Origin of the sequence: Caballeronia grimmiae (assembly GCF_000698555.1) — a bacterium.
GTDB classification, from domain to species: Bacteria; Pseudomonadota; Gammaproteobacteria; order Burkholderiales; family Burkholderiaceae; genus Caballeronia; species Caballeronia grimmiae.
The window spans coordinates 57,672-115,342 of the sequence record NZ_JFHE01000012.1; the positions used below are offsets into that span (position 1 = coordinate 57,672).

Genomic DNA, 57,671 nt, shown 5'->3' on the forward strand with positions numbered 1-57,671 from the left:
GCGCTGAGCGCGCAGTCGCTTGCGGCAGGCGCGAAAGTCGCGAACGTATCGCTCGACGTCCACGCGGGCGAAGCCGTCGGTCTCGCGGGGCTGCTCGGCTCGGGACGCACGGAAACGATGCGCCTGCTGTTCGGCGCGGACCGCCCGTCGCAAGGCACGCTCGCGGTCGGCGGCGATGACGTGTCGTTCCGTTCTCCGAAAGACGCCATCGCGCGCGGCATCGCGTATCTCACCGAGGACCGCAAGGCCGAAGGCATCGTCCCGGACCTTTCGGTGCGCGACAACCTCACGCTCGTCTGCCTGCCCGCGCTGACGAAACGCGGCATCGTCGATGTGGCGAAGCAGCGCGAAATCGTCGATGGCTTCATCGCGTCGCTCGGCATCAAGCTGCGTTCGCCGGACCAGCCGGTGCGCGAACTGTCGGGCGGCAATCAGCAGAAAGTGCTGCTCGCACGCTGGCTTGCGACTCACCCGCGCCTGCTGCTGCTCGACGAACCGACGCGCGGCATCGACGTCGGCGCGAAAGCGGATGTCGCGAAGATCGTGCGCGAGTTGCGCGACGCGGGGATGGCCGTGCTGTTATCGGCATCCGAACTGGAAGAGCTGACCGCCGTGGCCGACCGCGCGGTCGTGATCCGCGATGGCGAAACGGTCGCGCAACTCGATGGCGCGCAGATGACCGAGGCGTCGATCATGGATGCGATCGCCTACGGCTCGGGCGAGAAATCGACGCTGGCGCAAGCGAGCGCCGCGCAAGGAAACGAAGCATGATCGACAAGACGCAACCCGCCGCACCGCTCGCCGCCGACGCACAGGCCGCGCCGCCGAGAAAGAAGCGCGGCATCGCGATACAGCGCGAAATCGTCGTGCTCGTCGCGATGATCGTGTTCAACCTGATCTTCACGGACCATTTCTGGTCGCTGCAGACCTTCAACGTGAATCTCACGCAGGTGGTGACGATCGTGATCGTCGGCATCGGCATGACGCTCGTCGTCGCGACGGGCGGCATCGATCTGTCCGTGGGCGCTTCGATGGCGATTGCCGGCGCGCTCGCGCCGATGCTCTTCATGAACATCGACGGGCCGCTCGGCATTCTGCTCGCGTTCACGCTGCCGGTACTGGCCGCCGCGCTGTGCGGCGTGTTTAACGGACTGCTCGTGACGAGGCTTCATGTGCAGCCGATTGTCGCGACGCTCGTGCTGTTCATCGCGGGACGCGGCATCGCGCAGGTCGTCACCGACGGCAGCCTTCAGGCGTTCAACAATCCCGCGTTCCAGTGGATTGCGCTCGGCAAGGTCGCGGGCGTGCCGTTCCAGATTCTCCTGATGCTCGCGCTCGTCGCGATCTTCACGTGGATCGTGCGCAAGACGCTCTTCGGCAAATACCTGCTCGTCACCGGCGGCAACGAAGATGCGGCCTATCTGTGCGGCATTCCGACCGCCCGCGTGAAACTCGTCGCCTATACGCTCTGCGCGGCGCTCGCGGGCCTCGCGGGACTGATCTCGATCTCGGTGAATTCGTCTTCGGATGCGAACGTGGTCGGACTCGGCGTCGAACTCGATGCGATCGCGGCCGTGGCTGTCGGCGGCACCGCGCTGACGGGCGGCAAGGCGTTTATCACGGGCACGCTGATTGGCGCGCTCATCATTCAGCTATTGCGTTACACGCTGCTCGCGCACGGCATTCCGGATGCCGCCGCGCTCGTGCTCAAGGCCGCGATCATCATCGCCGCCGTCTACGTGCAGCGTCGCCGGGGCTCATGACATGAAGAAGAACCTTCCGATCCTGATTGCACTCGTGGCCTTGCTCGTGCTCGGCCTCGTGCGCTATGAGCATTTCGCGTCGGCGTACAACGTGACGTCCTTCTGGCGATACAACTCGATGTTCGCGCTGATCTCCATCGGCATGGCGTTCGTCATCATCACGGGCGGCATCGACTTGTCCGTGGGCGCGGTGGCCGCGCTGGCGAGCGTTGTTTCCGCGCTGGCGAGCCCGCACGGCGCGGTGGCGGGCGTGCTCGCCGGATCGTTCGCGGGGCTGGCCGTGGGCGTGCTGAACGGCATGGTCATCACGCATATGCGGATTCTGCCGTTCATCGTCACGCTCGCGACGAGTCTCGGCGCGCATGGCCTCGCGCTGTTGCTCGGTCATAACGATGCGGTGGCGATCTCATCCGACACGAACTTCGCCGCGTTCGGCCAGGGCGATTTCCTCGGCCTACCCGTACCGGGCATCGTGTCGCTGATCGCGGCAGTCGCCGGATGGATCGCGCTGCGCAGTTCGCGCTTCGGGCGGCATGCGCTCGCCATCGGCGGCAGCGAAGAGGCATCGCGGCTGATGGGGCTGAACGTGGATCGCACGCTCGTCGCGGTCTATGCGGTGAGCGGCCTGCTCGCGGGCATCGCCGGCGCGATTCTGGCCGCGCAATTCGGCGCGGGACAGCCGAACGAAGGCGTCGGCTGGGAGCTGTTCGCGATCTCGGCCGTCGTGCTCGGCGGCACGCGGCTGACGGGCGGCGAAGGCTCCATCGCGATGACGATTGCAGGCGTCGCGCTGCTCGGACTCGTGTTCAACCTGCTGAACTTCGAGAACGGCTTGGGCTATATCAGCTTGTCCGCGTACTGGCAGTCGGTGATTCGCGGCCTGTTCCTGTTGCTCGTGATCGTGTTGCAGGCGCGCGTGCTGAAACGCAGGGCGACGCCCGCCAAAATCGCGCATTGAACTGACATCGCGATTCCACGCATTCGGCATGTGCCTTGCTGGCTGCCTCTCGTTGCTGCATTCATCCCGCACGCATTACGGAGGCAATCACCATGTCAACCACCGTCGGCGATTTTCTGGTCGACCGCCTGTACGCCTGGGGCGTGCGCCGCATCTTCGGCTATCCCGGCGATGGCATCAACGGCGTGTTCGGCGCGCTCAATCGCGCGAACGGCAAGATCGAATTCATTCAGGCGCGGCATGAGGAGATGGCCGCATTCATGGCGTCCGCCCATGCGAAGTTCACGGGCGAACTCGGCGTGTGCATTGCCACTTCGGGACCGGGCGCTTCGCATCTGCTGACCGGTCTTTACGACGCCAGGCTCGATCACGTCCCGGTGCTCGCCATCGCGGGCCAGCAGGCGCGCGCCGCGCTCGGCGGACACTATCAGCAGGAACTCGATCTGTCGGCCATGTTCAAGGACGTCGCCGGCGCCTTCGTGCAGCAGGCGAGCGTGCCGTCGCAGATTCGGCATCTCGTCGATCGCGCGGTCCGCACGGCGCTCGGCGAACGCAGGGTCACGGCGCTGATCCTGCCGAACGATCTTCAGGATATGGACTACGAGCCGCCCGGCCGCAAGCATGGGACGGTGCATTCGGGCGTCGGTTATAACGCGCCGAAAATCGTCCCTTATGCCGACGATCTGCAACGCGCCGCCGATGTGCTCAACGCGGGCAAGAAGGTCGCGATCCTCGTCGGCGCGGGCGCGCTTCAGGCCACCGACGAAGTGATCGCCGTCGCCGAGAAGCTGGGCGCGGGCGTCGCGAAGGCGCTGCTCGGCAAGGCCGCGTTGCCCGACGATCTGCCTTTCGTCACCGGCTCAATCGGCCTGCTCGGCACCGAGCCCAGCTACAAGCTGATGACCGGCTGCGACACGCTGCTGATGATCGGCTCGGGCTTTCCGTATTCCGAGTTTCTGCCGAAGGAAGGCGCGGCGCGCGGCGTGCAGATCGACATCAAGGCGGACATGCTGTCGATCCGCTATCCGATGGAAGTCAACCTCGTCGGCGATAGCGCCGAAACCTTGCGCGCGCTGCTGCCGCTGCTCGAAGAGAAGACGGGCCGTGGGTGGCGCAAGGACATCGAAGGCTGGATGGAAGACTGGTGGAAAAAGCTCGAAAAGCGCGCGCTCGAACCGGCGCAAAGCGGCGTAAATCCGCAACGCACGGTATGGGAACTGTCGCCGCGTGTGCCGTCGAATGCGATCGTCACCAGCGATTCCGGTTCGTGCGCGAACTGGTATGCACGCGATCTCAAAGTGAAGCGCGGCATGATGTGCTCGCTGTCCGGCGGCCTGGCATCGATGGGCGCAGCGGTCCCTTATGCGATCGCCGCGAAGTTCGCGCATCCCGGGCGCCCGGTGATCGCGCTCGTCGGCGATGGCGCCATGCAGATGAGCAACATGGCCGAGCTCATCACGGTGTCGAAATACTGGAAGCAGTGGTCCGATCCGCGCTGGATCTGCATGGTGCTCAATAACGAAGACCTGAATCAGGTCACGTGGGAGCAGCGCGTGATGAACGGCGATCCGAAGTTCGAAGCGTCGCAGCAGATTCCGTCGGTGCCGTATCACCGTTTCGCGGAACTGATCGGCTTGCGCGGCTTCTATGTCGACGATGCCGAGCGCATGGCCGCGGTATGGGATGAAGCGCTCGCGTCGGATCGTCCTGTCGTGATCGAAGTGAAGACCGATCCGAACGTGCCGCCGCTGCCGCCGCACTTTACGCTGCAACAGGCGAGGGCGTTCGCGACGACGCTATTCGAAGGCGATCCCGATCAAGGCAACGTAATCGTCGATACCGCAAAGCAGGTGCTCGGCGCAGTGCTGCCGGGGCACAAGGACAAGTAACGCGACGGCGCGGCCTTCAGCGCGCGCCGTTGCCTCGCGACCGCCCGCCTGTGCCTTCCGCTTCGGTTTCGGTTTCGGCATCGGCATCGGCGGCAGCGACGTCACACGCCGGCGACGGTCCTTTTCCCGCGTTTGCACCGCCCTCGGCGGCCAGACGCAGATAAGCGGCGGCGAGCCTGCGCAGTTCTTCCTCGCTTGCATCCTCGATGCCGATCAGCTGATTGCTCGCCCTTCGGTGCGACGCGAGCAGTTCGTTCAGTTTCAGATGCAGCGCGACGCTGTCCTTGTTCTGGCTCTGCTGGATCAGGAACACCATCAGGAACGTGACGATCGTCGTGCCGGTATTGATGACGAGCTGCCAGCCGTCCGAGTAGTGAAAGATCGGCCCGGTGACGACCCATACGACGATGCTCGTCACCGCGAAGCCGAACGCATAAGGCGACCCGGCCCAGCGCGTGACGAGACTCGCGAAGCTGTCGAATGCCCGCATCACCGGGTTGGCCTTCGCATAGGCGGGGCTGGTGGTGTCGGGGATGGTGTCGAGTTGGTCGGTCGATGCCTGCTGTCTGGTTTGCATAAAGTTCTCCGTGCTCATAACTTTTGTCCAAGCAAGAAGCAATCCTTACACGTAACTTCCAGCAAGATTTCCCGCTTTTCGGAAAGAGTTGAGGTGCGCGGGTCACGATACTTGCTGTTGGCCGGAGTCCACCCGGATTCGCCGTGGCTGCCCCGCTTGCCGATGTCGGGAAACCGCGTGTTCCATGCGAAAATCGCGTGGCTCATTCACCTAGCCACATCCCCAGAACGTCGCTTTTGCGAGCCGTGCCGCCGCATCGACAAGACCAGCGAGGAGATTCAGCGTCGATGAAGTCCAATAACCTGATCCCGGATACGACAGCAGACGGCGTCGAACCGAGCTTCCTGCTCGGCGGCGGCGAGATGGGCGTGCTCATCCGTGGCTTCGATTGGACCCAGACCTCGCTCGGCGAACCGGCGCACTGGCCGCAAAGCCTCAAGACGGCCATCCGCATCATGCTGACCTCGCGCCAGCCCATCTGGATCGGCTGGGGCCGCGAGCTTCTGTTCTTTTATAACGACGCCTACAAGCCGATCATCGGCGGCAAGCATCCGCAGGCGCTCGGCCAGCCAACCTCCGTCGTGTGGCGCGAGATCTGGAACGACATCGGACCGCTGCTGGACACCGCGCTCGCGGGCGTCGAAGGCACGTTCGTCGAACAGAAACTGCTCATCATGGAGCGCAACGGCTTCCCGGAGGAAACGTACTACACGTTCTCCTACAGCCCGATTCCCGACGATCGCGGCGGCGCCGGCGGCATCATCTGCGCGAACAGCGACGATACGCAGCGCGTGCTCGGCGAACGCCAACTCCTCGTGCTGCGCGAACTCGCGACGTCCGCCGCCGATGCGCGCACCTGGCGCGAGGCCTGCGAACGTTCGATGAAGGCGCTCCGTGACGCCCCGCGCGACATGCCCTTCGCGCTGCTCTACGCAGCCGAGCCCGCGAACCAGACGGCGACGCTGGTCGGCGCGTGCGGCATCGCGCCGGGGCATCCCGCCGCGCCCGAAACGCTGCACGCGGGGCAGCCCGGCGCATGGCCCGTTCACGATGTCCTGCGCGACAACGAGGCGCGGCTCGTGACGAACCTGCAGGAGCACTTCGACGTTGCGTTGCCGAGCGGCGCATGGAACGCGGCGCCCACGCGCGCCTTGCTGCTGCCGATCGCGCCGACCGGCGATACCGGTCACGCGGGCGTGCTCGTGGTCGCGCTGAATCCGTATCGCCTGTTCGACGAGGGGTATCGCGCGTTCATGAATCTCGTCGCGGGACAGATCAGCGCGGCGATCGGCTACGCCCATGCCTACGACGAAGAACGCCGCCGCGCCGAAGCACTCGCGGAAATCGATCGCGCGAAGACGACGTTCTTCTCCAACATCAGCCACGAATTCCGCACGCCGCTCACGCTGATGCTCGGCCCGCTCGAAGAGATGCTTGCGAACCGCGAGCGCGTCGCGCCCGGCGAGGTGCGGCTCGTCGAGATGATGCATCGCAATGGCTTGCGGCTGCTGAAGCTCGTCAACGCGCTGCTGGACTTTTCGCGCATCGAGGCGGGCCGTATCGAGATGCATCGGCAGACGACGGACATCGCCGCGTTCACCGTCGAACTCGCGTCGCTGTTCCGCTCGGCCATTGAATCGGCCGGCGTCGAGTTGCGCATCGATGTTCCGCGTACGCCCATCCTCGCGGACATCGACCGCGACATGTGGGAAAAAGTCGTCATGAACCTGCTGTCGAACGCGTTCAAGTTCACGTTCGATGGCGCAATCGAAGTGTCGTTGCGCACGACCGCCGATCGCGAAATCGAGATGTGCGTGCGCGACACGGGCATCGGCATTCCGCAAGCCGAACTGGAACGCGTCTTCGAGCGCTTTCATCGTGTCGCGGGCGCGCCGGGGCGCTCGGTCGAAGGCAGCGGCATTGGCCTTGCGATGGTGCAGGAGCTGGTCAAGCTGCATGGCGGGCGCATCGGCGTCGAAAGCCGGCCCGGCGAAGGCGCGTGCTTCCGCGTCGCGTTGCCCGCCGCGCAGCAGGCGTCCGTTCCGCGCGAGTCCGCTGCGCGCGCCGAAGCGAGCAGCGGCGCACGTTCGTATGTGGATGCGGCGCTGCGCTGGAACCCCGATGCGTCCGACGACATCGTGGGTGCCATCAGCGATATCGGCGGTCTCGTTCCCGCGTTCGACGCGCCGCTCGCGCCTGCCGACGCGGCAACTGCATCGCCCGCGGCGACCGGCCGCGTGCTCGTCGTCGACGATAACGCCGACTTGCGCGACTACATGCGCCGCATGCTGGCCGCAGCGGGCCACGACGTCGCCGTCGCCGCCGATGGCGCCGCCGCGCTCGATGCCGCCCGCGCGCTGCGCCCCGACGTGATCGTGTCCGATGTGATGATGCCGCGCCTCGACGGCTTCGGCATGCTGCGCGCGCTGCGTGAGGACGAGACGCTGCGCGACACGCCGGTCGTGCTGCTGTCGGCGCGGGCGGGCGAGGAAGCGCGCGTCGGCGGCCTCGACGCCGGCGCCGACGATTACCTCACCAAACCGTTCTCCGCCCGCGAACTGCTTGCGCGCGTGGCGAGCAATCTGCGGCTCGCGCGGCTGCGGCGCGAGACCGAGCAGCGTCTGCGCGAGGAATCGCGCGTGCTGGAAGTGCTGAACCGCGTCGGCACGACGGTCGCGGGCGAACTCGATCTTGCGCGCGTCGTGCAAGTGGTGACCGACGCGGCCACCGAACTGACCGGCGCGGCGTTCGGTTCGTTCTTCTACAACGTGCTCGACAACGAAGGCGGCAGCTACACGCTCTACGCGCTCTCGGGCGTGCCGAAGGACACCTTCGCCAAGTTTCCGATGCCGCGCAACACGAGCGTGTTCGGGCCGACGTTTCGCGGCGAGGGCATCGTCCGTTCAGCCGATATCACCAAAGACCCGCGCTACGGCCACAACGCGCCGCATCACGGCATGCCGAAAGGCCATCTCGCGGTATGCAGCTATCTCGCCGCGCCGGTCATTTCGCGTACCGGCGAAGTGCTCGGCGGTCTGTTCTTCGGGCATCCCGAGCCGGACATCTTCGACGAGCGCGCCGAGCACATTCTCGGCGGCATCGCGGCGCAGGCGTCGATTGCCATCGACAATGCGCGGCTCTTTCAGGCGGCGCAGGATGAAATCGCCGAGCGCACCCGGGCGCAGGCCGCGCTGCGGGATCTGAACGAGACGCTCGAGCGGCGCGTGACCGAAGTCGTCGCGGACCGCGACCGGCTGTGGGAACTGAGCGAAGACTTGTTCGTGATCGCGAGCTTCGATGGCGCGCTGTTGCGCGTGAGTCCGTCGTGGTCGTCGGTGCTCGGGATGGACGGGCAGCGCCTGCACGCGCGCACGATGCTCGAACTGGTTCATCCCGACGACGCGTCCTCCGTCACGCTCGAAATCGACCGGCTGCGCGCAACTGGCGCGCCGGTGCGCTATGAATGCCGGCTCGCACGCATCGATGGCGGATGGCGCTGGATCGCGTGGACGCTGTCGCTCGATCCGCGCACGCGGCGCATTCACGGCGTGGGCCGCGACGTCACCGCCGACCGCGAAACCGCCGACGCGCTGCGTCAGGCCGAAGAAGCGCTGCGCATGGCGCAGAAGATGGAGGCCATCGGCAAGCTGACGGGCGGCGTCGCGCACGACTTCAACAACCTGCTGCAAGTGGTCGGCGGCAACCTGCAACTGCTCGCGAAAGACGTCGCGGGCCACGACAAGGCCGAGCAGCGCGTGCGCAGCGCGCTCGCGGGCGTGGCGCGCGGCGCGAATCTCGCCTCGCAACTGCTCGCGTTCGGACGACGCCAGCCGCTTGCGCCGAAGGTCGTCAATCTGGGACGCTTCGTGCGCGGCCTCGACGACATGTTCCGCCGCGCGCTCGGCGATGGCATCGAGATCGAGACGATCGTGTCGGGCGGCTTGTGGAACACGCTCGTCGATCCATTCCAAGTGGAGAACGCGCTGCTGAATCTCGCGATCAACGCCCGCGACGCGATGAACGGGCACGGCAAGCTGACCATCGAGGCGGGCAATGCATCGCTCGATGAAACCTACGCGATGCGCAACGCCGACGTGTTGCCCGGCCAGTACGTGATGGTCGCCGTCACCGATACCGGATCGGGCATGTCGCCCGAAGTGCAGGAACGCGCGTTCGAGCCGTTCTTCACGACCAAGCGCGAAGGACAAGGCACGGGTCTGGGACTGTCGATGGTGTACGGCTTCGTCAAGCAGTCGGGCGGGCACGTGAAGGTGTACAGCGAGGAAGGCCACGGCACGACGGTTCGCATCTACCTGCCGCGTGCGCGCGAGGAAGAAGACCTGGAAACGAACACGGAAGCGGGGCCGGCCAAGGGCGGCAGCGAAACCATTCTCGTCGTCGAGGACGATGAGGAAGTGCGCGCGACCGTCGTCGACCTGCTCGCCGATCTCGGCTATCGCGTGCTGCGTGCGAAGGACGCGCATAGCGCGCTCGCGATCGTCGAAAGCGGCGTGCCCATCGACCTGATCTTCACCGATGTCGTGATGCCGGGGCCGCTTCGCAGCACCGAGCTTGCGCGCAAGGCGCGCGAGCGCGTGCCGGGCATCGCGGTGCTGTTCACGTCGGGCTATACCGATAACGCGATCGTCCACGCCGGGCGGCTGGACGAAGGCATCGACCTGTTGAGCAAGCCTTATACGCATGAAGCGCTCGCGCGCAAGGTCCGGCTCGTGCTCGGGCGCAACGGGCGTGAGACCGCGGATGTTCCCGCCCAGCCGGCCGAAAGCGCACCCAGACGCGTGCTCTTCGTCGAAGACAACGAAATGGTGCGCACGAGCAGTGCGGAACTGCTGCGCACGATGGGGCTGGACCTGACGGAAGCGGCGAGCGTCGATGAAGCGATGACGCTGTTGCGCGAGCATCGCTTCGAAGTCTTGCTGACGGACGTGAATCTTGCGGGGGAATCGGGCGTCGAACTGGCAATGGCCGCGCGCCGCGAAGCACCGGCGCTCGGCGTGGTGTTCGTGACCGGCTACGAGCTTGCGTTGAGCGGCGATGAACGCGACGCGCTCCCGGGAGCGATCCACTTGCGCAAGCCGTACGATCCGGACGCGCTGCTCAACGCGGTGAACGCGGCGGCTGCCGCCTGAGTGCGGCAGCTATCGTTGCGCGTGCTTACCCGGCCCTGCGCCGGCGCACCGCCTCGGCCAGCAACTCCAGCGCCGGTTCCGTCTGCGTCCACCCGAGACATGCATCGGTGATCGAAACCCCGTGCTTCAGCGGCACGCCGGGCTTCAGGTCCTGCCGCCCTTCTTCGAGATGACTCTCGATCATCACGCCCGTGATGCGCTTTTCACCCGCCGACAATTGCCGCGCGATGTCCTCGGCGACTTCGATCTGACGCAGATGCGACTTGTTCGAGTTCGCGTGCGAGCAATCGATCATCACCTGCTCGCGCTGACCGAGCGCCGCCAGCGCCGCGCAGCTTGCGTTCACGCTCTCGGCATCGTAATTCGGGCCCTTCTTGCCGCCGCGCAGAATGACGTGACAGTCCGCATTGCCGCGCGTTTCGAAGATCGCCGCCATGCCCATCTTCGTCATGCCCATGAACGCATGGCTCGCGCTTGCCGCGACGATCGCGTCGGCGGCCACCTGCACGCCGCCATCGGTGCCGTTCTTGAAGCCGATCGGGCATGACAGCCCCGATGCAAGCTGCCGATGACTCTGGCTTTCCGTCGTGCGCGCGCCGATAGCGCCCCACGCGATCAGGTCTGCGATGTACTGCGGACTCAGCAGGTCGAGAAACTCGGTGGCGGTCGGCAAGCCGAGGCCGCTGATCTCGAGCAGAAGCTCGCGCGCGCGGCGCAGGCCTTCATTAATGCGGAAGCTGCCGTCCAGACGCGGATCGTTGATATAGCCCTTCCAGCCGACCGTCGTGCGCGGCTTTTCGAAGTACACCCGCATCACGATGAGCAGATCGTCGCTGAGCCGCTCGGCGACGGTCTTCAGCGTCCGCGCGTATTGCATCGCCTGATCGTGGTCGTGAATGGAACACGGTCCCACGACGACCACGAGCCGGTCATCGCGGCCATGCAGGATGTTCGCGATCCCTGCGCGGCTTCGCTCCACGAGCGATTGCACCTCGGACGTGACCGGCAGTTCGTCGAGCAGCAGCGCCGGCGAAATCAGCGGACGCACCGCGCTGATGCGCGTGTCGTCGATGCGGGTCGTATCTTGCGTGGAGTCGGCCACGCCGGCCTCCTGATCGCGAGCGGGATTGTCGATGCGGCTCAAAATGGGCTCCGTCGTGCGCTATCAATGCGAGAAAGTGGAATCGGATGCGGATTTACCGCGACATTGCGGCCAGTCGGCGCGAACATCGATTATCGCATCGTTGCGGTGCGTTGGCCCTCGCCGGAAGGATCGTGCGTATCATGGAGTGACTCTTAGGGAGCAGAACATGCGGATCGAAACATCGTTTCTCTTCGACCTGGACGGCACGCTCGTCGATAGCGTCTATCAGCACGTGCTGGCCTGGAAGGAAGCGCTGGATGCGGAAGGCATCGAGTTGTCGGTGTGGCGCATCCATCGCAAGATCGGGATGAGCGGCGGGCTCTTCACGAATCAGTTGCTACGCGAGACGCACGGCGAGATCAGCGCGGAACGCGTCGATCGGCTGCGCCAGTTGCATGCCGAAGCGTACAAGCGGCTGCGCGCGCAGGTCTGTCCGCTGCCGGGTGCGCGCGAATTGCTCGCCGCGCTGACGGACGCGGGCACGCGCTGGGCCATCGCGACGAGCGGACGCATGGAGACGGCGGCGGTCAATCTCGAAGCACTGGGCGTCGATGCGTCGAAGCAGGTCGTCATCACGCGCGACGACGTCAAGTATGCGAAGCCCGACCCCGATCTGTTCCTCGCCGCCGCCGCGCGCCTGAACGTGCCGATCGAGCATACGGTCGTCGTCGGCGACAGCATCTGGGACATGCTCGCGGCGCGCCGTTGCCGCTCGCTCGGCGTGGGCCTGCTATCGGGCGGCTATGGCAGCGACGAACTGGAACGTGCGGGCGCGTTACGGGTGTACGAAGATCCGGCCGACTTGCTCGCGCATCTGGATGAAGTCGCGGCGCGGCCCTGAACGCTTCGGACATTCAGGGCCGCGTCGAATCATTCCGCGATGTCCGGCTCGACCAGTCTCGCCAGTTGCAGCAGCGATTCCTGCCAGCCGAGATAGCACATCTCCACCGGAATGACGTCGGGGATGCCCTCTTGCACGACGGTCAGCTCCGTTCCGCACGACACCTGCCGCAGCGACACGGTGACGTGCATCTCGCCGGGAAGGTTCGGATCGTCGAAACGATCGGTGTAGCGCAGCGTTTGGAACGGCACGAGTTCGAGGTACTCGCCGCCGAACGAATGGCCGTGGCCGGTGCTGAAATTGCGGAACGACATCTTGTGCGTGCCGCCCGTGCGGGCATCCATATGATGGACCTGACACGTGAAGCCGTAAGGCGGAAGCCACTTCGCGATGGCGTCGGGTTCGACGAACGCGCGGTAGATGCGTTCGGGCGTCGCGCGCAAGACGCGTTGCAGACGGACGGTGCCGGTAGTCATGGTGTGCTCACCTTTCACTTGAAAAACTCGACACAGTCTACGACGATGGACCGGCGCCAAAATCGACATCGCGCGAAATCGGACACAATGCAACAGCCGCGTATGGCTAATCCTCCGAGACCTGAAATGAACATCGCCTTTATGCGTTCGCCGACGCGATGCGCGCTGGCGTCGACGCTGGCGGCAACGCTGACATTCGCGCTGGCCGGCTGCGCCGCGAGCGGACCGCCGGCCGACGCAAGACATCTGTCCGCAACGGAATGCCGTGACCTCCTTGCGCTGCAAAATCATGCGCCGCCCACCCGCGAGCGCAACAACAGCGAACTGACCGCGCTCCGGAAGGCCGGCTACGACCCGTCGAAGTGGTACGACCCGTACTACCCCGACGATCTCCAGGTGGCGCAGCGCCGGATCGCTCGGTGGCTGCAGACGGACTGCCAGCAGCCCGGTTGAACGATGCCCTCTTCCATCCGCAATTCGCTGCTCTGGATCTTCGACGCCCTCGAACGCGACGCGACTTACCTGCGCAAGCGCATGTTCGGTTGCGATGCCGCGTATATCGACGGCTTGCTGTGCCTCGTCGCCGCCGATCGCGAGAAGCCGTGGAATGGCCTGCTCGTGTGCACATCGCAGGAACGTCACGCCGCGCTGATCGAAGCAATGCCCGCGTTGCAGCCGCATCCGGTGCTCGGGAAATGGCTGTATGTCGCACAGGAAAGCCCCGACTTCGAAGCGGTCACCGAGCAATTGACCGCGCTCGTGCTCGCCCGCGATCCGCGTGTGGGCGTCGAGCCGAAGCCGCGCAAGCGCCGCGGCACTACGCTGTCCGCTAACTGATTGCCCGACATGCCATCCATCACCGCCACGCGCGCCGGGCAGTTGCCGCTTGCAAGCATCGGCTGCATTCTCGCGTCGATGCTGTGCTTCGCCATCGTCGATGCGCTCGCGAAAGTCGTCGCGATGCAGTATCCGCCCAACGAAGTGACGTTCTTTCGCATGCTGTTCGGCCTCGTCCCCGCGTGGGCGATGTGCTGCATCGGCAAGCGGTCACTGACCGGGCGCATCAGGACGCTCGACGTCAGAGGGCAAACGATGCGCGCGCTGACGCTGCTCGGCGCATCCGGCTTCTTCTTCGCGGGGCTTCCGTTCATCCCGCTCGGGGAAGCGGTCGCGATTGCCTATTCGGAGACGCTGATCGTCGTCGTGCTCGCGCCGTTCATCCTCAAGGAGAAGCTGACGACGCGCGGCGCATGGTCCGCGTGCATCGGCTTCGCGGGCGTGCTGCTGGTCGTGCGGCCCGGGGGCGGTGAAGCCAACTGGTTCGGCCCGTTGCTGCTGCTCGCGAGCGCGCTCTTCGGCGCGTTGTCGATCATGCAGATCAAGCGTATCCGCGCCACCGACGATTCCCGCACGACAGTGTTCTTTTTCAGCGCGGTCGGCACGGTCGTCACCGCATGCACGCTGCCCTTCAGCTGGAAGACCCCGACGCTGCAGGCGCTCGCCATCATGGCGCTGCTGGGCGCGTTCGCAACAGCGGGACAATTGCTGATGACCGTCGCCTATCGCCGCGCCGACGCGGGCGCGCTCGCACCGTTCAACTACACGAGCATCGTATGGGCCGCGTTGTTCGGCTATCTCGCGTGGGGCGAGACGATCGGGACGCTGTCGCTTGCGGGGATCGCGCTGATCGTCGGCAGTGCGATTGCGGTCGCGTGGCAGCGCAAGTTGCCGGAGGGACCGAACGCGTGACGCGCGAAGATCGAAAATGACGCGCTGTCATTTTGCAGGGTTACACTGAACGCGCAGTGCCGACATCGCTGGCGCGAACGAACCATCGTTCGCACCGCTTCATTCACGACTCATTTTTCTATCATCCGATGAAAACTGCCTTCAAGAAGACCCTCGCGTTGTTCGTGCTGGCGGCGTTTGCCGCACCGACGCTGTCGTTTGCAACGGCCGAATATCCGTCGAATCAAAAGCGCCCCGCGTACAGCAAAACGCACAAGCACCATAAGCATCAGAAGAAGGCGCCGGCGCAGTAACGCGGCACCGAATGCGCGCGGCCGCCTGCGTGCAACTTACACCACGTACGCGGCCGCGTTCATCGCGCTTCAGCCGGCATCGCCGGAACTGATCACCGCCTGCATGCTCTTCAGGAGCTTGCGCAAATAGCCGAGCAGGCCGACGACATCGCCGAATGCGATGAAGCCTGTTTCCGCGCCATCGCCGAATAACGCCGCACCGTCCAGCGTCTTGTCGATGATGAGACCGCCATACGCCGCATGAGGCACGTACTCATCCGCGCCGATGCGAAAGCGCTCGCCATTCACGGCAGCATCGCGCAGGCGCATCAGGAACTGCACTTCGGGCGTGCGCGAACTCGACAGCCGATGCACGTCGAAGAAGTCCGCCACCGCGAGAATCGCATTCAGGCACGGCACACGCAGGGCGAACGTCATGCGCTGCGATGCGTCGGGCAGCGTCGGCCACGGCTGCAGCGCATCTTGCGGCTCCTCTTTCATCGGCATGCCGTCTTCGCTATGCGCGTGCGCTTCGGGATGCGCGCGCCGATGTTCCACCAGCCGCGCCAGCGCGCTGAAGTCCGGCGCGCGCTGGCCGTTCTCGATCCAGTCGGCCAGCAAGCCGGCGTGCGTGCAAAGCGACAGCAATTGCGCGTCGATGAACGCGACGCCGAGCCTGCACGGGTCGAGTTGCGGCGTGCTGTGAGTGTCGGACATCCTCGTCTCCTTGATATTGACTACGCGCGCTGAACCGCAAATTCCGCGCCCGCGAGAAAGCCGACACGCTCGGCATGATCAGAACAGATTGCGCAGTCCGACCGATACGCCCGTCTGGTTCGATCTGCCCGGCAACTCGACGAAGCCCGCGCCCGTGACCTTGTTGAAGTCCACGGTGCCATACACTTCGGTGCGTTTCGACAACGCATATTCCGCGAGCGCGACGCCCGTGTAGCGATTGCCGCTGCCCGTCTCGCCGCCGCCGATCGCCGCGTTCTTCATGTGGTCGTAGTAGAACGCACCCGTGAGCAGCAGCGCAGGCGTGACTTGCCACGTGACGCCCGCGAACGGGCCATCGTCGCGCCGGCCCGAACCCTTGAGGATGTCGACGCCGGACACCAGGTTGCGTTGCGAGAGCAGACTGTCGACGAAGCCGGTGTCGTCGGTCGAATGCAGATAGCCCGCATACAGCTTCGCGGACCCGATCGTGTAGACGATGTTCGCGTTCCAGATTTTCTGCTTGTTGCTCGCGTTGTCGCTGTTCTGCTGATAGCCGCCGCCGATCGACAGCGGCCCCATTGCATACGACGCCGTGAAGCCGTACATGTTGCCCGCGCCGAGATGCCCCGGCACCTGGCCCGAGAAGCCGCCGGGACCGGTCGCGGTGTAGTTGGTGCCGAACGAGTACATCGCGCCGATGGTCAGGCCCGCGAACGTGCCGTTGTACTTGACGGCGTTGTCCGCATAGAGGCCCGCGCCGAGCGCGACCGGCAGCCATGCATTCTCGAAGTAATTGCCGACGGTGAGCGGATCGTAGGTATCGCCGAGCATGTCGAAGAGCGGCGTTTTCTGGCGGCCGAGCGTGAGCGCACCATACTGGTTCGCAAGCCCGACATACGCCGCGCGATTGAAGGCGCGCTGGCTATCCGAATACTGGCCGTTGTTCAGTTCCACGCCGCCTTCGAGGCGAAAGATCGCCGTCAGTCCGCCGCCGAGATCTTCCGTTCCCTTGAGGCCGATACGGCTGTTCGTGACCGCGCCGTTCGTCATGTAGAGCTTGCCGTCGTTGTTGGCGTTCGCGTTGGTCAGATACCGCACGCTGACGTCGGCGACGCCATACAGCGTCACGGAGCTTTGCGCGAATGCGGACTGGCAGGCGCATGCGATGGCGGATACGGCAAGCGCGGTGGCCGCGCGGGAGGTGATCGTCTTCATGTTTGTTTTTGCGTTGTTGCTGTTCGATGAGATGCGCCCATTCGCGCGGCTTTCGTTTCGCCGTCCAGGATCGCGGGCGCGACCGCGCCGTGAACGGGCACGCGGACTTTTATCACATCAAATATCGCAGCGCATAGGCTCTGGCAAGCGGGTCGCCCCGCGTGTTGTGTTTAGCGCAAAACGGGCGGGCGTTCAGGCGGCGCTCGAATGAGGATGAGTGAGCGCCGCATGATAGTTAGCATTGCGAACGTTCTAAGCGAATCTTTGCCTTTGCGCCCTTGTGCGAACGCGAGCAAACGTAGTAGCCACGTCATACGTAAAGGCAAAGCCCGATTGCAGCCCTCGCTTAATAGCCGTTATGCTTGAGAAAACGACACACTCGCAGACAGAAAGAGGGAGACATTCCATGCTGACGATCTGGGGCCGAGCCAATTCGGTCAACGTGCAGAAAGTACTGTGGTGCTGCGACGAGCTGGGAGTGGGATACGAGCGCATCGACGCGGGCATGCAGTTCGGCCGCAATCACGAGCCCGACTATCTCGCGATGAACCCGATGGGCCGCGTGCCGACGCTCGTCGACGGCGACTTCGTGCTGTGGGAATCGAACGCGATCATCCGTTATCTGGCGATGCAGTACGGCGAAGGCAGCGCCATCTATCCCGCCGATCCAAAGCTGCGCGCGAGCGTCGATCGCTGGCTCGACTGGACACTGTCCACGCTCCAGCCTGCGGAACGCCCGGTGTTCTGGGGCTATATCCGCACGCCCGAGGCCAAGCGCCATTTGAAGCAACTGGAAGCCGATGCGCGCGAAGTCGAGGCGCTATGGCGGGTGATCGACGCGCACCTGAAGGGCCGCGACTTCGTCGAAGGCAATGCGTTTTCGCTGGCGGATCTCGTTATCGCGGCTTATGCGCGGCGCTGGTATGGCATCGCGGAACTCGAACGGCCCGCGCTGCCCGACCTCGAACGCTGGTACGCGCAACAGTCGGCGCGCCCGGGGTTTCAACGCTATGTCGCACCGGAACTGACCTGAACGCACTTATCGCCGATACGGACATGACCATCGAACTGCACACATGGAACACGCCCAATGGGCGCAAGATCAGCGTTGCGCTCGAAGAGATGCAACTGCCTTATACCGTGAAGACAGTCGACATCACGAAGGGCGAGCAGCATGCGCCCGAATTTCTGCGCATCAGCCCGAACAACCGCATCCCCGCGATCGTCGATCCGGACGGGCCCGATGGCCAGCCGATCAGCGTCTTCGAATCGGGCGCGATCCTGCTCTATCTCGGCGAGAAGACCGGCCAGTTTCTGCCCGCGAGCCTGCGCGATCGCGTGCCGGTGCTCGAATGGCTGATGTGGCAGATGGGCGGCTTCGGCCCGATGCCGGGACAGGTGCATCACTTCCGCATGGTCGAAGCGGAAAGCGACCGGCGTTACGGCCTCAAGCGTTATTCCGACGAAACGCGCCGCCTCTATGGCGTGCTCGACAAGCGCCTTGCCGATGTCGAATACGTCGCGGGCGCGCTGTCGGTGGCGGACTTCGCGATTCTCGGCTGGGCGTGGCGGCACGAGCGTCATCAGGTTTCGCTCGACGAGTACCCGAACGTCAAACGCTGGTACGAAGCGCTGTTCGCGAGGCCCGGCGTGCAGCGCGGCTTCGAAGTGAAACTCGACCTGTCCTGACGCGCCGCCGCTGTCAGGCACGCGTAATATGAGCGGCATTCGAGCCCGACGCAACAAGGAGACGATGATGACCGCGCATATGTACGACGAGGGCCTTCCCAAGACCGTCGCCAACTTCGTGGCGCTGACGCCGCTGACTTTCATCGAACGCGCGGCGTCGGTGTATCCGGCGCGGCCCGCCATCGTGCATGGCGAGATACGGCGCACGTGGGCCGAGACATATGAGCGAACGCGGCGGCTGGCATCGGCGCTGGCCGCGCGTGGCATCGGCATCGGCGATACGGTCGCGGCCATGCTCTCCAACACGCCCGAGATGGTGGAAGCGCACTTCGGCGTGCCGATGACGGGCGCTGTGCTCAACACGCTCAACACGCGGCTCGATGCCGCCACGCTCGCGTTCATGCTGACGCACGGCGAAGCGAAAGCGGTGCTCGTGGACCGCGAGTTCGCCGGCGTGATGAAGAAGGCGCTCGAACAGGTGCCGCAGCCGGTCTTCGTGATCGATGTCGATGACTCGCAGTATGCGGGCGACGGCGAGCGCATCGGCGAAATCGACTATGAAGCGCTGCTCGCGGGCGGCGATCCCGCGTATGAATGGTCGCCGCCATCGGATGAATGGAACGCCATCTGCCTCAATTACACATCGGGAACGACGGGTAATCCGAAGGGCGTCGTCTATCACCATCGCGGCGCCTATACGAACGCGGTCAGCAATATCCTCGAATGGGACATGCCGAAGCATGCAGTGTATCTGTGGACCTTGCCGATGTTCCATTGCAACGGCTGGTGCTTTCCCTGGACCGTCGCTGCCCGCGCGGGCGTGAACGTGTGCCTGCGCAAGGTCGATGCGAAGACCATCTTCGAGCTGATCCGCAACGAGGGCGTCACTCACTATTGCGGCGCGCCGATCGTGCAGAACCTGCTCGTCAACGCACCGGACGAGATGAAGCAGGGCATCGCGCACAAGGTCCATGCGATGGTCGCGGGCGCCGCGCCGCCCGCCGCGATGATCGAAGGCATGGAGCGGCTCGGCTTCGAACTGACGCACGTGTACGGACTCACGGAAGTCTACGGCCCCGCGACCGTCTGCGCGCAGCAAGCGGAATGGAGCGCGCTCGATATCGGCGAGCGGGCGCGGCTCAATGCGCGTCAGGGCGTGCGCTATCACTTGCAGGATGCGGTCAGCGTGCTCGATCCGCTCACCATGCAGCCCGTTCCCCGCGACGGCGAGACCATCGGCGAGATCATGTTTCGCGGCAACATCGCGATGAAGGGGTATCTGAAGAACACCAAGGCCACCGAGGAAGCGTTTCGCGGCGGCTGGTTTCATACCGGCGATCTGGCCGTTGCGTATCCGGATGGTTATGTCCGCATCAAGGATCGCAGCAAGGACATCATCATTTCGGGCGGCGAGAACATCTCGAGCATCGAAGTGGAGGACGTGCTGTACCGGCATCCGGCGGTGCTGGCGGTGGCCGTCGTCGCGAAGCCGGACGCGCGCTGGGGCGAGACGCCGTGCGCGTTCGTCGAGACGAAGGCCGGCGCGCAGGTCACTGCGGACGAACTGATTGCGCATTGCAAGGCGCATCTCGCGGGCTTCAAGGTGCCGCGTGCCGTCGAGTTCTGCGAGTTGCCGAAGACATCGACCGGGAAGATTCAAAAGTTCGAACTGCGCAAGCGCGCGGGCTCGGTTGCGGCAATCGACGTTTGAGGGAGTCTATTCGATGAGCGATAGCGAAGCACTCGTCCTGGTGGAACACGACGCATACGGCATACAAGGCGCGGTCCGGCTCACGATGAATCGCCCGCGTGCGTTCAACGCGTTGTCGGAGGCGATGCTCGATGCGATGGAGCGCGAGCTGCAACGCATCGGCGAATCGGATGCGCGCGTCGTGGTGATTGCCGGCGAAGGGCGTGCGTTTTGCGCGGGCCACGATCTGAAGGAGATGCGCCAGGAGCCTGCGCTCGACTACTATCGCGAACTCTTCGCGCGCTGTTCCCGCATGATGCTGACGATACAGCGCATGCCGCAGCCGGTCATCGCGCGGGTGCATGGCATCGCGACGGCGGCGGGCTGTCAGCTCGTCGCGATGTGCGATCTCGCGGTCGCATCGGATGGGGCGCGGTTTGCGGTATCGGGCGTGAATGTGGGGCTTTTCTGCGCGACGCCGGGTGTGGCGCTTTCACGCAACGTATCGCGCAAGGCCGCGTTCGAGATGCTCGTGACGGGCGATTTCATCGATGCGCAGACCGCGAAGGAACGCGGACTCGTGAATCGCGTGGCCGCGCCGGGCGAACTCGACGATGCCGTCCGCGCGCTCGCATCGAGCATCGCGGGCAAGCCGCGCGAAGCGGTCGCGGCGGGCAAGCGGCTTTTCTATCGGCAACTGGAAACGGGCATCGAATCGGCTTATGCGCTCGCATCGGAGACGATGGCCTGCAACATGATGGACGAAGCCACGCTCGAAGGCACGCAGGCGTTCATCGAGAAGCGGCCGCCGCGCTGGTGAGGGTCGAATCATTCCGCATGCGTCACCGGATGCCGGTCGAGCCACGCGTTCTCTTCATCGCTGAACAACCTTGACCGCGTAAGAAAGCGCAGCCCCGTCGGACGTTCCAGCGAGAACATGCCGCCATTGCCCGGCACGCAATCGATGACGAGTTGCGTATGCCGCCAGTATTCGAACTGCGATTCGCTCATATAGAAAGGCATGCCCGCGATATCGCCAAGCCGCACGTCCGATCCGCCGACGATGAACTCGCCCGCCGGAAAGCACATCGGTGCGCTGCCGTCGCAGCATCCGCCGGATTGATGAAAGAGCACCGCGCCATGCTGCGCCGTGAGCGTGTCGATCAGCGCAATGGCGGCAGGCGTCGCGATCACGCGCGGCACGTCCTCGTTGTTTTCGCTCATTGCATGTCTCCGGGCCGCCCGGCGATGCGGCGGCCCTGCTTTCACGAAGGTTTAGAAGAAGCCCAACGGCTTGTCGCTATAGCTGACGAGCAGGTTCTTCGTCTGCTGGTAGTGGTCGAGCATCATCTTGTGATTCTCGCGTCCGATGCCCGATTGCTTGTAGCCGCCGAACGCCGCGTGCGCCGGATACGCGTGATAGCAGTTGGTCCACACGCGCCCCGCCTGGATCGCGCGGCCGAAGCGATACGCCCGCGTGCCGTCGCGCGTCCATACGCCCGCGCCGAGGCCGTAGAGCGTGTCGTTGGCGATGTCGAGCGCCTCTTCCTCGTTTTTGAACGTCGTCACCGACACCACCGGCCCGAAGATTTCCTCCTGGAAGATGCGCATCTTGTTGTGCCCGCGAAACACGGTCGGCTTCACGTAGTAGCCGTTCGCGAGTTCGCCATCGAGTGCATTGCGCTCGCCCCCGCTCAGGCATTCGGCGCCCTCCTGCTTGCCGAGATCGATATACGACAGGATCTTTTCAAGCTGCTCCTGCGATGCCTGTGCGCCGATCATCGTCCTGTTATCGAGCGGATGACCCTGCGTGATCGCCGCGACGCGCTTCAACGCGCGCTCCATGAAGCGCTCATAGATCGATTCCTCGATGAGCGCGCGCGACGGACACGTGCACACTTCGCCCTGATTGAGCGCGAACATCGCGAAGCCTTCGAGCGCCTTGTCGAAGAAGCTGTCGTCGGCGTTTAGCACATCAGCGAAAAAGATGTTCGGGCTCTTGCCGCCGAGTTCGAGCGTCACCGGTATCAGATTCTGGCTCGCGTACTGCATGATGAGGCGGCCCGTCGTGGTCTCGCCGGTGAACGCGATCTTCGCAATGCGCTTGTTCGACGCGAGCGGCTTGCCCGCCTCCAGCCCGAATCCGTTCACCACGTTGACGACGCCCGGCGGCAGCAGGTCCCCGATGAGTTCGAGCAACACGAGCAGCGACGCCGGCGTTTGCTCGGCGGGCTTAAGCACGACGCAATTGCCCGCCGCCAGCGCGGGTGCGAGCTTCCATACCGCCATCAAAATGGGGAAATTCCACGGGATGATCTGCCCGACCACGCCGAGCGGCTCGTGAAAGTGATAGGCGACGGTGTCGTCGTCGATCTGCGAGATGGAGCCTTCCTGCGCACGCGCGGCGCTCGCGAAGTAGCGGAAATGATCGATCGCGAGCGGAATGTCCGCAGCCATCGTCTCGCGCAGCGGCTTGCCGTTGTCGATCGATTCCGCCACCGCGAGCCGCGCGAGATTCGCTTCCATGCGATCCGCGATCTTCATCAGCACGTTCGCGCGATCGGCCGCCGATGTCTTCGCCCATCCCGCCTTCGCGGCATGCGCGGCATCGAGCGCGGCTTCGATGTCGGCCTCGCGGGAACGCGGTATCGACGTGAACGGCTCGCCCGTGATCGGCGAGATGTTGTCGAAGTACTCGCCGCCTGCGGGACGCGCCCACTTGCCGCCGATAAAGTTGCCGTACTGCTTCTTGTACGGATATTCCGTGCTCAGGAACTGCATCTCTGCATGATTCATCTATGTGCTCCTCACATGTCGATATGAACGGCCCGCGATCGATGTCATCTTCGCCAGCGCGACCGCATCTGCGAGTTCCATGCCATTGCGTACGCAAAGGCTCGAAGCATTGACGGGCGGACGCTTTCGCTCCGTTTGCGCTCATGTGCGCCTGACGCTCGCTGTTCACATTCGCTACAGGTGCCACTCGCGCTGTAGCCCAACAGCACAGGGCTGGGGCAAACGCTTATGCCAGCACGGTTCATATTGCAAAGCCTATCGCTCTTGTCTAAGGTCATGCGCAGCCGTCATGCGTTGCGGCCGTCATATGCCGGTTCATCGCATGTTCGACGCAACGCGAGCGCGGCCACGACAAAGCAAAAATGAGCGCGCCGGCAGTACGCCGACGATCGGCGCGCCACGGAGACCACGATGACCAGCATCAATCAAGGGGCCGCGCATGGCCCGCATGGCTTCTTTTCGAAGGAAGCAACCGTCGCCCGGCCCGGCTTCTCGCGCTGGATGGTGCCGCCCGCCGCGCTCGCCGTGCATCTTTGCATCGGGCAGGCGTATGCGTTCTCGGTGTTCAATGCGCCGCTGACGAAGATCGTCGGCATCACGCAGTCCGCGCCGGATGACTGGTCGCTCACCACGCTCGGCTGGATTTTCTCGCTGGCTATCGTGTTTCTGGGGCTGTCGGCGGCGTTCGCGGGCAAGTGGCTCGAAAAGGTCGGCCCGCGCCGCACGATGTTCACTGCGGCATGCTGCTTCGGCGGCGGCTTCCTCGTCTCCGCGCTCGGCGTGTATCTGCATCAGATCGCGCTGCTCTATCTCGGCTATGGGGTGATCGGCGGCATCGGGCTCGGGCTCGGCTATGTATCGCCCGTATCGACGCTGATCCGCTGGTTCCCCGACCGCCGCGGCATGGCGACGGGCATGGCGATCATGGGCTTCGGCGGCGGCGCGATGATCGCGGCGCCCGGCTCCGTCGCGCTGATGAACTACTTCAAGAGCGCGACGAGCACCGGCGTGGCGGAGACCTTCGTCGTGCTCGGCGTCGTCTATTTCATCTCGATGACGATCGGCGCCCTCGCCATCCGCATTCCCCCGGCCGACTGGAAGCCCGCTGGATGGACGCCGCCCGTGACCGCGAACCGGATGATCACGAAGAACCACGTGCATATCGACCAGGCGCTCAAGACGCCGCAGTTCTACCTGCTGTGGCTCGTGCTGTTCCTGAACGTGACGGCGGGCATCGGCGTGCTGGGCCAGGCATCGGTGATGATCCAGGAGAGCTTCAAGGCGCAGATCACGGCGGGCGCGGCGGCGGGCTTCGTCGGGCTGCTGTCGCTCTTCAACATGGGCGGGCGTTTCGTGTGGGCGTCGGCATCGGACTGGATCGGCCGCAAGAACACGTACTTCGTCTTCTTCGTGCTGGGCGCGGTGCTCTACTATCTGGTGCCGCAATTCGCGAGGGCCGGCAACGTCGCGCTCTTCGTGGCCGCGTACTGCCTGATTCTGTCGATGTACGGCGGCGGCTTCGCCACCATCCCCGCTTATCTCGCGGACATGTTCGGCACCGCGTTCGTCGGCGGCATTCATGGACGGCTCTTGACCGCATGGGCCGCGGCGGGCATCGCGGGACCGGTGCTCGTCAACTATATCCGCGCGTACGAGGTCGCGCAGGGCGTCGCCAAGGCCGATGCCTACACGATGACGCTGCACATCATGGCGGTGCTGCTCGTCATCGGTTTCTTCTGCAATCTGCTCGTCAAGCGCGTGAACGAAAGGCATCACATGGACACGGCGGCGCAGACTGCCAGCTGACACTCGGGGACTTCAATGAATACGTCGAACAAGGGACTGCTGGTGCTGTTCTGGCTCTATGTGCTGATTCCGCTCGCGTGGGGCGTGACGAACACGCTGACGCAGGCGGTGAAGCTGTTCCATTGACGCACGCGGCTCACGCGCGGATGTCGATTCGCGCGTGAGCCGCTTCGGGCGCTTCGCCCGTGACGCCAATGTTCGTCGATGGCCGGGCGGCCGATCGGGCCGTCATCTGGCCCCCGGCATGTGAATCGGCACGCCGGCCTCGTGCAGCGCTTCCAGCGCGCTTCCCCTGTGAACCTTCACCCGCCCAGCGAAGCACGTGCCTACCCTTCGCGCACTCAGGCACACGGCGTGCGTTCATCGGACGAGAACCGAACGTCCAATGAAGAACACGCCACCATGCGCAATCCCCCACGGCCTAAGCTGACCGGTTTCGACCAACGACAGGAATTCCTGACTGCGCGGCGCAACGCCAAAATGGCGCGCTCGACGCACGCTTACGTGCGCGGCAACACCGCAAAGTTCTACGACTGGCTCGAACAGGCCGACATCCGCAGCCTGCCCGAAGGTCCCGCGATCTGGATCTGCGGCGACTGCCATACCGGCAATCTCGGGCCGGTCGCGGACGCGCATGGGCGAATCGAAGTGCAGATTCGCGATCTGGATCAGACCGTCATCGGCAATCCGGTGCACGATCTCATCCGGCTCGGGCTGTCGCTCGCGACCGCGGCGCGCGGTTCCGCCTTGCCCGGCGTCACGACCATCAACATGATCGAAGCCCTGTTTCAGGGCTATGTGCTGGCGTTCGACCGTGACCGCGCATCCGCCGAGGACTGCCGCAAGCCCGAAGTGGTGCGCGTCGTGATGCGCGAAGCGGTGCGCCGCTCGTGGAAGCATCTGGCGCGCGAGCGTCTCGACGACACCCGCCCGACAATTCCCTTCGGCAGCCGCTTCTGGCCGGTGAGCAAGGACGAACGTGCGGAAATCGACGCGCTCTTCGAGAAAGCGACGGTCGCGAACCTCGCGACGAGCCTGCGGCATCGCCCGAACACGGGACACGTCACCGTTCTCGACGCCGCGTTCTGGGTCAAGGGATGCAGCTCGCTCGGACGCCTTCGCTACGCGGTGCTGCTCGATGTCGACGGCGGCGTGGTCGAGGGCGACGATCTGTGCCTCATCGACATCAAGGAAGGCGTGAAGGCCGCTGCGCCGCGTTATCAGGGCGTCTCGATGCCGCGCGACCATGCGGAGCGGGTCGTTGCGGGGGCGCGCGCCTTGTCGCCGCACCTCGGCGAGCGCATGCTGGCCGCGACGCTGCAGGGACGGCCCGTGGTGCTGCGCGAGCTGTTGCCGCAAGACCTGAAGCTGGAGATCGAGCAGATCGGCGAGACCGAAGCGATGGAAGTCGCGCGCTATCTCGGGTTCATCGTCGGTCAGGCGCACGCGCGTCAGATGGACAAGGCGACGCGTCGCAGCTGGCTTGCCGAATTGCGGCGCGCGAAGACCCGCTCGATCGATGCGCCGTTGTGGCTGTGGAGCAGCATCGTCGAACTGGTCGGCAGTCACGAAGTCGGGTATCTGGAGCACTGCCGGCGCTATGCGCTGGCGGCGGCCTAAGCTCGGCGGGACGCGCGCTTTAGCAGAAACGGCGCGACGAGCCCGGCTCCGAACTGAGGCTGTCGCGCCGCTTCATGGCGGGTTGGACCCTGCTGGACGTGATCGCCTTCGTCGCGTTCCTCGCGATCTTCTGGCTGGCGGTGACGAAAACGCCTTGAATCTAGGCCCCGCGCTGCACGGCGGCATCCGCTTGCGCCTGCTCCAGATGCCGCAGCAGCTTCGACACCATCCATACGACGGTGAACGCCAGCGCGACGAAGAACACCGCGAGCGGCGCCAGTTCGTGCACCGACACGAAGCCGGCGAGCGCCATCATCGCCGATGAAACCAGCAAGAGCGCGCAGCCGAGAATCGCGCTTGTCAGCCCCGCGATATGCGGGAACAGCGAATTGCCCTTCGCCATCAGCGTCGGATACATCGCGCCGGCGCAGAAGCCCATCACGAGCACGGGCGTCGCGAGCGTCCATACGCGCAGGCCCACGGTCAACGCAAGCAGCAGCATCACGAGCGATGCCGCCGCCATCCCACAAGCCCCGATGCGCAGCCGCCGCTCCGCGCTCGGCAAGCGCGGACCATGTACGCGGTTCGAGAGGCCGCCGAGAAAGTAGGTCAGGCCGATGCCAAGCGCGAGATAGCCGAAGTAAGTCGGCGGTTTCTGCAGCGTGTTCTGCACCATGAACGGGCCGACGATGTTGAACACCAGCAGGATGCTGTAGCAGAGGCCTTGCGCCAGGAAACAGCTTTGGAACACCGGGCTCGACAGCACCTTCCCCGCGTTCGTCAGCAACGTGCGCGGCGCGAGGTGAACGGGTCGCGGCAAGGTCTCGCGATAGCGCCAGACGAGGCCCCACATCACGATCGAGTAAAGCAGCAGGAACACGAGGCACGACTTCCAGCCGAACAGCGTCTGCAAATGCGCGCCGATCACCGGTGCGACGATCGGCGCGAGACCCCACGCGATCGACATATAGGTGAACGCGTGCATCAGCGCCTGGCCGGTGAAGGAATCGGTGATGATGGTCTTCGCGAGCAGATTGGTCGTCGCAATGCCGAAGCCCTGCATGCAGCGCGCGAGCAGGAAGGTTTCCAGATTGGTCGCGGCGAGCGAAAGCAGGCAGCCGAGTGTGTAGATCACCAGCCCGAACGCGAGCACGCGCTTGCGGCCATAGGCATCGGCGACGGGGCCGAAAATGAGTTGCCCGAGCGCATACGCCGCCATGTAGCCCGAGACGCTCGACTGGATCGCCTGCGGCGAGGTGGCGAAGTAACGCGCCATCGCGGGAAGCGCGGGCACATAGATGTCGATGGCGAACTGTCCGGCGGAAGCGAACAGGCATACGAGAAACAGCAGGAAACGCGGCGAATTCGATTCACGCGCGGCGGCGAAAGAGCGGTCGGGGTTGGCAGGGTTCATGAAGGCGGCGTTCGGGTGCGAACGCGTATTTTGCCTGTCATCGCGAGAAGCCGTGCGATCGTCCGCGAGCCGAACGCTCTACACTGCGATCTGATCAACGGAGCCGCCCATGCAATACGACCAGAACAACGTCTTCGCCCGCATTCTCCGCGGTGAGTTGCCGTGCATCAAGTTGCGCGAAACGCAGCACACGCTCGCCTTCATGGATGTCATGCCGCAATCGGACGGGCATGTGCTCGTCATTCCGAAAGAGCCCGCCGCGACCATCCACGACGTTTCCGATGCCGCGCTCGCCGAATGCATGCGCGAGGTGAAGCGCGTATCGGCAGCGGTGCGCGATGCGTTGCAACCGGATGGCATGCTCATCGCGCAGTTCAACGGGGAGGCGGCCGGTCAGACCGTGCCGCACATCCACTTTCACATCATTCCGCGCTGGCGCGATGTGCCGCTCAGGCAGCATGGCCGCGTGCGCGCCGACGATGCGGCGCTCGAGGCGCTGGCCGGGCGCATCCGCCCGGCCCTGACCGTCTAGCTCTGCCGCGCGACGCCGGAGGCATCCGCCTCGCGCGTCGATCCTTTCGCGGGACGGCCCGCCCAGTAGCCGGCCAGCATCGAGCCCGACAGGTTGTGCCACACGGAGAACAGCGCACCGGGCAGCGCGGCGATCGGCGTGAAATACAGCTTGCCGAGCGTCGCGGCGAGGCCGGAATTCTGCATGCCGACTTCGATCGCGAGCGTGCGGCAGACGGCTTCGTCGAAACCGAGCAGACGGCCGCCCCAATAGCCGCCCAACAGGCCGATGCCGTTATGCAGCACCACGGCCAGCGCGACGACCGCGCCCACCGACGCAATGCTCTTCTGCGTCCCGCCGACCACCGCCGCGATGATGAGCAGAATCGACACCATCGAGATGATCGGCAGCACGGGCTCGATCTTGCGCACGAACTCGCCGAACAGACGATTCACGATCAGCCCGACGATGATCGGCAGCGCGACGATCTGAAGAATGCTCATCAGCATGCCGTGCACGTCGACGGCGATCGACGCATCGACATAAAGGCGCGTGAGCAGCGGCGTCGCGAACACGCCGACGAGCGTCGACAACGCACTGATCGTGACGGACAGCGCGACGTCGCCGCGTGCGAGATAGATCATCACGTTCGACGCCGTGCCGCTCGCGACACTGCCGACGAGCACCATGCCCGCCGTGAGGTCGGGCGGCATGCGCAGCAGCTTCGCAATCACCCAGGCCGCGAGCGGCATCACGAGGTAATGCAGCACGATGCCCGCGATGACCGGTGCGGGGCGCGTGAAAACGCGGCGAAAATCATCGATGGAAAGCGTGACGCCCATCGACAGCATGATGATGGTGAGCAGCGTCGTGACGTGCGGCGCAATGCCGGTCACGGAAGAAGGCGACAGATAGGCGGCGACTGAAACCACCACGGCCCAAAGCGGAAAAAGACGGGTGATGCGGGCAAGCATTTGAAGCGTTCCTCGGAGGTCGTGTCGTGATGTGGGCGATGACGCGCGCGCCGGAAATGGTTACGGCTCGTGGTCGAAGAGAACTGCGAAAGGCTTGCCTTCGTGGGGCGCATGCCCGCCGTGGCGCCGGCGTGCGCGGATGGCGCACGGCGCGGCCCGGATGACGGCGGGCGTAGCATTTTACCGGCTGTGGCCGGCCAGAAGCGCCTCGGAGTCAGCGCACCGACTCGATCTTGCTCGCGCTCAAGTCCGTGGGGAAGCAGTGCGGATGCTCGAAGCCCATCGGCGATGCGCCCGTCGAATAGACGATGTTGTCCGTATTGCCCGGCCCTTGACCGGCAGGTACGCTGCCGAGTCCCGCGAGCTTGCGCATGCGGTATGCGATGGCATGATCGGCGCATGCACTGTCGCCGCTCACGCCCAGGCCGCCGACCACCTTGCCGCCCGCATACAGCGCGACGCCGCCGCCGAAGGTGATGACGCCTCCGAGCGTGCGCCCGATGCCGGTGCCCTGCTCGAGAAAGCGCGCATCGAATGGATTCGAATTGTTCAGGCCATACAGCGATCCGCCCGGCTGAGTAGGAGCGTAAAGATTGGCGGTCGATAGCGCGAGCGCGTCGTTGCTGAAGCCGTTCGCGGTGTAGGCCTTCGCAATCGCAATCGCGCGGCTGCCCGGCCATGCGTCTCCCGTCTTGATGACGGAGCAGAGGTGTCCCTGCCGATCCACGACGGCCGCCCACATGCGATTGGGCTTGAAAATGCCGCCGTTGCCATCGCTCAGATTGACCACGGTATAGAGCTGTTTCTCGACCAGCGACACCGTGCCTTGAGGAAGGGTGCATCGTCCTGAGGGAGCGTCGTCGTTATCGTATGAATGAGCGTGAGCCAGCGGCGCAACCAAAGCGATGCAGAGTCCGGCAAGCAACGAGTGACAAGCGACTTTACGCATGGCGATTCTCCCGATGTAAATACGATTTGACTACACGAGTGACGCGCGAAAATCGATCGCTGCCTAACAAGATAGGATGCCTTAGTTAATAGAACGAGCGGTTACCTGTACCGCGTAACCCCTCGGATATCTGAATGATTTGCGTAACCGCGCCGACCGAAAGGATTTCGTGTCTGTCGTTATACGAATCGAAAGGGCGCGTTGCGCTTTACTTGAGAACCGACGCCTCCACCGACGCCAGATACGCGGCCAGCGCCCGTTTCACCTCACGCAAATAGCGCTTGGCAAGCTGCACGTCGCCCATTGCGGGCCGCAGCTTGATCGCAAGCGATCCGCTCGCGAGCGCACGCAAGATCTCCACGTACAGCGCGCGTTCCGCAGGCTTGACCTGCGGCATGCGCGCATCGACCACTTTTCGCAGCGTGCCGGCGTCACGCTTCTTGTTGTCGTCGTGCGGCATGACCGTCATGAGGATCAGGCAGTCGGGGTTCTGCTCCAGATACGTGATGTACGGCGTCATGAGGCGGTCGATCACCGCCTCGGACGACAGCCCGCGCCACGTGTCGATATCGATCTGGCCGAGCTCGTCGTCGATCTCGCCGGTGGCCGCCATGTGCCGGTCCCACAACGCGCTCAACAGGCTCTCACGGTCTGGAAAGAAGTGATACATCGAGCCGATGGGCGTTTGCGCGCGCCGCGCGACGCCATGCATGGTCACGCCCGGCAAGCCCTTTTCGACGATCAGTTCCGCTGTTGCGTCCAGGACGGCCTCGATTCTTGCGCGCCCGCGCGCCTGCAAGGGAGAACGTGCGGCATTGACGCGTTCAGCGTCGTGGCTTTCGGTGTCGCGGTCGTCGCGCTGCTTCGTCATCTTGTGTCCATGATCTGATCAAACTAGACGCTCGCGTCTACATTCGTGCATACTAGACGACATCGTCTAGTTTGGCGAGCGCAACAGCGTGCATCTTCGCATCGCGTGCGCCGCTTTCATCGGGCCGCCTTTCGCGCGCGCTCACGAATCTCCGGAGAAAACATGGCAGTTGCAGCGCCCACACAAGGCGGCGATTCCAATTCGGCTAGTCAAGGCAAGCCCTCGCGGCGGCGCTTGCTCATCATCGTCGGCATCGTCGCGGCCGTCGTCGCGCTCGCGTGGGGGCTTCGGTGGTGGACCGTCGGCCGCTTCGTCGAAAGCACGGATGACGCCTATTTGAAAGCCGACAGCGTCACCATCGCGCCGAAAGTGAGCGGCTATGTGACCGACGTCCTCGTCGAAGACAATCAGGCCGTAGCCGCCGGCGCGCCGCTCGCGCGCCTCGATACGCGGCAGTATCAGGCCTCGCTCGATCAGTCGAAGGCCACGCTGGACGCCCGCGCCGCCGACATCCAGCGCGCCGAAGCCGAACTTCGGCAGCAGCAGGCCAACGCCGACCAGGCGAAGGCGCAGGCCGAAGTCTCGCGCGTGAGTCTGCAACATGCGGAAGACGACGTCAGCCGTTATCGTCCGCTCGTCGCCACGGGCGCGGAAAGCGCCGAGCGTCTCGCCAGCCTCGTCAGCACGCGCGATCAGGCGCGCGCCACGCTCGCCGCGAATCAGGCCGCAGCCCGCTCGGCCGCCACGCAAATCGGCGCGACGCAAGCGCAGATCGTGCAGGCCCGCGCGCAAATGGAAGCGGCAGAAGCGCAATTGAACCAGTCCAAGCTCGACATGAACGACACCACGCTTTACAGCCCGCTCGCGGGACGCGTCGGCGATCGTTCCGTGCGCGTCGGCCAGTATGTGCAACCCGGCACGCGGCTGATGACGGTCGTGCCGGTGCAGACGGTTTATCTCGAAGCCAACTTCAAGGAAACGCAGGTGGGCCGCATGCGCATCGGGCAACCGGCGACGCTGCACGTCGATGCGCTCAAGGGCACGGACCTGCATGGCGTCGTCGAGAGTTTCTCGCCCGGCACCGGCGCGCAATTCGCGCTGCTGCCGCCGGAGAATGCAACGGGCAACTTCACGAAGATCGTGCAGCGCGTGCCGGTGCGGATTCGCATCGACACGGGGCCGGAAACGCGCAAAGTGCTGCTGCCGGGCCTCTCCGTGACCGTCGATGTCGATACGAAATCGGCCACCGACGAGAGCAAGCGCATCGCCGCAGAAAATCGCCATGACTGACGCGAACGCGCAAGCCCGCGCGAGCGCCACCGACTGGATCGCCGTCACGGCGGGCGCGCTCGGCGCGCTGATGGCCACGCTCGACATCTCCATCACGAACTCCGCGCTCCCGCAGATTCAGGGCGAAATCGGCGCGACCGGCACCGAAGGCACATGGATTTCGACCGGCTATCTGATGTCCGAAATCGTGATGATCCCGCTTGCCGCGTGGCTCACACGCGTGTTCGGGCTGCGCAACTTTCTGCTCGGCAATGCGGTGCTCTTCACGCTCTTCTCGATCATGTGCGGGCTGTCCAATTCCCTGCCGATGATGGTCGCGGGACGCATCGGCCAGGGCTTCACCGGCGGCGCGATGATTCCGACCGCGCAGACCATTATCCGCACGCGGCTGCCGCGTCAGCAGATGCCCGTTGGCATGACCATCTTCGGGCTGATCGTGTTGCTCGGGCCGCTGCTCGGCCCGGTGCTCGGCGGCTGGCTCGCAGAAAATATCTCGTGGTCGTGGTGCTTCTTCATCAATCTGCCGGTGGGCATCGCGCTTGCCGTGCTGCTCGTCAGCGGCCTCCCGGCGGACAAGCCGCAATGGGAAGCGTTCTTCAAGGCCGACTGGATCGGCATTGCGGGGCTCGCGATCGGCCTCAGCTCGCTCACGGTCGTGCTCGAGGAAGGCCAGCGCAATCAATGGTTCGAGTCGCATGAAATCGTGCTGCTCACGTGCGTCACCGCGTTCGGCTTCATTCTCATCGCGGTGTCCCAGTTCGTCGCGAAGCAGCCTATCGTGCGGTTGTCGCTGTTGCGCAATCCGCGCTATGCGAGCGTCATTTTCATCGTGTTCGCGGTCGGCGCGGGGCTTTATTGCGTGTCGTTCCTGCTGCCGCAGTTCCTGAGCATCGTCGCGGGCTATAACGCGTTCCAGTCCGGCTCGATCATGCTGATATCCGGCGTGCCCGCGTTTCTCATCATGCCCGTGCTGCCGCGTCTGCTCGGCAAGGTCGATTCACGCATACTCGTCATTTCCGGCTTGCTGTTTTTCGCGGCGAGCTGTCTGCTCGACATTTCGCTCACCGCGCAGAGCGTCGGTCACGACTTCTTCTGGTCGCAAATCTTGCGCGGCTTCGGGCAGATGCTCGCGATGATGCCGCTCAATCAGGCGTCGATGGCTGCGGTCTCGCGCGAGGAATCCGGCGATGCAGCCGGCCTCTACAACATGGCGCGCAATCTCGGCGGCTCCGTGGGCCTCGCGATTCTCGGCACGGTCATCGATAGGCGCAACGACTTTCACGGCGCGGCCATCCGCGAGTCGGTGACAGCGAATTCGATCATCGGCCAGGAGCGCATTGCAGGCAGCGCGGCCAGTTTCTTTGCGCAGACCGGCGACATGGCGCACGCGAAGCTTCAGGCGCTCGGCCAACTGTCGATGCAGATCAGCCAGCAAGCCATCGTCATGACGTACTCCGAAACGTTCTATGTGCTCGCGATCGCGCTGCTTGCGTGCCTGCCGCTCGCGCTGTTGTTGAAGACGCCCAAGCCGCAGCCCGGCGAAATGCCATCGGCCGGACACTGATGCAATGAATCATTCAAAGATGTCATCACGCCACTTCTCTTTCACTCGCTTGCTGCCGCTCGCGGCATTCGCACTCGCCGCGTGCACGGTCGGCCCTGACTATCGCGGCGCGCCGGATGTCGCATCCGAATCCGTAAAAAGCGGCGCGTTCGTGCGCGCCCCGCTCGAAGGCGTTGCGACGACGCACGCGCCCGCCGCATGGTGGTCCTCGCTCAACGATCCGCAACTGAACGCGCTGATCGACGCCGCACTCGCGCACAATCCCGACCTGAAGATAGCGCAGGCGCGTCTGCGGCAAGCGCGCTCGCAATTGCGTGGGCAGCGCGCGAACGAACTGCCGAAGGTATCGGCTTCCGCGGCGGCGTTGCGCATGCGTTCGCCCGATACGTCGATCTTCGGGCAATCGGAAGGCTCGGGCGGCGGTCGCGGCCCGGTCGATTTCTACACCGTGGGTTTCGATGCCTCCTGGGAAATCGACCTCTTCGGCGGCACGCGACGAGCAATCGAAGCCGCGTCCGGCGAAGCCGATGCCGTCCAGGCCGATCTCTCCGACACGCAAGTGTCGCTCGCGGCGGAAGTGGCATCGGCGTATATCGATCTGCGCGATCAGCAGGAACGTCTTGCGCTAGCGCAGCGCACCGCCGAGTATCAGCAGCAAATGCTGACGCTCACCGAGCAGCGGCGCGCGCGCGGCACGGCGGCCGAGGTCGATGTCGAACGTCTCTCCACGCAGGTCAACACCACGCGCGCGACGCTCGTGCCATTGCAAGTGCAGATCACGGATTCGCTCGATCAGCTCGCCGTGCTGACCGGCCGCGCGCCCGGCGCACTCGATGCCGAACTCGCGCAGCCCGCGCCGTTGCCTGCGTTGCCTGCATCGGTATCCATCAGCGATCCCGCGACGATGCTCCAGCAGCGCCCCGACATTCGTGCGGCGGAACGGCGTCTCGCATCGAGTAACGCGCAGATCGGCGAGCACATCGCCGATTATTTCCCGAAGGTGTCCTTGCTCGGCGATATCGGCTTCTCCGCCTCCGACCCCGGCCATTTGTTGCGCAAGCAGAATTTCTCGTGGGTCGGCGTGCCGTATCTGCAATGGAACGTATTCGATTTCGGCCGCACGACCGCGAGGGTCGATGCAGCCGAGGCATCGCGCGACGAAGCCGAGGCGCGTTATGAAAAGACCGTGCTCGCCGCGCTGAAGGACGCGAATTCCGCGCTCTCGCGTTACGGCAATCAGCGCGAACATGTCGTGCGGTTGCAGCAGGTGCAGGCGTCGTCGGAGCGTTCGGCTACGCTCGTGCGTCAACGCTATACGGCGGGTGTATCGACATTGATCGATCTGCTCGATGCGCAGCGCACGCAATTCGCCGCGCAACAGGACGTGGTCGCGGCGCAAGCCGAATTGTTGAAGGACTACGTTTCCTTGCAAAAGAGTCTTGGACTCGGGTGGCAACAGCGCGACAATCCAGGCTCCTAACCGGAGCTGCGCGCGGCGCTATACTCTCGCGCTTTTCACCCAGCAAGACAGGATTACCGATGAACGCCCTCCCTACCTGCCCGCAATGCCATTCCGAATTCACTTACGAGGATGGCGGCGTCTACATCTGCCCCGAGTGCGCGCACGAATGGAAGGCGCAAGCGGGCGACGCCGCCGAAGCCGCCGCGAAGGTGTATCGCGATTCGGCGGGCAACACTCTTCAGGACGGCGACACGGTAACCGTCATCAAGGACCTGAAGCTGAAGGGCTCGGGCGGCGTCATCAAGATGGGCACGAAGGTCAAGAACATCCGTCTCGTCGATAGCGATCACGATATCGACTGCAAGATCGACGGCTTCGGCGCGATGAGCCTCAAGTCCGAATTCGTTCGCAAGGCATGATCGTGCGATAGAAACCTCGGCGGGCAGGATGTAAAGATGCGTTACGATGCAGTCTTTTCCCTGCCCGGCCCCGCCGTTTCGTTTTGACCGCGTCCGAATTCAAAGCCACCGCACGCGCAGCGCTGACCCAGCTTGCGGCCCGGCTGCGCCCGCATCTGCGGCCCCGCACGCTGCTTCTGCTGCCCGCGTTGTTCCTCCTTTATGTGCTGGTGCTGATTCCGTTCACGCCCGGCATCCGCGACATTCGCAAAGCCAAGGTCGATCAGCCCGCGCAAATCTATTCCGCCGATGGCAGGCTGCTTGCCGAATTCAAGCCGACGCATCGCGAATGGGTGAGCCTCAAGCAGATATCGCCGAACGTCGTCGATGCGCTCATCGCAACAGAAGACCGGCGCTTTTACGAGCATCACGGCATCGACTGGCGGCGCACCGCATCGGCTGCGGTGCATACGTTCTCGGGCGATCGTCAGGGCGGCTCCACGCTCACGCAACAGCTCGCACGCAATCTATATCCCGATGAAGTCGGCCGCTCGCAAACGCTCACCCGCAAGCTGAAGGAAGCGATCACCGCGTTCAAGATCGAAGCCGTCTATTCGAAGGACGAGATTCTCGAAACGTATCTGAACACGGTGCCGTTTCTGTATAACGCATACGGCATCGAAATGGCCGCGCGCACTTACTTCGACAAGTCCGCTGGCCAGCTCGACGTGCTCGAAAGCGCGACGCTCATCGGCATGTTGAAGGGCAACAGCTATTACAACCCCGTCATCAATCCGGAGCGTGCGCTCGACCGGCGCAACATCGTGCTCGGTCAGATGGTGCGCTTCGGCCATCTCGCGCCCGCGAAACTCGATGCACTGAAGAAGCGCCCGCTGCGCATCGACTTCGAGCGGCAGACCGAGGAGCCGGGACGCGCGCCGCATTTCGCGCAGCAGTTGCGCAAATGGCTGATCGCGTGGGCGGACGACCACGACTTCAACATCTACTCGGACGGGCTGATCGTCAGGACGACGATCGATTCGCGCCTGCAATCCATGGCGACGCAATCTCTGATGTTGCAGGGCAATCAGTTGCAGTCGATTGCGAATGCGGCGTGGGGCGGACGTGGCGGCTGCGCGAGCGCGAACGAGGATCTCGCGCGCGCGTTCATCCGCGAGACGGGCGACTATCGCAAGGCCCGCGACGCCGGCGCGAACGATGCCGATGCGTCAAAGCATTTGATCGCGGATCGGAACTTCATGCGCGCGCTCTGCGAAGAAAAGACGCGCGTGCAGGCTGCGTTTCTCGCACTCGATCCGCGCACCGGCCAGATCAAGGCGTGGGTGGGCAGCCGCGACTTCACGCAGGACCCGTTCGATCACGTTCAGCAAGCGCGCCGCCAGCCCGGTTCCACGTTCAAGCCGTTCGTCTATGGCGCGGCTTTCGAGCGCGGCGCGATGCCGACCGATACGTTCATCGACCAGGACGTGACGATTCCCGTTAAAGGCGGCGAGACCTGGCATCCGACCGACGAAGCGCCGCCCACTGGACGCGCAGTCAGCTTGCGCGACGGCATCGCGTATTCGAAGAACCGCATCACTGCGCAACTGATGCAGACCGTCGGCCCGGCTCGCGTCGCGCGGCTCGCACGCGACATGGGCGTGCGCGAGAGCCATCTCGACGAAGTGCCGTCGCTCGCGCTCGGCACGAGTCCGGTTACGCTGAAGGAAATGGTGTCGGCGTACGGCACCATCGCGAACGATGGCAATTACATGGAGCCGTTGCTCGTCACGCGCATCGAGAACAAGCAGGGCGAAGTGCTCGCGCAATTCGACAGCACGCCGGAGCGCGCATTGTCGGTCGATGCAACGCACAAGCTCGTCGATGTGATGCGCGACGTGGTGAACCGCGGCACCGGCACGGCCATTCGCACGCGCTTCGGCATTCGCGCCGATGTCGCCGGCAAGACCGGCACGACGCAGGACAACGCGGACGGATGGTTCATTCTGATGCATCCGCAACTGGTCGCGGGCGCATGGGTCGGCTTCAACGATAGCCGCGTCACGTTGCGCAGCGATTATTGGGGACAAGGCGCGCACAGCGCGTTGCCGATGGTCGGCGACTTCACGCAACGCGCGTTGCGTTCGCATCTGGTCGATGCCCGTGCGCGCTTCGACATTCAGGCGCCGCCGGGCGCATGGCAGACTTTCACGACGCGCTTGCGCGGCTGGATGGACGAGACTTTCGGCAGAACAGCGAAGCCGACTGTCGCGAAGTCCGGGCAGACCGTCACGCAGAAGCCGGCTCGCGTGAAGCGCGCGCCCGCCGAACCCGAAGCCGAAGTGACCGAAGAAGCGCCGCCGCAGCCGCCGGTGTTCCAGACGATGCCGCCGTTGTTGCCTTCGAGTCCCGAGGCGGCGAGCGCAGCGCCCGCATCGGCGCCCTGATTCAGGCCTCGGAGAAGCCCTCCGCCCGATGCCCGCGAGCGACGCCGCGCACCTCCGCGCCGATGCGCCGATTAGCGGGCGGCCCGGAAACGGCTCATGCGAATAAAACCAGTTCGCTAGCGCGCGCTCGCATAGCGTTGAAGTCCCGCAATGCTTTCATCCAGCTCCGCGACGAGCCGCGCCATGAGTTCGGCGGCCGGCAACTCGCGTGCGAGCGCCGCCGCTTGCCCCGCCCACTGAGCGCCGTAACCGAACTCGCCCTTTGCCTTCGCAGCGGCATGCAGTGCCTTGCCGGCGTCGTATGTGATGGGATAGTCGGGGTTGCGCGGCGCATCGGCGCTGCGGCCCAGTTCGGTGAACTTGTTGGCGAGGCCGCGCGCCATGCGTCCGGAAATCGCCGCAGTGAAGGCTGTGCGATTCGCGGCATCGCTGAGAATGGCACGGCGATAACCGGCATCGATCGATGTCTCCGTGCACGGCACGAACGCGGTGCCCAACTGCGCCGCCTGCGCGCCCAATGCGAGCGCCGCCGCGATGCCCGCGCCATCCATGATGCCGCCCGCGGCAATCACCGGCACGTCGAACTTGCTGGCGAGAAGGCGCGTGAGCGCGAACGTGCCGAGTTCATCGTCGTCGCTGTCGATGTCGAACAGACCGCGATGACCGCCCGCCTCGGTGCCCTGCGCGACGATCGCATCCATGTTCGCATCGGCCAGTTGTTGCGCTTCGCGCACGTTCGTCGCCGATGCGATCAGCGTGATGCCCGCACTGCGCAAAGCGTCGATCGTATCGGTCGATGGCAGTCCGAAATGGAAGCTCACGATAGCGGGCTTTTCTTCGAGAAAGACGTCGAGCATGTCCTTGTCGACGAGAAAGCTCGTGTAGATTTCCCCGAGCGTCTGCGGCGGCTTTGCTTCGTACTGTGCAAATAGCGGCGCGAGCCAGTCGATCCATGCCTTCTCAACCGCCTCGTTCGCCTTCGCCGGACGATGACAGAACACATTGATGTTGAACGGCTTGTCAGTCAGCGCGCGCGTCTCGCGGATGGTCTTGCGCGCGGCCTCTGCGTTCATCGCGCCGACGCCGAGCGAGCCGAGCCCGCCCGCGTTCGATACCGCCGCCGCGAGCGCGGGCGTGCTGACGCCGGCCATCGGCGCCTGAATGATGGGCTTCGTGATGCCGAGCCTTTGCATCAAGGTAGGGGTCATGGAAAGGTCTCTCCTGAAAGCGCTGTCACCGCAAAGCATAACGCCCGCTTGTCCATCGTGGAGAAGCGGGCGTCATGTTCATACGTTAAGAGATTACTTCGAAGTCGGCATCACGAATTCCGCGCCCTTCTCCGTGCTTTCCGGCCAGCGCTGCATGATCGACTTCTGCTTCGTATAGAAGCGCACGCCTTCTTCGCCGTAAGCGTGCATGTCGCCGAACAGCGAACGCTTCCAGCCGCCGAAGCCGTGCCATGCCATCGGCACCGGAATCGGCACGTTGATGCCTACCATGCCCACTTCGATGCGCCGGCCGAACTCACGCGCGACGTGGCCATCGCGTGTATAGCATGCGACGCCGTTGCCGAACTCGTGCGCGTTGACGAGATCGACGGCTTCGGCGAAGTCCTTCACGCGCACGCACGCGAGCACCGGTCCGAAGATCTCTTCCTTGTAGATGCGCATGTTCGGCGTGACATGATCGAACAGCGTGCCGCCCGTGAAGAAGCCGTCTTCGTGGCCCGCGACCTTCAGGCCGCGCCCGTCGACGACGAGTTGCGCGCCTTCGTCGACACCCATCGCGATATAGCCTTCGATGCGATCCAGCGCCGCGCGCGTGACGATCGGACCCATTTCCGCATCCGGCTCCATGCCGTTCTTCACGACGAGCTGACGCGCACGTTCGGCCAGACGCGGCACGATCTTGTCGGCGACATCGCCGACGAGCACGGCCACCGAGATCGCCATGCAGCGCTCGCCGGCGGAGCCGTAGCCCGCGCCGATCAGTGCGTCGATGGTCTGGTCGATGTCGGCGTCCGGCATCACGACCATATGATTCTTCGCGCCGCCGAGCGCCTGCACGCGCTTGCCGTGCTTCGCGCCCGTTTCGTAGATGTAGTTCGCGATCGGAGTCGAGCCGACGAAGCTGATCGCGCGGACATCGGGATGCTCCAGCAGCGCATCGACGACGACCTTGTCGCCCTGCACGACGTTGAGGATGCCATCGGGCAAGCCGGCTTTCTTCATCAGATCCGCCATGAACAGCGACGCGGAAGGATCGCGCTCGCTCGGCTTCAGGATGAACGCATTGCCCGCTGCAATCGCGACCGGGAACATCCAGCACGGCACCATGCACGGGAAGTTGAACGGCGTAATGCCCGCGACGATGCCGAGCGGCTGGCGCGTCGTCCAGTTGTCGATGCCGGTGGAAACCTGTTCGGTGTAATCGCCCTTCAGCAGTTGCGGGATGCCGCACGCGAATTCGATCACCTCGATGCCGCGCGTCACTTCGCCCTGCGCATCCGAGAAAACCTTGCCGTGCTCGGCGGTGATGATCGCGGCGAGTGCATCGCGATTCTGATTCATCAGTTCCAGGAAACGCTGCATGACGCGCGCGCGGCGGATCGGCGGCATGTCGCGCCAGGCAGGAAACGCAGCCTTCGCGCTGGCGACGGCGGCTTCGACGTCCGCGGCTTCGCCCAGCACGAGCTTGCGGGGACGCTCGCCCGTCGCGGGGTTGAAGATCGGCTGCGAGCGCGTGCCCGAGCCGTTCACGCGCTCACCGTGAATGTAGTGAACGACGTCGGCGGTATCGTTGAAGGCTTGCATCTCGTCTCCCGTCTGCGGAATGGGTTGGCAGTGTCGTTAGTGTAAGAAGCGTTGCGGGCGCTGCAAAGACGCTATGATTGAACTCATTGTTCACGCTGGCAAACAATCGGCGCATGGAAGACGAAAAGATCGAGACGCTCTGGACGCATCTGCACTGGCTGACCGTGCTCGCCGAACAGGGCAGCTACACGGCGGCGGCCGCGCGGCTCGGCGTCAGCAAGGCGGCGATGAGTCAGCGGATCGCCGAACTGGAGCGCGCAGCGGGCGTTCCGCTCGTCACGCGCACGACGCGCAGCGTGCGCTTCACCGAGGCGGGCCGGCGTCTCGTCGATGAAACGCGCGGGCAATACGAGCATATCGCCGCGAGTTTTTCGGGCGTGCGGGAGATGGCGGGCATCGCGCGGGGCCTGATCCGCGTGACCGCGCCGGTCGCGTTCGCGCGGCAGCAATTGACGCCGAAACTCGCGGGCTTTTTGCATGCGCATCCCGAAGTGCGCGTGCAACTGGAAGCATCGGACCGGCTGACGTCGATCGCCACCGAAGGTTTCGATCTGGCCATCCGGCACAGCGCGCACGCGCCGGAGACGCACGTCGCATGGAAGCTGTGCGATACGCACTCGGTCATCGTCGCGACGCGCGCCTACCTGAAACGGCGCGGCACGCCCGCGACGCCCGCCGATCTCGCCGTCCACGATTGCCTGTTTTATCCGCGCACGCAGGCGGCCAGCATCTGGTCGTTCGTGCGCAAGGGCGCGCGCAAGACGGCATCCGGGCCGTACACGCTCGCGGTGAACGGCGCGTTTTCCGCAAACAACAGCGAGTTGCTGCGCGATGCGGCGCTGGACGATCTCGGCATCGCGCTGCTGCCCGACTTTACCGCGCAAGCGGCCGTGCAGGCGGGCAAGCTCGTGGTGCTGTTGCCGGACTGGCGTCCGGTGGGCGCGTTCGCCGATCAGCTTTACGTCGTGCGTCCCTATGCGCCGCACGTCCCGCGCGCGGTTGCCCTCTTCATCGGATATTTGCGCGAGGCGTTTGCAGGCGGCTTCCCGCTCTCGGTCACGTGACGTAGAGCAGCGCAGCCACCGCCATCAGGCAAGTGCAAGCGTTGAAATAGAAAAACCAGGTGGAGCGAAGCAGGCGAAAACGCAACGGCTCGTCGCGGCGACGCGGCTCGCCGTGGAATTGCCAGAGATCGAGATAAGTAGTGACGGTGCACGAGAGCATCGCGATCGCCGTTACGAAGGATACCGAAATGAACAGGGTCCAGGCGAGGTCTTTCATGGCAAGTCGTCGACGATGATTCCGGCACTCGTGCCGTGGCCTGGGACGACCGCAAGCTCGCGGAATACGATCGGCACAATCGTGGTTCGCGTCCCATGCAGGACGTATAGGAAGCGAACGAGAGTGCGAGAGATCTGACAAACCCCAGTTAATGATCCGAAGGATTGCGCTTGCCCATGAAAAACGCGCCCCGAAGGGCGCGTTTTTCTACATGCGACGCGAATGCGAGGATTGCAGCCGCAGGCTCAGACCTTCTTGACCGATGCCTCGTAAATCTCGTCGATCGATTCAGCGAGCGTCTTGTCGAACTCGCTATCGCTCATGGACTTCTTCAACTCGTTGATGAGCGCACGCGAAAAACTTGCGATCATGCCGTGGTTCTCCGCAAGGCGCTTGCATGCATCCGTGCGCGAGTAGCCGCCCGAGAGCGCCACCACGCGCACCACACGCGGATGCTCGATCAGCGGGCGATAGAAATCCGCTTCGTCCGGGATGGTCAGCTTGATCATCACGCGACTCGATTCCGGAAGCGCGTCCAGGCCTTTCAGCAGTTCGTCGCGCAGGATCTTTTCCGCGCCCTTCTTGTCCGGGCTCTTGATCGAAACTTCCGGCTCGAGGATCGGCACGAGACCTTGCGCGATGATCTGCTCGCCCACTTCGATCTGCTGCTTCACCACCGCCGCGATGCCCTTCTCCGACGCCTGATGGATCACCGAGCGCATCTTCGTGCCGAACACGCCGAGCTTCGCCGCGCGCTGGAGCAGTTCGTCGAGGCCGGGAATCGGCTTCATGATCTGCACGCCATCGGCTTCGGCTTCGAGCCCCTTGTCGACCTTCAGGAACGGCACGACGCCACGGTCTTCCCACAGGAACGTCGGCACCGGCTTGCCTTCGGCTTCGCCGTCCATCGTGCGCTCGAAGAGAATCGCGCCAATGACCTTCTCGCCCGTGAAGGCCGGCGCGGTCATGATGCGCACGCGCATTTCATGCATCAGCTTGAACATCTCGGCTTCGCCGTTGTAGGCGTCGTCCGCAATGCCGTATTGGCGCAGCGCGCCGGGTGTCGAACCGCCGCTTTGATCCAGAGCGGCGATGAAACCCTGCTTCTCCGCCATCTGCGCCAGCATCTTTTCGTTAGCCACGAGCATTTCCTCCTCAAAGTTCAAACGCCGGACCGCACGCGCGGTGCGTGTCCGGGCTTCTGGTTCAACTTTCTTGAGTTTACAGGTTTTGGCGCGCGCAACTCTCGTGCATATCCGCCATTTGCCCGGCGATTTGGCTAGAAACGGCGTGAATGACGTTCAGGACGCGGCGGATTGGAGGTCGCCGGCGGGCGGGGCGGATCGCCAGAGCGCGGTTGCGGCGCGGCGCAGCAGCGAAGGAGCGCGCTTCGCGGCGTCGGCCGTGTCCGGAGCTTGCGCGGGCAGCGTGGGCGGCGTGAGCGGCGGCGCCAGCGCCTCGCGTGCATTGCCGCATCGCTCGTTGAGCTGGCGGCGCATGACGGGATCGTCGATGAGCGTTATCGATAATCCGCGCTCGAATTGCAGCGTGTACGCGATGTCGCCGAAGTGCTCGTAGCGGCCGCTATCGGCCAGTTCGAACGCCAGCGTGACGGTGCGCTGGCGCTTCCATGCGTCGAGATCGTCGTGACCGGTGCTCACCTGTGCCTCGCGACGGCAATGAGATGGCAACGATGGTAGCCCGGCCGTCGCGCGGTTTCGGTTGTGCCGTCACAACACGCGATCAAAAAGTCTGAAGGAAAAGCCGACCGTTCGTCCGACGCTTACCACGCGCCCGCAAAGCCCAGCACCGCGCGGTTGAACGCGCCCGGACTCGCGACATTCATGCCGTGCGACGCCCCCGTCATCGTCTGCCGGTCCGCGAATTCGATCCACTCGGCGAGCTTGTCGACGTTGTTGCGGAACATGCGCGGGCTTTTCTGGCCGTCGATGGCACTTGATGTCACGCGCCGCCTCGCGGGTGTAAGCGGGCAACGGATCGCGGAATTGCTTCGGCAGCGTGAGCGCGTTATCGAGCGCCATGCGGCGGAAGCCGTCCGTGCTCTTTTGCCAGAAGCCGGGCATGCTGACCGAATCGACGAACATTTCGAGGCCGGTGTCGAAATCGCCCTGTTCGATCAGTTCCGCGACGCGCGAACGCAGCGCGTTGGTCGCGGGCGGCAGCGCGGCGGGCGCGGCCTGCGCCGATGTCTGCAGCGGACCGCCGGGGTCCGCGAGCGTCAGCGTCTTGACGAGGCGCGGATACTCGCGCGCCAGATGAAACGCGATGCAGCCGCCGCGCGAATGGCCGACGAGGTGCACCGGCGCAATATCCATCGCGACGATGAACTCGGCCATCTCCTCGACGTGCGCGCGCCAGCCGAATTCGCCCTGCACGAAGGCGTCGACGGCCGGCCAGTAGTGGCTCAGGCTCGGCGCGATCGCGCGGAAGTGCTGGCCGAGCGGCGCCAGTTGCGCGCTCCAGTAGCGGTAATCACACAGCGAGCCGTGTACGAAGACGAGCGGCTCGCCGTCGCCGCATTCGACATAAGGCACGGACACACCCGACGCGGTCGTCGCGAACGACGGTTCGGGCATGGCTTGCACGGCGGCGAGGACAGCGGGATCGGTACGCGCGTTCATCGGTAGGCTCCTTTCCTGCACTATGCCGCCCGGCGACCTAAAAGAAAATCGCATAATATTGATAGGATCGTTCAGTTTTTCTGATAGCACTGCTCGCGCTACCTTCCATGAAAGCACTCGACCTCGACGTCCTCTCGATGATCATCGCCGTCGCGGACACCGGCAGCATCAGCCGCGCGGCGGAACTGGTGCATCGCTCGCAATCGGCGGTGAGCATGCAGATCAAGACGCTTGAGACCGCGCTCGGCAAGGCGCTCTTCGTGCGCAAGCCGCGCAGCGTGGTGCCGACGCAAGACGGCGAAGTGCTGCTCACGTACGCGCGCCGGATGATCGCGCTGCGCGACGAAGCGTGGGCGGCGGTCGTCCGGCCGGACGTGACCGGGCGCGTGGTGATCGGCGTGCCGGACGATTACGCGTCGTCGCTGTTCCCGCCGATCCTCAAGAAATTCTCGGCGACGTATCCCAAGGTCGAGATACAAGTGGTCGGCTTGCCGAGCGTCGCGCTCGCGCCGATGCTGAAGGACGGCGACGTCGATCTTGTCTGCGCGACGCGCGTCAAGGGCATCTCCGGCGAATTCCTGCGTCACGAACCGATGGTCTGGGCCGCCGCGCCCGGCGCGACCGACATCTGGCGCGAACGGCCGCTGCCGATTGCCGTGTTCCTGCCGGGCAGCGTCGCACGCGAGAACGCGATCCGCAGTCTGGAGCGGGCGCGCATCGGCTATCGGACGTCGTACGAAAGTCCGAGCCTGCTCGGTCTGCTGACGATGGCGGAAGCCGGGCTCGCCGTCACGCCGCTCGCCAAATGCGCGGTGCCGTCGCACTTCACGCTGCTCGGGCAGGCGCAAGGCCTGCCGGAAATCGCCGCGCTCGAAGTGGTGCTCGCGCGCAGCGCGGCATCGCAACGGCCGCCCTGCGATTTTCTGGCGGAGCGGATTATCGCGGAATTGCGCCGTTGAGCGCCGATTCGATCGCATTCACCCGGCGCAACACCCACGCGCGCAGCATGCGATTCGATGCGACGAGCGGCATCGACGTCGCCATGATGCGATACACGTCGTTGCGGCGAACCTTCGAGATGCGCGCAGGATCGAGCCACGCTTCGTTGCGGGCGAGCAGCACGAGCGTGTCCAGCCCGATCATGATCGGCCACAGACACGCGAGCCGCAGCCGCACGGCGCGCGAGGGGATCGCGAGCGTGTAGTCGAGCGCATCCTGAAACAGCGGCAATGTTGCGCGCAGCACGTCGGCAAGCACGGGCCGCGCACGCGACGATGCGTCCGCCGCAAGAAGTTCGCGCGGCGCGAGACCATGACGCGCCAGCATGTCGGCGGGCAGGTAGCACCGGCCGATGCGCAGATCGCGTGCGCAATCGCGCAGCACGTTCGTCATCTGCAGCGCCTTGCCGAAGCGCACGCCGCGGGCGAGCATTACATCGGGTTCGGTCCGGATGAGGCCGGGCATGTGCGCGAAGGTCATCTTCGTCCAGAACTCGCCGACGCATCCCGCGACGAGATACGTGTAACGGTCGAGTTCGTCGAACCGCTGGAGCGCGGCGATCTGGCCGGACGTTTCATCCGGGAACGTGCGCAAGTCGAACTCCATGCCGGTGCTGAGCGTGGTCACGATGTCGCGCACGGCGGCGGTATCGGCAGCGCTGAGGTCGTTCAGAATCGACAGCGCCGGTCCCAGCGATTCCAGCAGCACGCGTTCATCCGGCTGCGCCTGCTGCCCGGCGACTTCATCGGCGATGCGGGCGAGCGCGCCATCGTCCGGCGCACCGTTCACTTGCCCGCGCAACGACAGCAGCAGGTCCAGCCGGCGCGCCGGCGTCACGAGCGAGGTATCCGCGATGGTGTCCGCGGCGCGCGCGAGGAGATAGGCGAGCCCGATGGGATCGCGCATCGCGGGCGGCAAAATGCGCAGCGTCAAATAGAAAGACCGCGAAACGCTTTTCAGTAGCGGGCCGAGAAGAAAGGCCCGGGGCGATGGATTCATGTGTCGGATCGGATGACCCGGCAGGGCGCGGGTCTTGTGCCGCCGCATTGTATCCGTCCGATGGCCGTCGAGCCGGACGCCTACGCTCGCGCCCGCGCGCTGTGAAGCCGGGCATGCGCGAGACGCAGCTTCACCGGCTTGCTCGTCGTTTTTGCGCGATGAATGCGCGGCCTGTTCGACGCGGCGGCGGGCGACGCAATCTTCAGCCTCACCGGCTCGACCGGTTCCAGCACGACGCGGGCGTGCCCCGCATTGCGCAGGCCGAGCTGGCTGGCGGCGGCGAACGACAGGTCGATCGCGCGCCCCTTGACGAACGGGCCGCGGTCGTTGATGCGCACGATCACCGACCGCGTCTTCGACGCGTTGCTCACGCGCACATACGATCCGAGCGGCAACGTGCGATGCGCTGCGGTCAGCGCGTGCATGTCGTAGCGCTCGCCGCTTGCCGTGCGACGCCCCTGGAATTTGCTGCCGTAGAACGACGCCTCCACGAATTCCGGCCGTTTCGCTGCCGCGTCGCCGTGCGCGGCCGGGGCCGATACATCGGCCGGCGATGCCGCTACCGCCGACGCTTCCGGCGCTTCCTGCGCGTCCCGTGGCTCGCCTTGAGACGGCTCTGGCGCCGCAGGCGCACTCACTGGCCGATGCGCGGCGCATCCGTTGAGCACGACGAGCGCGCCGACGGATGCGAGACCCGCCGCGCGCGCGCGCCGGATGAATGCGTTTGCAACCATGAGCGAACTTCTCCCGGTAATACCGATTCACCGTGAAACGGTTCGCCCATAACGCCGGCCCGCGATCGGAGTTGACCACGCGCGCCCACATTTGACTCAACTTGACACAAGCTCCGCGCGGCTTACGAATAGTTCAGCTTCGGATACCAGTCCGTGCCGCGTCCTTCCGGCGTCATGTCAAGCACGGTCCAGAGCGGCATCGGATCGGGCGCGCCGCGCGGATCTTCGCCCGGATCGGCTGTTGCGAAGTCCATTTCGCCGCTCCAGAAGTGGCGAATCACGCCGTCGCGCCGCGTGAACACGTTGAGCGCGGGTTCGTCGCCGCCTTCTTTCGAGATCGCGTAATAGTCGCGGCTGAAGTTGCCGTTGGTGTCGGAATACAGCTTCAGGTCGCGCCAGCCGCGCTCCTCCTTGAACGCGACGAGCTTGGCGAGCGGCGAGCGCGCGATGACCGCGAGCGCCACGCGTTGCTCGATATCGCGCGCCTCGCCTTCCCATGCCGACAGCAGCGACGTGCACATCGGGCAGGGCCGCTCGCGCTGCGGTCCGAACATGTAGCTGTAAGTGACGAGCGTTTGCTTGTCGCCGAACAGGCCGGCGATGTCGACGGGACCGCGCTCGCCCTCGAAGAGATAGTCGCCCGTGACTTCCCCGCCGGGCGGCAACGCGCGCCGCATCCGCGCGACGCGCTCGATATGCCGCCGCAGTTCGATTTCTTCCGCCAGCAGCGCGACGCGCGCCCGCCGATAGTCGGCGCTTTCATTCGGAAAGGTCATCGTTGCCCGCGCCGCGAGTTCGGCGGCGGGAACGAGTGAAGGTGTCGATGTCATGCGTGTTCTCCCGTGTTGAGAAACGTCAGTCGCGATCCGGCGCACCCGGCGGAAACAATCGCCGATACGGCCGCGCCTCGTCCACCGCCCGCGCGAACGACGGCCGCGCGAGAAGCCGCTTGCGATACGCGATCACGTTCGGATATGCATCCCCGATGCGATGGGTCCAGTCGGCATAGAACAGGAACGGTGCGGCGGCGCAATCGGCGAGGCTGAACGCATCGCCGGCGGCCCATTCCCGCGTCGACATGAGGCGGTCGAGATACGCGTACGACGTGTCGAGCATCGCGCGGGCATCGGCGACGCCGCGTGGATCGCGCTCGCCCTCTGCTCGCATGCAATCGAAGACGATTTTCTGCTGCGGGGTCGACAGGTAGTTATCGAAGAAGCGGTCCATCCAGCGCACGTCGAGCGCGGCGCGGGGATCGGCGGGAACAGGGGCACCGGCCCGGGGTGAAACAGGTCGAGATACTCGATGATGATCGTCGCTTCGATCACCGGCCTGCCGTCGTCGACGATGACGGGGAAGCGCTTCATCGGCCAAAGCTCGGCGAGTTCGCGCATGGACTGCGGCGTTTCGGGCGTGAGCGGCCGCCATTCGAACGGCGTGGCGTTCTCGTACAGCGCGATCAGCACCTTCTGGCAATACGACGAAAACGGATGCGCATAGAGGCTCAGGGTCATCGGACGATCTCCTTGAAGTGCGGCGGTTTCATCGCCGGCTTGATGGACGACGATCGGCGCGGCGGCGAATCGACGTTGTCCGGCGCGAATCGCTGACTTCTTGTTGTGCGGTGCGGAAAACCGGATGCGGCTGCCGTTCGATTGTCGCGGCAGGGCGGCTCTGATAACTTGGCGCGTACGGCTGTCGCGCGGATGAGATTCAACCCAATGAGTCGAGGCGATCAATGATGCGTATTGAGAAGATAAGACTCGTCATCGCAGACGGGCAACCCGCAGTGCTAACAGGGCTGCAAGCGTGGTTCGAGGGGCGCGGGCGTTATTGCATTGCGGCGAGCGCGAAAAGCGCCGGGCAGTTGCTTGCGCAGATCGATGATGCAAGGGGCGACTTGATCATCATCGGTGACGCGCTCGGTGACACCCACGAGCTGCTGCGCGCGCTGCGGGAACGGCATCCGCATATGCCGGTGGTCGTGCTCACATCGGAGTCCGATCCGCGCACGCTGCTCGCGATGCAGCATGCAGGCGCACGCGGCATCGCGAGCACGCGCGACGAACTAAGGGAACTCGGGAGAATGTGCGATCGCGTGCTGTCGGGGGCGGAAGGCGTCGTTTCGCGACGGATTGCGGGGTTTCTGCAGGCGACGGATGAGCGGGGCGTTCGCCAGGACTATGCCCACGTGCGCATGAGAGTACGGCCGTTCAATGCGGCAACGATCTCATGCTAAGTCAGCAATCCTCTCAACATGCGGTCCCAGACGGGCGCAAGCACCTTCCAGTCATAGAAATAATTGGTGAAAGCCTTCTGCGCCTCGATATGAGCCTGACAGCCCGCGGGATTGTTTCGCAGTCTGACGACCGCTTCCGATAACGCATCGGCGAAGACCGCCACGTGGTCGGCTGGATTTTCCGTCCATTGGTAAGCAAGCGCCCATCGATTGCAGGTATCGAGAAGTCCGCCATAATTCGGCGCGACTACGAAGTTGCCGGCGGACATTGCTTCGATGGCGGCCAGGCACGACGTCTCGGGCCATATGGACGGGTAAGCGAAGACGTGGCTTTGCTGGAGCGCCCGACGCACGACGTCGTACGGTTGAAAGCCGTGATACGTGATGTTCGGATGCTGCCGGCAATGTTCGAAGACCCGCGAGTAAGGCGCGTCGAGCTCGGGCCGGCCGTAGGCCGCGAACGATGAATACACGTGCAGATGCAGCCGCCCATGTTTCGCGAGCACGCGCTCGAAGGCCGGCACGAGCAGCTCCAGGCCCCGCTGCGGCGTCGTGTGGTAGATGAGGTTGACGATCTCGTTCGGGTCAGGCTTCGGCAGCGCCGGTAAAGGCTCAATGCCGTTTCGGATGACGACGCATTCTGAGTACGGGAGGTCGTGATAGATGTGGAAAATCTGCATCTGCCAGTCGGAAACCATCACGATCTTGGCGAACTGCTTGCGGTAATTCGCGTCCCTCAGGGCGACTGTCTCGTCGTCTGGCATATCGTGAAGCCAGAGCACCGTCTTTCTATGCGGATCGATTTCGCGGATGCGCGAGGGGATGATCTGAAAGTTCGCCAGCAGGCCCGCGTCGAGCGTGCGATGTAACCGGCGCAACATGAGCTCCGTTCCGCCGTTTGCATTGCGCGAGACTTCGTTCACTTCCATGATGCTTCACTCATATCCGATCCATCTAAAACTATAGCAGAGCCGCCCTGCAACGCTCCGCCAGCAAGGATGCGTCAACTTCGCTAGGATGCTCGCTGGACTTCTCTCCCAGGCGCGCGCCGCCGCTCCAACCCACTCCATCATGCCCACGCCGCCTCATGCCATCGGTTTCACGCTCGATCCGCTCGACCGCATGTCCGACAAACGCGATGACGAAGCATTCGTCGCCCGCCTTCGCGACGATCCCGCCACGCGCTTTCTGCTCTTTGTGAAGGACGTGCCGCTGTTCAAGCGCACTCAGGGCCACGATGCGCTTTTCGCCGCGCAAGAAGCCGCGAAGTTCGGCACGCCGATTCAAACCGTCCTGCTGGGCCGCGACACGGACGGACGCGCGCTCTTCGCCTGCGCGCTCGACACCAGCGTCGAAACCGCAGCCAGCGCGCTCGAAGCCGTGCCGGTCGAAGCGATAGAACTGCGGCCCGTCGCGATGCAAGGACTCGTCGACGCGCCCATCGTCAGCGCGCTCGGCGAAGCGCGTTCGATGCTCGACTGGCATCGCCGGCATCGTTTCTGCGCGAACTGCGGCCACCCGACCGACGACGCCGGCGCGGGCTGGCGGCGCATTTGCGGCAACTGCCGGGCGCAGCATTTTCCGCGCGTCGATCCCGTCGTCATCATGCTCGTCACCGATGGCGAGCGCTGCCTGCTCGGCCGCCAGCCGCAATTCGCGCCGGGAATGTATTCGGCGCTCGCGGGCTTCATCGAGCCCGGGGAGACGTTCGAGCATGCGGTGTATCGGGAAGTACTCGAAGAAGCGGGCATTCGCTGCTCGGATGTGCGCTACTTCGCGTCGCAGCCGTGGCCGTTCCCTTCATCGCTGATGATCGGCTGTTTCGCGCGGGCAACGGACACGGAGATTCGCATCGACGAGAAGGAACTGGAGGATGCGCGCTGGTTCACGCGCGCGGAGGTCGCCGCGATGCTCGGCGGCACGCACGCGGACGGACTGTCGGCGCCGAAGCCGTTTGCGATCGCGCATCATTTGTTGAGAAGTTTCGTGGATGGGACGGGCGAGTGACGCTGCGACTCGGGCCGTTTCGCCACCCTGAATGCGGGCGTTCTGTGCGATCCGATGCTGCGCAACGCATAACCTGTTCGCCCGTCAGCATCCCCCTTGCAAGCGATTAGAAAACCGCGCGACGCCGAACTAACGCGGCATCGCGCGGACACACGTCCTGCTTACAACTTACGACGCCCTGCGTCTTGGCGGTGTACGGCGTGTAGAGGGAAGACCCCGCTCAGGCCGGCGCCGCCGCCCGCAAGGAGTCGATGCCGCTGCTTCCGTCGCATCGACCGGAGCAGCCGCAGCACATTGCGTGCGTTGCGCTATTCCCGTCCGATGACAGCAATCTGCCGATGCAACGGAGCAGTGCGTGCTTCAAGCCTCGACGCGGCCCGCCTCACTCGCCTGCGTTTCCGTATCGCGACCCTTCCGTGCCGACCAGTACTCGGTCCGCACGCCGATGTCATCGGAAACAAACGGCCCGCCGCGCGTGGCCCGATAATGCGCGAGCGCCTTGTACACGAGCCCTTGCCCGAGCAGCACGATCGGCACGTTGAGCAGCACCATCACGATGTTCATCAGATCCGACAGCGCCCAGAGGTTCGGCAGTTCGAGCCCCGCGAGCACGGTCAGCGCGCCGAACGGCACGAACACGAGCGACCCCAGCACGCGTATTCCGGCGATGAAGCGCGAGCTGCGCGAGATGTAATTCGCCGATATTTCAGCGAAAGAAATCATGCCGAGCAGCGTCGTGAACGCGAAGAGGCCATAGCAGACGCACATCACGATGCGAATCACATCGCCGGCCCACGCCGGCACGAGCGCCTCCACCGACGCCAGATACACCGTGATCTTCGACGCACGCACCGATTCCCACGCCTGACCATCGACGGTGCCGGTCCAGACGTGCGCCATCACGACGATGAAGCCGGTCATCGTGCAGATGACCATCGTATCGAAGAACACGCCGAGGCTTTGCACGAAGCCCTGTTCGCAAGGGTGATCGTTATCGGCGATGGCGGCGGCCATCGTGATCGTGCCCTGCCCCGCTTCGTTCGACATCAGCCCCCGTTTGACGCCCTGCGCGAGCGCCGTGCCGATCGCGCCGCCGAACAACGCATGCGGTGCAAACGCGCCGACGACGACTTCGTGAAAGAAGTAAGGAATCAGCGGCAGATTGATGAGGATGATGACGAGCGACATCACGCAGAAGAGCGTCGCCTTGATCGGCACGAGGACATCGGTATAAGCGGTCACGCGGCGAATGCCGCCCATGATGATGAACGCGCACGCCACCACGAGCCCCGCCGCGATGAAGTAATACACCGTCGATTGCCGTGCGAGATGTGTGCCGGCCACCGTATCGGCGATGGTGCCGATCGCCGTGAAGACGTTGAACGTTTGCGGCGGCACGTTGAACAGCGCATAAACGATGAACACGAGCGACAGGAGCGTGCCGACGAAGCGTCGTCCGCCGAGAATGCGCCGTCCATAGAAGGGCAGACCGCCGACGAATTCGTCCTGCTTCTTCTCCTTGAACAATTGCGCGAGCGTCGACTCCATGAAGGCCGTCGCCATGCCGAAGAAAGCGGCGACCCACATCCAGAAGAGCGCGCCCGGCCCGCCGACCGAGATCGCGCCCGTGATGCCGACGATGTTGCCCGGTCCCGCGCGCATCGCGAGTCCGAGCATGAACGACGCGAGCGCGCTCACGCCCGTATTCGACGATTGCCTGCGCAGCATGATGCGCACGATCTTGCCGACGTTCATCGTCTGGCTGAAGCGCGTGCGGATCGTGAAGTGAATGCCGACACCGACGAGCAGCAGGATCGCGAATGGAAACTGCCCGAGCACCGGGATTCGCGAGTACGCCTTGATGTTGGTGGGGAAGTCCCAGAGGAAGTCGGAGACGGGCGCGATGAACGCAAAGAACGCGTTCACGGATTGGAAAAGGTCATCCACGCGGGGCCTTGCTTGTTGCTTCGAGCTGTTTGCAGCAGGAGTTCGGATTAGAAAAAACCCGGTTCGAAGGAACCGGGTCCAGTGCCAGTGCGCGTCATCGGAGGCGCGGGCGCGTATTATACGGCGCGCGTTCCGATGCCCTTCGCGCGTTCTTGTCGACTCAGCTTCCCCCGGTGGAAGCGTCGTCTTTAGACGCCGCCTGCAGGAAGTCGAAGTCGCATCCGGCGTCGGCCTGCAGCACGTGCTCCTGATACAGCTTCTGATAGCCCCGCGCGATGCGTTTCGGCGGCGATACGTCCTTCGCGCGGCGCGCCAGCTCCGCTTCATCGACGAGCAGATCGATGCGCCGCTCGCGCACGGAAAGGCGGATGCGATCGCCGTTGCGCACGAGCCCGATCGGGCCGCCGAGCGCCGCTTCCGGCGTCACGTGCAGCACGATGGTTCCGTACGCTGTGCCGCTCATGCGTGCGTCGGAGATGCGCAGCATGTCTTTCACGCCCTGTTGCGCGAGCTTCTTCGGGATCGGCAGATAGCCCGCTTCGGGCATGCCGGTGCCGCTCGCGGGGCCGGCGTTCTGCAGCACGAGGATATCGTTGGCATCGACATCGAGTTCGGGATCGTCGATACGCGCCGCCAGATCTTCGAGCGATATGAACACGACCGCGCGCCCTTCCTGCTCGAACAGCGATTTGTCGGCGGCGGAGCGCTTGAGGATGGCGCCGCGCGGCGCGAGCGAGCCGAACAGCGCGACGAGCCCGCCTTGCGGCTCCACCGGATCGGACGACTTGCGCACGATGCGGTGATCGACCCAGGCCTCGCGTTCCGCCGCGATACGCTCGCCGAGCGTTTCGCCGGTAACGGTGATGGCGTCGAGATGTAGTTGCGGCTCCAGTTCGCGCAGCACGGCCGTCATGCCGCCGGCTGCGAAGAAGTCCTCCATGTAGTGCTCGCCGGTCGGCTTCAGGTTGACGAGCACGGGCGTTTCATCGGAGAGGGCGTTAAGGCGTTCGAGCGACACCGGGATGCCGAGCCGCCCCGCCACTGCCGTGAGATGGATGATCGCGTTGGTCGATCCGCCGATGGCGAGCAGCACGCGCAGCGCGTTCTCGACCGACTTGTCGGTGATGATTTGGCTTGGCCGCAGCGGGTCGCGGATGAGCTGCACGGCGCGTGCGCCGCTTGCTTCGGCTGCGCGGATGCGGTCCGCGTGCACGGCGGGAATGGCGGCGGTGCCCGGCAGCGACATGCCGAGCGTTTCGGCGATGCACGCCATGGTGCTGGCGGTGCCCATGACGGCGCATGTGCCGACGGTGGTCGCGAGACGCCCTTCGATCTGATCGATTTCCTGTTCGCCGACTTCGTTCGCGCGGAACTTGCCCCAGAAGCGGCGGCAGTCAGTGCAGGCGCCGAGGCGCTCGCCCTGGTGACGGCCGGTCATCATCGGCCCGACGACGAGCTGCACGGCGGGGATATCGGCGGCGGCGGCGCCCATCAGTTGGGCGGGCACCGTCTTGTCGCAACCGCCGATGAGCACGACAGAGTCCATCGGCTGGGCGCGCAACATTTCCTCGACGTCCATGCTCATGAGGTTGCGGAACATCATCGACGTCGGATTCAGGAAGACTTCGCCCAGCGAGATGGTCGGGAAATCGATCGGCATACCGCCGGCGGCCAGCACGCCGCGTTTGACTGCGTCGACCAGTTCGGGCATCGCGCGGTGACAGTTGTTGAAGCCCGAACCGCTCGTGGCGATCCCTACAATGGGTTTCTTCAGCAACTCGGTTGAATAGCCCATCGATTTCGCGAACGAGCGGCGCAGGTATAGGGCGAAGCCGCGGTCGCCGTAGTTCGTCAGGCCTCTTGCGAAGCCTTGGGGTTCTGGGTCTTTCTTCTCTTGCATTTGTCTTTCGTCTCCGATGTTTGGTCTGGGTCTTTGCTTCTCGACGTGTCGGTATTAGCTCGACCCGCGCCGGGGCCGCATGAGATATGTGTAAGCGAATCAGCGGAGGCGATACGCTCCATGTCCCTTCCGGCTAGAGCAACAGCCCGCTGTTGCTATCATCCCGCATTTGTTGCCGCATCGCTTCTGGATGCCGGCGCGGCATTACCGGTCGTGGTTTGCGAAGACCTGCGCGCGGGAATAACGCTGATCGAGCCGGCACGCCACTCGTCGTGGAACCCTCAACGAACCAAACCAGGCGCATCAGCCGAAGAAGTCCACACCGCCGGTTCGCAAGTCGTACATTGCACCAGCGATCTTTATCTTGCCGTCAGTCTCGAGACCGGCGAGCACCGGACTGTCTCGGCGAATGCTGGCGACGGTCATCTCGACGTTCTTGCGCGCCACGGCATCGACGAACGCGTAGTTCGTCCCGGATCGATCGCCGTCGTATTCGGTGGCCTGCACGGCCGGTTTGATCCGGTCCAGCAGGCCGGTGAGATGGCCCAGTTCGGCGTTCGCAATAGCGCCCTTGATTGCGCCGCATGAGGTGTGGCCCATCACGAGGACCACTTTGGCGCCGGACAACTTGCAGGCGAACTCCATGCTTCCGAGGATATCGTCGTTCTCGATGTTGCCGGCTATGCGGCAATTGAAGATATCGCCGATACCCAGATCCATGATGACTTCCGCCGGCGCCCGCGAGTCGATGCAGCTCAGCAGCACAGCGGCGGGATACTGCCCGGCGGCGCTCGCCCGCTGCTCGCGCAGATAGTTTCGCTCCTTTCTCGCGCCCTTCCGGAACCGCGCGTTTCCCCGCTTCATGACGCCAATGATCTGTTCCGGCGTCATGCTTTCGCGCTGGGCTTTCGTCAATGCGTCGGCGCGTGCGCCTTCGATACGCAACGGCCCCGTGGCGAGCGCAGCGGCGGCAACGCTCGCCAGCTTGAAGAAGCCCCGCCGCGCCACGACGGCATCATGCTGCAATGGGTCGAAATGGGTGGACATGACGCTGACCCTCCTCTTCTTCTTTTTCGGCAGAGGGTCGAGGGGAAACCGCCTTCGAGAACGCGTGCCGGCCCTTACGCGCGCAGACTTACTATAGGCAATCCAGCGCGGCGTTCAAGCTCGTCGAAGCGATCGTCGAAACGAGGCGCTCATTCGCCTTCCCCGGCGCTCGCTCTTCCTGCCTCCCACTCCCTGCGCACCCGGGTCAGCTCTTCGGCAAGCATCTTCTCGTCCGGCAGCATCATGTGATACTCCGCTGCGAGCACCTTGTTCGGCAGGCCATCGAGTGCATAGCGGGCGACCGCCGCATTCGTCCGCGCGCAAAGAATCAGGCCGACGGGCGGATTCTCTCCCGGCAGCGTCCAGTGCTCCCGCGCGTAGTTGCAGTACATGTGCATCTGTCCGACATCGGCGTGATTCAGCTCGGTCAGCTTGAGGTCGATGATCACCAGGCACCGCAGCCGCCGATGAAAGAACAGCAGATCGACGCGATACCAGCTATCGCCTATCCGCAAGCGGCGCTGCCGTCCAACGAAGGTGAAGTCGCCGCCAAGTTCGAGCAGGAAGTCTTCGAGCCGGTGAATCAGCGCGTCCTCGAGCTGGCTTTCCGAATACTCGTCCTTGAGGTCGAGAAACTCGAGCACATACGGGTCCTTGATGGCCTCTTCGGGCGTCACGATGTCCCCGCGCTCCGCAATGCCGCCTTTCTCCAGCATCGCGCGCTTGTCGCGTGACATCAGCGTGCGGGTGTAGAACTGGCTGCCGATCTGCCGGTCGAGTTGACGGACGCTCCAGCCGCCGTGCAAGGCTTGCGTCTCGTAGAAGCGGCGT

The 57,671-nt window shown here is 64.5% G+C and carries 51 protein-coding genes and 2 pseudogenes (2 of these 53 cut by a window edge); 27 read left to right on the plus strand and 26 right to left on the minus strand.

Going from position 1 to position 57,671, the window contains the following annotated elements; genetic code table 11:
- From BG57_RS14885 to BG57_RS14900, 4 genes are all read left to right on the plus strand, one after another.
- Positions 1-771: the 3' end of a sugar ABC transporter ATP-binding protein gene (locus tag BG57_RS14885; RefSeq protein WP_035965249.1), read on the plus strand. It extends 792 nt beyond the left edge of the window; only the last 771 of its 1,563 coding nucleotides appear in the window; its start codon lies off the left edge, out of view; it ends in the stop codon at positions 769-771.
- Entirely contained in the window at positions 768-1,763 is a 996-nt protein-coding gene (locus BG57_RS14890) for an ABC transporter permease (protein ID WP_035965251.1), read from the plus strand. The genes BG57_RS14885 and BG57_RS14890 overlap by 4 nt, the downstream gene beginning before the upstream one ends.
- Before the next feature lies 1 nt (position 1,764).
- Entirely contained in the window at positions 1,765-2,721 is a 957-nt protein-coding gene (locus tag BG57_RS14895; protein WP_035965253.1) for an ABC transporter permease, read from the plus strand.
- 92 nt (positions 2,722-2,813) lie between these two features.
- Complete coding sequence (locus tag BG57_RS14900) at positions 2,814-4,610, plus strand: thiamine pyrophosphate-requiring protein (RefSeq protein WP_035965256.1); 1,797 nt, start codon at positions 2,814-2,816, stop codon at positions 4,608-4,610.
- A gap of 16 nt (positions 4,611-4,626) precedes the next feature.
- On the opposite strand, the gene BG57_RS14905 is transcribed toward BG57_RS14900, so the two are convergent.
- On the minus strand, positions 4,627-5,187 hold the full coding sequence (locus BG57_RS14905; protein ID WP_035965810.1) for a low affinity iron permease family protein: 561 nt from the start codon (positions 5,185-5,187) through the stop codon (positions 4,627-4,629).
- Between the two features lie 287 nt (positions 5,188-5,474).
- On the opposite strand from BG57_RS14905, the gene BG57_RS14910 reads away from it, so the two are divergent.
- Entirely contained in the window at positions 5,475-10,337 is a 4,863-nt protein-coding gene (locus BG57_RS14910; RefSeq protein WP_035965259.1) for a response regulator, read from the plus strand.
- Positions 10,338-10,362: 25 nt separating this feature from the next.
- Here BG57_RS14910 and BG57_RS14915 read toward each other — a convergent pair whose 3' ends face one another.
- Positions 10,363-11,481, minus strand: coding sequence for a 3-deoxy-7-phosphoheptulonate synthase (locus tag BG57_RS14915; protein WP_035965261.1), 1,119 nt, complete (start codon positions 11,479-11,481; stop codon positions 10,363-10,365).
- A gap of 166 nt (positions 11,482-11,647) precedes the next feature.
- On the opposite strand from BG57_RS14915, the gene BG57_RS14920 reads away from it, so the two are divergent.
- Positions 11,648-12,322, plus strand: a complete 675-nt coding sequence (locus tag BG57_RS14920; RefSeq protein ID WP_035965263.1) for an HAD family hydrolase — start codon at positions 11,648-11,650, stop codon at positions 12,320-12,322.
- Positions 12,323-12,351: 29 nt separating this feature from the next.
- On the opposite strand, the gene BG57_RS14925 is transcribed toward BG57_RS14920, so the two are convergent.
- Positions 12,352-12,798 (minus strand): SRPBCC family protein, encoded by a 447-nt coding sequence (locus tag BG57_RS14925; RefSeq protein WP_035965268.1) that lies wholly within the window; start codon positions 12,796-12,798, stop codon positions 12,352-12,354.
- A gap of 126 nt (positions 12,799-12,924) precedes the next feature.
- On the opposite strand from BG57_RS14925, the gene BG57_RS14930 reads away from it, so the two are divergent.
- The 4 genes from BG57_RS14930 to BG57_RS33045 all read left to right on the plus strand — a co-directional run bounded on the left by BG57_RS14930 (position 12,925) and on the right by BG57_RS33045 (position 14,840).
- Positions 12,925-13,251, plus strand: coding sequence for a DUF4148 domain-containing protein (locus BG57_RS14930; RefSeq protein WP_371875863.1), 327 nt, complete (start codon positions 12,925-12,927; stop codon positions 13,249-13,251).
- 3 nt (positions 13,252-13,254) lie between these two features.
- On the plus strand, positions 13,255-13,635 hold the full coding sequence (locus BG57_RS14935) for a hypothetical protein (RefSeq protein ID WP_035965270.1): 381 nt from the start codon (positions 13,255-13,257) through the stop codon (positions 13,633-13,635).
- Positions 13,636-13,644: 9 nt separating this feature from the next.
- Positions 13,645-14,547 carry a DMT family transporter gene (locus BG57_RS14940; RefSeq protein WP_035965815.1) on the plus strand — a complete coding sequence of 301 codons (903 nt, stop codon included), beginning with the start codon at positions 13,645-13,647 and terminating at the stop codon, positions 14,545-14,547.
- Between the two features lie 128 nt (positions 14,548-14,675).
- Positions 14,676-14,840, plus strand: a complete 165-nt coding sequence (locus tag BG57_RS33045) for a hypothetical protein (protein ID WP_160174735.1) — start codon at positions 14,676-14,678, stop codon at positions 14,838-14,840.
- Positions 14,841-14,909: 69 nt separating this feature from the next.
- Here BG57_RS33045 and BG57_RS14950 read toward each other — a convergent pair whose 3' ends face one another.
- Positions 14,910-15,536, minus strand: coding sequence for a hypothetical protein (locus tag BG57_RS14950; RefSeq protein ID WP_035965277.1), 627 nt, complete (start codon positions 15,534-15,536; stop codon positions 14,910-14,912).
- Positions 15,537-15,614: 78 nt separating this feature from the next.
- Positions 15,615-16,751: a porin gene (locus BG57_RS14955; RefSeq protein WP_035965287.1), complete on the minus strand. Its 1,137-nt coding sequence runs from the start codon at positions 16,749-16,751 to the stop codon at positions 15,615-15,617.
- A 406-nt stretch (positions 16,752-17,157) separates the two neighbouring features.
- Between BG57_RS14955 and BG57_RS14960 the strand changes: the two genes are divergently transcribed.
- The 4 genes from BG57_RS14960 (at position 17,158) to BG57_RS14975 (ending at position 20,950) form a co-directional block, all read left to right on the plus strand.
- On the plus strand, positions 17,158-17,784 hold the full coding sequence (locus BG57_RS14960; protein ID WP_035965295.1) for a glutathione S-transferase family protein: 627 nt from the start codon (positions 17,158-17,160) through the stop codon (positions 17,782-17,784).
- Positions 17,785-17,807: 23 nt separating this feature from the next.
- Positions 17,808-18,440, plus strand: a complete 633-nt coding sequence (locus BG57_RS14965; RefSeq protein ID WP_035965303.1) for a glutathione S-transferase family protein — start codon at positions 17,808-17,810, stop codon at positions 18,438-18,440.
- Between the two features lie 67 nt (positions 18,441-18,507).
- Entirely contained in the window at positions 18,508-20,151 is a 1,644-nt protein-coding gene (locus BG57_RS14970) for an acyl-CoA synthetase (protein WP_035965819.1), read from the plus strand.
- Between the two features lie 13 nt (positions 20,152-20,164).
- Positions 20,165-20,950 carry an enoyl-CoA hydratase gene (locus BG57_RS14975; RefSeq protein ID WP_035965311.1) on the plus strand — a complete coding sequence of 262 codons (786 nt, stop codon included), beginning with the start codon at positions 20,165-20,167 and terminating at the stop codon, positions 20,948-20,950.
- Positions 20,951-20,958: 8 nt separating this feature from the next.
- Here BG57_RS14975 and BG57_RS14980 read toward each other — a convergent pair whose 3' ends face one another.
- Together BG57_RS14980 and adh are read right to left on the minus strand one after the other, a co-directional pair.
- On the minus strand, positions 20,959-21,354 hold the full coding sequence (locus BG57_RS14980; protein ID WP_035965319.1) for a DUF779 domain-containing protein: 396 nt from the start codon (positions 21,352-21,354) through the stop codon (positions 20,959-20,961).
- A gap of 51 nt (positions 21,355-21,405) precedes the next feature.
- Positions 21,406-22,926: an aldehyde dehydrogenase gene (gene adh, locus BG57_RS14985; protein WP_035965327.1), complete on the minus strand. Its 1,521-nt coding sequence runs from the start codon at positions 22,924-22,926 to the stop codon at positions 21,406-21,408.
- Between the two features lie 411 nt (positions 22,927-23,337).
- On the opposite strand from adh, the gene BG57_RS14990 reads away from it, so the two are divergent.
- The 3 genes from BG57_RS14990 (at position 23,338) to BG57_RS15000 (ending at position 26,352) form a co-directional block, all read left to right on the plus strand.
- Positions 23,338-24,732, plus strand: a complete 1,395-nt coding sequence (locus BG57_RS14990) for an L-lactate MFS transporter (RefSeq protein WP_035965332.1) — start codon at positions 23,338-23,340, stop codon at positions 24,730-24,732.
- Between the two features lie 15 nt (positions 24,733-24,747).
- A complete protein-coding gene (locus tag BG57_RS14995) occupies positions 24,748-24,858 on the plus strand; it encodes an MFS transporter small subunit (protein ID WP_035965334.1) in 111 nt (36 codons plus the stop codon).
- A 276-nt stretch (positions 24,859-25,134) separates the two neighbouring features.
- Positions 25,135-26,352, plus strand: coding sequence for a DUF2252 domain-containing protein (locus BG57_RS15000; protein WP_035965822.1), 1,218 nt, complete (start codon positions 25,135-25,137; stop codon positions 26,350-26,352).
- Between the two features lie 160 nt (positions 26,353-26,512).
- On the opposite strand, the gene BG57_RS15005 is transcribed toward BG57_RS15000, so the two are convergent.
- Positions 26,513-27,766, minus strand: a complete 1,254-nt coding sequence (locus BG57_RS15005) for a multidrug effflux MFS transporter (protein ID WP_035965342.1) — start codon at positions 27,764-27,766, stop codon at positions 26,513-26,515.
- 109 nt (positions 27,767-27,875) lie between these two features.
- Between BG57_RS15005 and BG57_RS15010 the strand changes: the two genes are divergently transcribed.
- The gene (locus tag BG57_RS15010) at positions 27,876-28,298 is read left to right on the plus strand and encodes an HIT family protein (RefSeq protein WP_035965349.1); all 423 of its coding nucleotides are present in this window, start codon (positions 27,876-27,878) and stop codon (positions 28,296-28,298) included.
- On the opposite strand, the gene panS is transcribed toward BG57_RS15010, so the two are convergent.
- The 3 genes from panS to BG57_RS15025 all read right to left on the minus strand — a co-directional run bounded on the left by panS (position 28,295) and on the right by BG57_RS15025 (position 31,071).
- A complete protein-coding gene (gene panS / locus BG57_RS15015; protein WP_035965357.1) occupies positions 28,295-29,251 on the minus strand; it encodes a ketopantoate/pantoate/pantothenate transporter PanS in 957 nt (318 codons plus the stop codon). The two genes, BG57_RS15010 and panS, sit on opposite strands and share 4 nt — an antisense overlap.
- Before the next feature lie 214 nt (positions 29,252-29,465).
- On the minus strand, positions 29,466-30,200 hold the full coding sequence (locus tag BG57_RS15020; RefSeq protein ID WP_035965364.1) for a GlcG/HbpS family heme-binding protein: 735 nt from the start codon (positions 30,198-30,200) through the stop codon (positions 29,466-29,468).
- Between the two features lie 208 nt (positions 30,201-30,408).
- On the minus strand, positions 30,409-31,071 hold the full coding sequence (locus BG57_RS15025) for a TetR/AcrR family transcriptional regulator (RefSeq protein ID WP_035965374.1): 663 nt from the start codon (positions 31,069-31,071) through the stop codon (positions 30,409-30,411).
- A 162-nt stretch (positions 31,072-31,233) separates the two neighbouring features.
- On the opposite strand from BG57_RS15025, the gene BG57_RS15030 reads away from it, so the two are divergent.
- From BG57_RS15030 to BG57_RS15050, 5 genes are all read left to right on the plus strand, one after another.
- Positions 31,234-32,361, plus strand: a complete 1,128-nt coding sequence (locus BG57_RS15030) for an HlyD family secretion protein (protein ID WP_035965383.1) — start codon at positions 31,234-31,236, stop codon at positions 32,359-32,361.
- Positions 32,354-33,925, plus strand: a complete 1,572-nt coding sequence (locus BG57_RS15035) for an MDR family MFS transporter (protein ID WP_035965390.1) — start codon at positions 32,354-32,356, stop codon at positions 33,923-33,925. Before BG57_RS15030 ends, BG57_RS15035 begins: the two co-directional genes overlap by 8 nt.
- 19 nt (positions 33,926-33,944) lie before the next feature.
- Positions 33,945-35,405, plus strand: a complete 1,461-nt coding sequence (locus BG57_RS15040) for an efflux transporter outer membrane subunit (protein WP_035965400.1) — start codon at positions 33,945-33,947, stop codon at positions 35,403-35,405.
- Between the two features lie 59 nt (positions 35,406-35,464).
- Complete coding sequence (locus tag BG57_RS15045) at positions 35,465-35,806, plus strand: zinc ribbon domain-containing protein YjdM (protein WP_035965407.1); 342 nt, start codon at positions 35,465-35,467, stop codon at positions 35,804-35,806.
- An 83-nt stretch (positions 35,807-35,889) separates the two neighbouring features.
- Positions 35,890-38,232 (plus strand): penicillin-binding protein 1A, encoded by a 2,343-nt coding sequence (locus BG57_RS15050; RefSeq protein WP_035965415.1) that lies wholly within the window; start codon positions 35,890-35,892, stop codon positions 38,230-38,232.
- 116 nt (positions 38,233-38,348) lie between these two features.
- On the opposite strand, the gene BG57_RS15055 is transcribed toward BG57_RS15050, so the two are convergent.
- Entirely contained in the window at positions 38,349-39,440 is a 1,092-nt protein-coding gene (locus BG57_RS15055) for an NAD(P)H-dependent flavin oxidoreductase (RefSeq protein WP_035965419.1), read from the minus strand.
- Between the two features lie 93 nt (positions 39,441-39,533).
- On the minus strand, positions 39,534-41,045 hold the full coding sequence (locus BG57_RS15060) for a CoA-acylating methylmalonate-semialdehyde dehydrogenase (protein ID WP_035965422.1): 1,512 nt from the start codon (positions 41,043-41,045) through the stop codon (positions 39,534-39,536).
- 113 nt (positions 41,046-41,158) lie between these two features.
- Between BG57_RS15060 and BG57_RS15065 the strand changes: the two genes are divergently transcribed.
- On the plus strand, positions 41,159-42,109 hold the full coding sequence (locus tag BG57_RS15065; RefSeq protein WP_035965428.1) for a LysR family transcriptional regulator: 951 nt from the start codon (positions 41,159-41,161) through the stop codon (positions 42,107-42,109).
- On the opposite strand, the gene BG57_RS15070 is transcribed toward BG57_RS15065, so the two are convergent.
- The 4 genes and pseudogenes from BG57_RS15070 to BG57_RS15085 form a co-directional block, all read right to left on the minus strand.
- Positions 42,102-42,326, minus strand: a complete 225-nt coding sequence (locus BG57_RS15070) for a hypothetical protein (protein ID WP_035965434.1) — start codon at positions 42,324-42,326, stop codon at positions 42,102-42,104. The genes BG57_RS15065 and BG57_RS15070 overlap by 8 nt on opposite strands.
- Before the next feature lie 245 nt (positions 42,327-42,571).
- Positions 42,572-43,468: a fructose bisphosphate aldolase gene (locus BG57_RS15075; RefSeq protein ID WP_035965823.1), complete on the minus strand. Its 897-nt coding sequence runs from the start codon at positions 43,466-43,468 to the stop codon at positions 42,572-42,574.
- A gap of 159 nt (positions 43,469-43,627) precedes the next feature.
- A complete protein-coding gene (locus BG57_RS15080; RefSeq protein ID WP_035965442.1) occupies positions 43,628-43,987 on the minus strand; it encodes a hypothetical protein in 360 nt (119 codons plus the stop codon).
- A 122-nt stretch (positions 43,988-44,109) separates the two neighbouring features.
- A pseudogene (locus tag BG57_RS15085) lies at positions 44,110-44,968 on the minus strand (alpha/beta fold hydrolase).
- 107 nt (positions 44,969-45,075) lie between these two features.
- On the opposite strand from BG57_RS15085, the gene BG57_RS15090 reads away from it, so the two are divergent.
- The gene (locus BG57_RS15090) at positions 45,076-45,927 is read left to right on the plus strand and encodes a LysR substrate-binding domain-containing protein (RefSeq protein ID WP_035965454.1); all 852 of its coding nucleotides are present in this window, start codon (positions 45,076-45,078) and stop codon (positions 45,925-45,927) included.
- Here BG57_RS15090 and BG57_RS15095 read toward each other — a convergent pair.
- The 4 genes and pseudogenes from BG57_RS15095 to BG57_RS15110 form a co-directional block, all read right to left on the minus strand.
- A complete protein-coding gene (locus tag BG57_RS15095; RefSeq protein ID WP_035965826.1) occupies positions 45,905-46,966 on the minus strand; it encodes a phytoene/squalene synthase family protein in 1,062 nt (353 codons plus the stop codon). The genes BG57_RS15090 and BG57_RS15095 overlap by 23 nt on opposite strands.
- Before the next feature lie 80 nt (positions 46,967-47,046).
- Positions 47,047-47,700 carry a septal ring lytic transglycosylase RlpA family protein gene (locus tag BG57_RS32240; protein WP_081850915.1) on the minus strand — a complete coding sequence of 218 codons (654 nt, stop codon included), beginning with the start codon at positions 47,698-47,700 and terminating at the stop codon, positions 47,047-47,049.
- A 122-nt stretch (positions 47,701-47,822) separates the two neighbouring features.
- Positions 47,823-48,530, minus strand: coding sequence for a DUF899 family protein (locus BG57_RS15105; RefSeq protein WP_035965459.1), 708 nt, complete (start codon positions 48,528-48,530; stop codon positions 47,823-47,825).
- 25 nt (positions 48,531-48,555) lie between these two features.
- Positions 48,556-49,214 (minus strand): annotated as a pseudogene (locus BG57_RS15110) (glutathione S-transferase family protein).
- Positions 49,215-49,438: 224 nt separating this feature from the next.
- Between BG57_RS15110 and BG57_RS15115 the strand changes: the two are divergent.
- Complete coding sequence (locus tag BG57_RS15115; RefSeq protein WP_035965467.1) at positions 49,439-49,939, plus strand: response regulator; 501 nt, start codon at positions 49,439-49,441, stop codon at positions 49,937-49,939.
- Here BG57_RS15115 and BG57_RS15120 read toward each other — a convergent pair.
- Entirely contained in the window at positions 49,936-50,868 is a 933-nt protein-coding gene (locus tag BG57_RS15120) for a glycosyltransferase family 4 protein (protein ID WP_035965476.1), read from the minus strand. The two genes, BG57_RS15115 and BG57_RS15120, sit on opposite strands and share 4 nt — an antisense overlap.
- 142 nt (positions 50,869-51,010) lie before the next feature.
- On the opposite strand from BG57_RS15120, the gene nudC reads away from it, so the two are divergent.
- Entirely contained in the window at positions 51,011-51,946 is a 936-nt protein-coding gene (gene nudC, locus BG57_RS15125; protein WP_035965481.1) for an NAD(+) diphosphatase, read from the plus strand.
- 360 nt (positions 51,947-52,306) lie between these two features.
- On the opposite strand, the gene BG57_RS15130 is transcribed toward nudC, so the two are convergent.
- The 4 genes from BG57_RS15130 to BG57_RS15145 form a co-directional block, all read right to left on the minus strand.
- Positions 52,307-53,893, minus strand: coding sequence for an alanine/glycine:cation symporter family protein (locus tag BG57_RS15130; RefSeq protein ID WP_035965486.1), 1,587 nt, complete (start codon positions 53,891-53,893; stop codon positions 52,307-52,309).
- Between the two features lie 160 nt (positions 53,894-54,053).
- Positions 54,054-55,793, minus strand: coding sequence for an IlvD/Edd family dehydratase (locus BG57_RS15135; RefSeq protein WP_035965491.1), 1,740 nt, complete (start codon positions 55,791-55,793; stop codon positions 54,054-54,056).
- Positions 55,794-56,096: 303 nt separating this feature from the next.
- On the minus strand, positions 56,097-56,840 hold the full coding sequence (locus BG57_RS15140) for a carbonic anhydrase family protein (protein ID WP_035965493.1): 744 nt from the start codon (positions 56,838-56,840) through the stop codon (positions 56,097-56,099).
- Between the two features lie 149 nt (positions 56,841-56,989).
- Positions 56,990-57,671, minus strand: partial view of a PDDEXK nuclease domain-containing protein gene (locus tag BG57_RS15145; RefSeq protein WP_152562601.1) — the 3' portion only. It continues 464 nt past the right edge of the window; the window shows 682 of its 1,146 coding nt (coding positions 465-1,146); its start codon lies off the right edge, out of view — the gene reads right to left on this strand; the stop codon is at positions 56,990-56,992.

Coding starts and splice junctions, on each gene's coding strand:
- BG57_RS14890 (WP_035965251.1), top strand. CDS start 768: ATGATCGACAAGACGCAACCCGCCGCACCGCTCGCCGCCGACGCACAG.
- BG57_RS14895 (WP_035965253.1), top strand. CDS start 1,765: ATGAAGAAGAACCTTCCGATCCTGATTGCACTCGTGGCCTTGCTCGTG.
- BG57_RS14900 (WP_035965256.1), top strand. CDS start 2,814: ATGTCAACCACCGTCGGCGATTTTCTGGTCGACCGCCTGTACGCCTGG.
- BG57_RS14905 (WP_035965810.1), bottom strand. CDS start 5,187: ATGCAAACCAGACAGCAGGCATCGACCGACCAACTCGACACCATCCCC.
- BG57_RS14910 (WP_035965259.1), top strand. CDS start 5,475: ATGAAGTCCAATAACCTGATCCCGGATACGACAGCAGACGGCGTCGAA.
- BG57_RS14920 (WP_035965263.1), top strand. CDS start 11,648: ATGCGGATCGAAACATCGTTTCTCTTCGACCTGGACGGCACGCTCGTC.
- BG57_RS14925 (WP_035965268.1), bottom strand. CDS start 12,798: ATGACTACCGGCACCGTCCGTCTGCAACGCGTCTTGCGCGCGACGCCC.
- BG57_RS14930 (WP_371875863.1), top strand. CDS start 12,925: ATGAACATCGCCTTTATGCGTTCGCCGACGCGATGCGCGCTGGCGTCG.
- BG57_RS14935 (WP_035965270.1), top strand. CDS start 13,255: ATGCCCTCTTCCATCCGCAATTCGCTGCTCTGGATCTTCGACGCCCTC.
- BG57_RS14940 (WP_035965815.1), top strand. CDS start 13,645: ATGCCATCCATCACCGCCACGCGCGCCGGGCAGTTGCCGCTTGCAAGC.
- BG57_RS33045 (WP_160174735.1), top strand. CDS start 14,676: ATGAAAACTGCCTTCAAGAAGACCCTCGCGTTGTTCGTGCTGGCGGCG.
- BG57_RS14950 (WP_035965277.1), bottom strand. CDS start 15,536: ATGTCCGACACTCACAGCACGCCGCAACTCGACCCGTGCAGGCTCGGC.
- BG57_RS14955 (WP_035965287.1), bottom strand. CDS start 16,751: ATGAAGACGATCACCTCCCGCGCGGCCACCGCGCTTGCCGTATCCGCC.
- BG57_RS14960 (WP_035965295.1), top strand. CDS start 17,158: ATGCTGACGATCTGGGGCCGAGCCAATTCGGTCAACGTGCAGAAAGTA.
- BG57_RS14965 (WP_035965303.1), top strand. CDS start 17,808: ATGACCATCGAACTGCACACATGGAACACGCCCAATGGGCGCAAGATC.
- BG57_RS14970 (WP_035965819.1), top strand. CDS start 18,508: ATGACCGCGCATATGTACGACGAGGGCCTTCCCAAGACCGTCGCCAAC.
- BG57_RS14975 (WP_035965311.1), top strand. CDS start 20,165: ATGAGCGATAGCGAAGCACTCGTCCTGGTGGAACACGACGCATACGGC.
- BG57_RS14980 (WP_035965319.1), bottom strand. CDS start 21,354: ATGAGCGAAAACAACGAGGACGTGCCGCGCGTGATCGCGACGCCTGCC.
- adh (WP_035965327.1), bottom strand. CDS start 22,926: ATGAATCATGCAGAGATGCAGTTCCTGAGCACGGAATATCCGTACAAG.
- BG57_RS14990 (WP_035965332.1), top strand. CDS start 23,338: ATGACCAGCATCAATCAAGGGGCCGCGCATGGCCCGCATGGCTTCTTT.
- BG57_RS14995 (WP_035965334.1), top strand. CDS start 24,748: ATGAATACGTCGAACAAGGGACTGCTGGTGCTGTTCTGGCTCTATGTG.
- BG57_RS15000 (WP_035965822.1), top strand. CDS start 25,135: ATGCGCAATCCCCCACGGCCTAAGCTGACCGGTTTCGACCAACGACAG.
- BG57_RS15005 (WP_035965342.1), bottom strand. CDS start 27,766: ATGAACCCTGCCAACCCCGACCGCTCTTTCGCCGCCGCGCGTGAATCG.
- BG57_RS15010 (WP_035965349.1), top strand. CDS start 27,876: ATGCAATACGACCAGAACAACGTCTTCGCCCGCATTCTCCGCGGTGAG.
- panS (WP_035965357.1), bottom strand. CDS start 29,251: ATGCTTGCCCGCATCACCCGTCTTTTTCCGCTTTGGGCCGTGGTGGTT.
- BG57_RS15020 (WP_035965364.1), bottom strand. CDS start 30,200: ATGCGTAAAGTCGCTTGTCACTCGTTGCTTGCCGGACTCTGCATCGCT.
- BG57_RS15025 (WP_035965374.1), bottom strand. CDS start 31,071: ATGACGAAGCAGCGCGACGACCGCGACACCGAAAGCCACGACGCTGAA.
- BG57_RS15030 (WP_035965383.1), top strand. CDS start 31,234: ATGGCAGTTGCAGCGCCCACACAAGGCGGCGATTCCAATTCGGCTAGT.
- BG57_RS15035 (WP_035965390.1), top strand. CDS start 32,354: ATGACTGACGCGAACGCGCAAGCCCGCGCGAGCGCCACCGACTGGATC.
- BG57_RS15040 (WP_035965400.1), top strand. CDS start 33,945: ATGTCATCACGCCACTTCTCTTTCACTCGCTTGCTGCCGCTCGCGGCA.
- BG57_RS15045 (WP_035965407.1), top strand. CDS start 35,465: ATGAACGCCCTCCCTACCTGCCCGCAATGCCATTCCGAATTCACTTAC.
- BG57_RS15055 (WP_035965419.1), bottom strand. CDS start 39,440: ATGACCCCTACCTTGATGCAAAGGCTCGGCATCACGAAGCCCATCATT.
- BG57_RS15060 (WP_035965422.1), bottom strand. CDS start 41,045: ATGCAAGCCTTCAACGATACCGCCGACGTCGTTCACTACATTCACGGT.
- BG57_RS15065 (WP_035965428.1), top strand. CDS start 41,159: ATGGAAGACGAAAAGATCGAGACGCTCTGGACGCATCTGCACTGGCTG.
- BG57_RS15070 (WP_035965434.1), bottom strand. CDS start 42,326: ATGAAAGACCTCGCCTGGACCCTGTTCATTTCGGTATCCTTCGTAACG.
- BG57_RS15090 (WP_035965454.1), top strand. CDS start 45,076: ATGAAAGCACTCGACCTCGACGTCCTCTCGATGATCATCGCCGTCGCG.
- BG57_RS15095 (WP_035965826.1), bottom strand. CDS start 46,966: ATGAATCCATCGCCCCGGGCCTTTCTTCTCGGCCCGCTACTGAAAAGC.
- BG57_RS32240 (WP_081850915.1), bottom strand. CDS start 47,700: ATGGTTGCAAACGCATTCATCCGGCGCGCGCGCGCGGCGGGTCTCGCA.
- BG57_RS15105 (WP_035965459.1), bottom strand. CDS start 48,530: ATGACATCGACACCTTCACTCGTTCCCGCCGCCGAACTCGCGGCGCGG.
- BG57_RS15115 (WP_035965467.1), top strand. CDS start 49,439: ATGATGCGTATTGAGAAGATAAGACTCGTCATCGCAGACGGGCAACCC.
- BG57_RS15120 (WP_035965476.1), bottom strand. CDS start 50,868: ATGGAAGTGAACGAAGTCTCGCGCAATGCAAACGGCGGAACGGAGCTC.
- nudC (WP_035965481.1), top strand. CDS start 51,011: ATGCCCACGCCGCCTCATGCCATCGGTTTCACGCTCGATCCGCTCGAC.
- BG57_RS15135 (WP_035965491.1), bottom strand. CDS start 55,793: ATGCAAGAGAAGAAAGACCCAGAACCCCAAGGCTTCGCAAGAGGCCTG.
- BG57_RS15140 (WP_035965493.1), bottom strand. CDS start 56,840: ATGTCCACCCATTTCGACCCATTGCAGCATGATGCCGTCGTGGCGCGG.